The sequence below is a fragment of the Paenibacillus auburnensis genome (genome assembly GCF_927798115.1).
Lineage (GTDB): Bacteria > Bacillota > Bacilli > Paenibacillales > Paenibacillaceae > Paenibacillus_AQ > Paenibacillus_AQ auburnensis.
Genome location: NZ_CAKMMG010000013.1, coordinates 1 through 57671 on the forward strand (window position 1 = coordinate 1; position 57671 = coordinate 57671).

The 57671-nt window shown below is 48.8% G+C and carries 51 protein-coding genes (1 of these 51 running past the window's edge); 10 read left to right on the forward strand and 41 right to left on the reverse strand.

Annotated elements, in window-relative coordinates; genetic code table 11:
• Positions 1 to 422 precede the first annotated feature (422 nt).
• Genes L6H70_RS26405 through L6H70_RS26420 form a run of 4 tightly spaced genes read right to left on the reverse strand, consistent with a single transcriptional unit; the run spans position 423 to position 2985 of the window.
• Positions 423 to 854, reverse strand: a complete 432-nt coding sequence (locus L6H70_RS26405; protein WP_236337217.1) for a protein-tyrosine phosphatase family protein — start codon at positions 852 to 854, stop codon at positions 423 to 425.
• Between the two features lie 34 nt (positions 855 to 888).
• Positions 889 to 1308 (reverse strand): arsenate reductase (thioredoxin), encoded by a 420-nt coding sequence (arsC, locus tag L6H70_RS26410; protein WP_236337218.1) that lies wholly within the window; start codon positions 1306 to 1308, stop codon positions 889 to 891.
• 21 nt (positions 1309 to 1329) lie between these two features.
• Positions 1330 to 2625, reverse strand: a complete 1296-nt coding sequence (locus L6H70_RS26415; protein ID WP_236337219.1) for an arsenic transporter — start codon at positions 2623 to 2625, stop codon at positions 1330 to 1332.
• 15 nt (positions 2626 to 2640) lie between these two features.
• Positions 2641 to 2985 carry an ArsR/SmtB family transcription factor gene (locus L6H70_RS26420; protein ID WP_236337220.1) on the reverse strand — a complete coding sequence of 115 codons (345 nt, stop codon included), beginning with the start codon at positions 2983 to 2985 and terminating at the stop codon, positions 2641 to 2643.
• Between the two features lie 131 nt (positions 2986 to 3116).
• Between L6H70_RS26420 and L6H70_RS26425 the strand changes: the two genes are divergently transcribed.
• On the forward strand, positions 3117 to 3566 hold the full coding sequence (locus tag L6H70_RS26425) for a MarR family winged helix-turn-helix transcriptional regulator (RefSeq protein ID WP_236337221.1): 450 nt from the start codon (positions 3117 to 3119) through the stop codon (positions 3564 to 3566).
• A 37-nt stretch (positions 3567 to 3603) separates the two neighbouring features.
• Positions 3604 to 4125 carry an arsinothricin resistance N-acetyltransferase ArsN1 family A gene (locus L6H70_RS26430; RefSeq protein ID WP_236337291.1) on the forward strand — a complete coding sequence of 174 codons (522 nt, stop codon included), beginning with the start codon at positions 3604 to 3606 and terminating at the stop codon, positions 4123 to 4125.
• A gap of 44 nt (positions 4126 to 4169) precedes the next feature.
• On the opposite strand, the gene L6H70_RS26435 is transcribed toward L6H70_RS26430, so the two are convergent.
• From L6H70_RS26435 to L6H70_RS26480, 10 genes are all read right to left on the reverse strand, one after another.
• Positions 4170 to 11537 (reverse strand): DUF5695 domain-containing protein, encoded by a 7368-nt coding sequence (locus L6H70_RS26435; protein ID WP_236337222.1) that lies wholly within the window; start codon positions 11535 to 11537, stop codon positions 4170 to 4172.
• Positions 11538 to 11593: 56 nt separating this feature from the next.
• Positions 11594 to 12463, reverse strand: coding sequence for a carbohydrate ABC transporter permease (locus L6H70_RS26440; protein WP_236337223.1), 870 nt, complete (start codon positions 12461 to 12463; stop codon positions 11594 to 11596).
• Positions 12460 to 13383, reverse strand: a complete 924-nt coding sequence (locus tag L6H70_RS26445; RefSeq protein WP_236337224.1) for a carbohydrate ABC transporter permease — start codon at positions 13381 to 13383, stop codon at positions 12460 to 12462. Before L6H70_RS26445 ends, L6H70_RS26440 begins: the two co-directional genes overlap by 4 nt.
• Before the next feature lie 71 nt (positions 13384 to 13454).
• The gene (locus L6H70_RS26450) at positions 13455 to 14846 is read right to left on the reverse strand and encodes an ABC transporter substrate-binding protein (RefSeq protein WP_236337225.1); all 1392 of its coding nucleotides are present in this window, start codon (positions 14844 to 14846) and stop codon (positions 13455 to 13457) included.
• A 330-nt stretch (positions 14847 to 15176) separates the two neighbouring features.
• On the reverse strand, positions 15177 to 17600 hold the full coding sequence (locus L6H70_RS26455; RefSeq protein ID WP_236337226.1) for a hypothetical protein: 2424 nt from the start codon (positions 17598 to 17600) through the stop codon (positions 15177 to 15179).
• 144 nt (positions 17601 to 17744) lie between these two features.
• Positions 17745 to 18791 carry a LacI family DNA-binding transcriptional regulator gene (locus L6H70_RS26460; protein ID WP_236337227.1) on the reverse strand — a complete coding sequence of 349 codons (1047 nt, stop codon included), beginning with the start codon at positions 18789 to 18791 and terminating at the stop codon, positions 17745 to 17747.
• A 74-nt stretch (positions 18792 to 18865) separates the two neighbouring features.
• The gene (locus tag L6H70_RS26465; protein ID WP_236337228.1) at positions 18866 to 19969 is read right to left on the reverse strand and encodes a DUF4432 family protein; all 1104 of its coding nucleotides are present in this window, start codon (positions 19967 to 19969) and stop codon (positions 18866 to 18868) included.
• A gap of 28 nt (positions 19970 to 19997) precedes the next feature.
• Positions 19998 to 20855 carry a carbohydrate ABC transporter permease gene (locus tag L6H70_RS26470; RefSeq protein ID WP_236337229.1) on the reverse strand — a complete coding sequence of 286 codons (858 nt, stop codon included), beginning with the start codon at positions 20853 to 20855 and terminating at the stop codon, positions 19998 to 20000.
• 4 nt (positions 20856 to 20859) lie between these two features.
• On the reverse strand, positions 20860 to 21789 hold the full coding sequence (locus L6H70_RS26475; protein ID WP_236337230.1) for a carbohydrate ABC transporter permease: 930 nt from the start codon (positions 21787 to 21789) through the stop codon (positions 20860 to 20862).
• 88 nt (positions 21790 to 21877) lie between these two features.
• Positions 21878 to 23233, reverse strand: a complete 1356-nt coding sequence (locus L6H70_RS26480) for an ABC transporter substrate-binding protein (RefSeq protein ID WP_236337231.1) — start codon at positions 23231 to 23233, stop codon at positions 21878 to 21880.
• 189 nt (positions 23234 to 23422) lie between these two features.
• Between L6H70_RS26480 and L6H70_RS26485 the strand changes: the two genes are divergently transcribed.
• Positions 23423 to 24313, forward strand: coding sequence for a helix-turn-helix transcriptional regulator (locus tag L6H70_RS26485; RefSeq protein ID WP_236337232.1), 891 nt, complete (start codon positions 23423 to 23425; stop codon positions 24311 to 24313).
• A 3-nt stretch (positions 24314 to 24316) separates the two neighbouring features.
• Here the strand turns inward: L6H70_RS26485 and arfA are convergent, their stop codons facing one another.
• Positions 24317 to 25831 carry an arabinosylfuranosidase ArfA gene (gene arfA, locus L6H70_RS26490; RefSeq protein WP_279306798.1) on the reverse strand — a complete coding sequence of 505 codons (1515 nt, stop codon included), beginning with the start codon at positions 25829 to 25831 and terminating at the stop codon, positions 24317 to 24319.
• Positions 25832 to 26255: 424 nt separating this feature from the next.
• Positions 26256 to 27182 (reverse strand): copper amine oxidase N-terminal domain-containing protein, encoded by a 927-nt coding sequence (locus L6H70_RS26495; RefSeq protein WP_236337233.1) that lies wholly within the window; start codon positions 27180 to 27182, stop codon positions 26256 to 26258.
• Positions 27183 to 27521: 339 nt separating this feature from the next.
• On the opposite strand from L6H70_RS26495, the gene L6H70_RS26500 reads away from it, so the two are divergent.
• The gene (locus L6H70_RS26500) at positions 27522 to 28040 is read left to right on the forward strand and encodes a hypothetical protein (protein WP_236337234.1); all 519 of its coding nucleotides are present in this window, start codon (positions 27522 to 27524) and stop codon (positions 28038 to 28040) included.
• 428 nt (positions 28041 to 28468) lie between these two features.
• Here L6H70_RS26500 and L6H70_RS26505 read toward each other — a convergent pair whose 3' ends face one another.
• The 7 genes from L6H70_RS26505 to L6H70_RS26530 form a co-directional block, all read right to left on the reverse strand.
• Complete coding sequence (locus tag L6H70_RS26505; RefSeq protein ID WP_236337235.1) at positions 28469 to 28822, reverse strand: hypothetical protein; 354 nt, start codon at positions 28820 to 28822, stop codon at positions 28469 to 28471.
• 149 nt (positions 28823 to 28971) lie between these two features.
• Complete coding sequence (locus L6H70_RS28660) at positions 28972 to 29277, reverse strand: tyrosine-type recombinase/integrase (protein WP_341482769.1); 306 nt, start codon at positions 29275 to 29277, stop codon at positions 28972 to 28974.
• Positions 29186 to 29755, reverse strand: a complete 570-nt coding sequence (locus L6H70_RS28665; protein ID WP_253074188.1) for a tyrosine-type recombinase/integrase — start codon at positions 29753 to 29755, stop codon at positions 29186 to 29188. Before L6H70_RS28665 ends, L6H70_RS28660 begins: the two co-directional genes overlap by 92 nt.
• Before the next feature lie 236 nt (positions 29756 to 29991).
• Positions 29992 to 30759 (reverse strand): nucleotidyltransferase domain-containing protein, encoded by a 768-nt coding sequence (locus L6H70_RS26515; RefSeq protein ID WP_236337236.1) that lies wholly within the window; start codon positions 30757 to 30759, stop codon positions 29992 to 29994.
• Positions 30760 to 30942: 183 nt separating this feature from the next.
• Positions 30943 to 31383 carry an NUDIX hydrolase gene (locus tag L6H70_RS26520; RefSeq protein WP_236337238.1) on the reverse strand — a complete coding sequence of 147 codons (441 nt, stop codon included), beginning with the start codon at positions 31381 to 31383 and terminating at the stop codon, positions 30943 to 30945.
• Positions 31384 to 31918: 535 nt separating this feature from the next.
• A complete protein-coding gene (locus L6H70_RS26525) occupies positions 31919 to 32716 on the reverse strand; it encodes a TrmH family RNA methyltransferase (protein WP_236337239.1) in 798 nt (265 codons plus the stop codon).
• A gap of 30 nt (positions 32717 to 32746) precedes the next feature.
• Complete coding sequence (locus L6H70_RS26530; RefSeq protein WP_279306801.1) at positions 32747 to 33445, reverse strand: potassium channel family protein; 699 nt, start codon at positions 33443 to 33445, stop codon at positions 32747 to 32749.
• Positions 33446 to 33550: 105 nt separating this feature from the next.
• Between L6H70_RS26530 and L6H70_RS26535 the strand changes: the two genes are divergently transcribed.
• Entirely contained in the window at positions 33551 to 33787 is a 237-nt protein-coding gene (locus L6H70_RS26535) for a small acid-soluble spore protein SspI (RefSeq protein WP_236337240.1), read from the forward strand.
• Positions 33788 to 33906: 119 nt separating this feature from the next.
• Here L6H70_RS26535 and L6H70_RS26540 read toward each other — a convergent pair whose 3' ends face one another.
• The 11 genes from L6H70_RS26540 to L6H70_RS26590 form a co-directional block, all read right to left on the reverse strand.
• On the reverse strand, positions 33907 to 35493 hold the full coding sequence (locus L6H70_RS26540) for a peptide chain release factor 3 (protein ID WP_236337241.1): 1587 nt from the start codon (positions 35491 to 35493) through the stop codon (positions 33907 to 33909).
• A gap of 248 nt (positions 35494 to 35741) precedes the next feature.
• Positions 35742 to 36971, reverse strand: a complete 1230-nt coding sequence (locus tag L6H70_RS26545; RefSeq protein ID WP_236337242.1) for an MFS transporter — start codon at positions 36969 to 36971, stop codon at positions 35742 to 35744.
• A gap of 153 nt (positions 36972 to 37124) precedes the next feature.
• Positions 37125 to 38675 carry a glucose-6-phosphate dehydrogenase gene (gene zwf, locus L6H70_RS26550; protein ID WP_236337243.1) on the reverse strand — a complete coding sequence of 517 codons (1551 nt, stop codon included), beginning with the start codon at positions 38673 to 38675 and terminating at the stop codon, positions 37125 to 37127.
• 326 nt (positions 38676 to 39001) lie between these two features.
• Positions 39002 to 39820 (reverse strand): YwmB family TATA-box binding protein, encoded by an 819-nt coding sequence (locus L6H70_RS26555; RefSeq protein ID WP_236337244.1) that lies wholly within the window; start codon positions 39818 to 39820, stop codon positions 39002 to 39004.
• A gap of 154 nt (positions 39821 to 39974) precedes the next feature.
• Positions 39975 to 40625, reverse strand: a complete 651-nt coding sequence (locus tag L6H70_RS26560; RefSeq protein WP_236337245.1) for a response regulator — start codon at positions 40623 to 40625, stop codon at positions 39975 to 39977.
• A gap of 15 nt (positions 40626 to 40640) precedes the next feature.
• Complete coding sequence (locus L6H70_RS26565; RefSeq protein WP_236337293.1) at positions 40641 to 41654, reverse strand: sensor histidine kinase; 1014 nt, start codon at positions 41652 to 41654, stop codon at positions 40641 to 40643.
• A 59-nt stretch (positions 41655 to 41713) separates the two neighbouring features.
• Entirely contained in the window at positions 41714 to 42361 is a 648-nt protein-coding gene (gene liaF, locus L6H70_RS26570) for a cell wall-active antibiotics response protein LiaF (protein ID WP_236337246.1), read from the reverse strand.
• Positions 42362 to 42625: 264 nt separating this feature from the next.
• Complete coding sequence (locus tag L6H70_RS26575; protein WP_054943891.1) at positions 42626 to 43333, reverse strand: PspA/IM30 family protein; 708 nt, start codon at positions 43331 to 43333, stop codon at positions 42626 to 42628.
• Positions 43334 to 43336: 3 nt separating this feature from the next.
• The gene (locus tag L6H70_RS26580; protein WP_236337247.1) at positions 43337 to 43813 is read right to left on the reverse strand and encodes a PspC domain-containing protein; all 477 of its coding nucleotides are present in this window, start codon (positions 43811 to 43813) and stop codon (positions 43337 to 43339) included.
• 4 nt (positions 43814 to 43817) lie between these two features.
• Positions 43818 to 44495: a PspA/IM30 family protein gene (locus L6H70_RS26585; RefSeq protein ID WP_206101983.1), complete on the reverse strand. Its 678-nt coding sequence runs from the start codon at positions 44493 to 44495 to the stop codon at positions 43818 to 43820.
• 47 nt (positions 44496 to 44542) lie between these two features.
• The gene (locus L6H70_RS26590; RefSeq protein ID WP_236337248.1) at positions 44543 to 44845 is read right to left on the reverse strand and encodes a LiaF transmembrane domain-containing protein; all 303 of its coding nucleotides are present in this window, start codon (positions 44843 to 44845) and stop codon (positions 44543 to 44545) included.
• A gap of 258 nt (positions 44846 to 45103) precedes the next feature.
• On the opposite strand from L6H70_RS26590, the gene L6H70_RS26595 reads away from it, so the two are divergent.
• The 5 genes from L6H70_RS26595 (at position 45104) to L6H70_RS26615 (ending at position 52462) form a co-directional block, all read left to right on the forward strand.
• Positions 45104 to 45790 (forward strand): response regulator transcription factor, encoded by a 687-nt coding sequence (locus tag L6H70_RS26595; protein ID WP_236337249.1) that lies wholly within the window; start codon positions 45104 to 45106, stop codon positions 45788 to 45790.
• Entirely contained in the window at positions 45787 to 46821 is a 1035-nt protein-coding gene (locus tag L6H70_RS26600) for a sensor histidine kinase (protein WP_236337250.1), read from the forward strand. The genes L6H70_RS26595 and L6H70_RS26600 overlap by 4 nt, the downstream gene beginning before the upstream one ends.
• A 91-nt stretch (positions 46822 to 46912) precedes the next feature.
• Positions 46913 to 47614 carry an ABC transporter ATP-binding protein gene (locus L6H70_RS26605; RefSeq protein ID WP_236337251.1) on the forward strand — a complete coding sequence of 234 codons (702 nt, stop codon included), beginning with the start codon at positions 46913 to 46915 and terminating at the stop codon, positions 47612 to 47614.
• Positions 47611 to 50139, forward strand: a complete 2529-nt coding sequence (locus L6H70_RS26610; RefSeq protein WP_236337252.1) for an ABC transporter permease — start codon at positions 47611 to 47613, stop codon at positions 50137 to 50139. The genes L6H70_RS26605 and L6H70_RS26610 overlap by 4 nt, the downstream gene beginning before the upstream one ends.
• 130 nt (positions 50140 to 50269) lie before the next feature.
• Positions 50270 to 52462: an alpha-galactosidase gene (locus L6H70_RS26615; protein ID WP_236337253.1), complete on the forward strand. Its 2193-nt coding sequence runs from the start codon at positions 50270 to 50272 to the stop codon at positions 52460 to 52462.
• A 91-nt stretch (positions 52463 to 52553) separates the two neighbouring features.
• On the opposite strand, the gene L6H70_RS26620 is transcribed toward L6H70_RS26615, so the two are convergent.
• From L6H70_RS26620 to L6H70_RS26650, 7 genes are all read right to left on the reverse strand, one after another.
• The gene (locus L6H70_RS26620; protein ID WP_236337254.1) at positions 52554 to 52835 is read right to left on the reverse strand and encodes a hypothetical protein; all 282 of its coding nucleotides are present in this window, start codon (positions 52833 to 52835) and stop codon (positions 52554 to 52556) included.
• A 30-nt stretch (positions 52836 to 52865) separates the two neighbouring features.
• Positions 52866 to 53204 carry a hypothetical protein gene (locus L6H70_RS26625; protein ID WP_236337255.1) on the reverse strand — a complete coding sequence of 113 codons (339 nt, stop codon included), beginning with the start codon at positions 53202 to 53204 and terminating at the stop codon, positions 52866 to 52868.
• A 179-nt stretch (positions 53205 to 53383) separates the two neighbouring features.
• Positions 53384 to 54226, reverse strand: coding sequence for a MetQ/NlpA family ABC transporter substrate-binding protein (locus tag L6H70_RS26630; RefSeq protein WP_236337256.1), 843 nt, complete (start codon positions 54224 to 54226; stop codon positions 53384 to 53386).
• A 71-nt stretch (positions 54227 to 54297) separates the two neighbouring features.
• The gene (locus L6H70_RS26635; protein ID WP_423802885.1) at positions 54298 to 54948 is read right to left on the reverse strand and encodes a methionine ABC transporter permease; all 651 of its coding nucleotides are present in this window, start codon (positions 54946 to 54948) and stop codon (positions 54298 to 54300) included.
• 1 nt (position 54949) lies between these two features.
• The gene (locus L6H70_RS26640; RefSeq protein ID WP_236337295.1) at positions 54950 to 55714 is read right to left on the reverse strand and encodes a methionine ABC transporter ATP-binding protein; all 765 of its coding nucleotides are present in this window, start codon (positions 55712 to 55714) and stop codon (positions 54950 to 54952) included.
• 292 nt (positions 55715 to 56006) lie between these two features.
• On the reverse strand, positions 56007 to 57020 hold the full coding sequence (locus L6H70_RS26645; RefSeq protein WP_236337257.1) for an endo-1,4-beta-xylanase: 1014 nt from the start codon (positions 57018 to 57020) through the stop codon (positions 56007 to 56009).
• Positions 57021 to 57092: 72 nt separating this feature from the next.
• Positions 57093 to 57671: the 3' end of a glycoside hydrolase family 43 protein gene (locus tag L6H70_RS26650; protein ID WP_480246023.1), read on the reverse strand. It continues 963 nt past the right edge of the window; only the last 579 of its 1542 coding nucleotides appear in the window; the start codon falls outside the window, past its right edge; its stop codon occupies positions 57093 to 57095.

Here is a 57671-nt window from a genome sequence, read left to right on the forward strand (position 1 = left end):
CCGCCAGCGTTCGTCCTGAGCCAGGATCAAACTCTCCAAATTGGTATTTAGAAAGAGCGATTGCTCATTTTGAAACATCTGACGAGAATTTGCATTCTCAAGATGAATTTCTAAAGCGTACTAGACGCTGTAAAAATCATCAGTTTTGGATCTCACCGAAGTGATTTCCGATACTCACTCGTTGTTCAGTTTTCAAAGATCAAATTCTCTACTGTTTAGCCGCAACAAAAGCGACTAGATTAATAATATATCATGTTAATCAAGATAATGCAACTATAAATTTAAACTTCACTCAAAATACGATCCGCAGAATTCGCTGAATACAAATGAAGACAAGATATAGAGCCTAACTTTCCAAACGCGGAAAAGAATGAAAGACTATCTCCCACGGGAAATAGTCTTTCTCTAATGTATAAATTGAATTATTTAGACGGATAAAACCCTTGCAATACATCACGCATTTCCTGCTTGATATTAATATCCGGACGTTTTTCTTTTGCCAAAGCTTCTGCCTCTTCCACCGTTGAAGCCAAACCAAGCTCCAAGAGAACTCCCGTAGCTACCGTCCCTGTACGATTACGTCCACCCGCACAATGAAAATACACGGTTTTTCCGTTATTTACTGCTGCTGTAACCGCCTGAATCGCTGCTTGAACTGAATTCTCCTGGCCGCTCTCATCCTCTACAATCGGAAAATGATGACGCGTTACTTTAGCAGGGAAGCCTTCTGCCTCCGTACCGTTATCTCTTAAGTCAAACACATCCGAAATCTCCTGCTCTTGAAGAGCTTCAAGCAGTGCATTTTCTCCGCCAATATATACTTTACCTGGAATAAGCTCGTGATAATTCGCCATTATAGTTCTCCCCTATGTCTTTGTCGTACTTCAATTACTCTCCGGTTTCGGCAAAATGCTTAATGCGCTCGCCCACTTGGTCACGCACCCGCTGGAAGACAGCCCACTTCTCTTCATCCGTCCCTTGCGCTTTGGCAGGATCATCAAATCCCCAGTGCTCGCGTTTTACCTTTGGCGGTGTAATCGGACATTTATCAGCAGCATCTCCGCATAGTGTAATCACGAGGTCTGCATTATTAAGCAGCTGGGGATCAATAATATCAGAGGTTTGACCGGTGATATCAATACCCACTTCATTCATAGCCTGTACGGCTTTAGGGTTCAGACCGTGAGCTTCAATGCCTGCACTGTACACATTCCACTCGTCACTCAGATATTTTTTAGCCCAGCCTTCAGCCATTTGGCTCCGGCAGGAATTCCCTGTACACAAAAAGTAAATGCTTTTCTTATCCATGATTGATAATCTCCTTTGGTTTTAAAATAGGATCAAGGTTATATATAATCCGAGCAGTGTGATGAACAGCGTGGGAATCGTGAGAATAATACCTGTTTTGAAATACGTTCCCCAGGATATTTTCACCCCTTTGGTAGACAGCACATGGAGCCACAGCAAGGTGGCCAGTGAACCGATTGGTGTAATCTTCGGACCTAAATCAGAACCGATGACATTCGCATATATCAAAGCTTCCTTAATCAGTCCTGACGTATGCGTAGCATCAATAGCCAGAGCATCGATCATCACAGTAGGCAAGTTATTCATTATTGAAGAGAGCACAGCGGCAATAAAGCCCATCCCTATCGTTGCAGCGAACAGCCCCTGATCAGAAACAGCCTGAATCACATCAGCAAGGACATCCGTCAGCCCTGCATTGCGCAGACCATACACGACAACATACATTCCAATGGAAAAGAATACAATTGCCCAAGGCGCCCCCTTCACCACTTCCATCGTAGGAACGTAAGGGCTTCTTCTTGCCATCAGCAGGAAAAAGATTGCGATAACCCCGGCCACCACGGATACCGGAATGTTCAGGAACTCACTAATGAAGTATCCAACCAGCAGAACCGCCAGTACCCACCAGGATAGCTTGAACATTTTCTTATCTTTGATTGCTTCTTGCGGATTTTTCAGCTCCGAGCTGTCATATTTAACAGGGATGCTTTTTCGGAAAAAGAAGTACAGCACCAGAATACTTGCCCCCAAGGAAAACAAAGTAGGCATTAGCATCCGGCCAGCGTATTCCATAAAGGTGACCCCGAAAAAGTCCGCCGATACGATATTAACCAGATTGCTTACAACCAGCGGCAAAGACGTAGTATCTGCAATGAACCCGCTGGCAATGATGAACGGAAAGACTTTTTTCTCATCAAAATTGAGTGCACGGACCATCGCCAGCACAATCGGAGTTAAGATGAGCGCCGCACCGTCATTGGCAAAAAACGCGGATACAATGGCCCCAAGAATGGCGACATAGACAAACATCCGGGTTCCGTTGCCTCGGGCAGCTATGGCCATATGTAAGGCAGCCCACTCGAAGAAACCAATTTTATCAAGGATCAAAGAGATCAGAATAATTGCTACAAAGGCCAGAGTGGCATTCCACACAATCAAGGTGACATCTTTAACATCGGCAAAGCTGACAACACCCGCAAGCAAAGCGATGATTGCCCCACCGCAGGCTGACCAGCCAATGGACAAATTCCGGGGCTGCCAAATGACAAATATTAAGGTAACAACAAAAATGAAACTTGCTAAAAATACCGAAACCAATCCGCTAACCTCCATTTAATCACATGAAATTCTTAAACCTTTCTTTTCGAGCTCTTCCAATTGATGATCTTGTGAAGGAACGAAGGCTATCAGATTCTGAATCAGTTCATGCTGGACGCTGTTTGGATTGACCGAGTAAAAAATCCACTGGCCTTTCCGGTTCTCTTTTACCAGGCCTGCATCTTTTAATTTCCGCAAATGCTGGCTTACGGATGGCTGACTCATTTTAAAAATCTCAACCAGCTCGCATACACAGCATTCCCGCTTTTCCAGAAGCTTCATCATCGTTAGTCTGGTTTTATCACCCAGAAGCTTTAATATCTGCGAGACTTCATCTAACTCATCCATATTTAAGCTCATCTTCAGTCCCCCTTTCACCCCATCAGTATATAACTATACGCTTATATGATCAAGCTGGAATATGCTTCTTATAATTAACTTGCATTTTGCAACCTTTATATTTATAACTTAACTATGAGGTGGAAATACAAATGGAAACACCACGGGAATTATTTCAAATTATGACCCGCCGTTTAGGATTACTGAATAAAGACTGCTGCAGCGTAGGCGGATGTAATCTCTCCACGACCCAGAGCCATCTGCTCTATGAAATCGGCCGGAGCCAGAGTCCCTCCATGCAGCAGATCGCTGAAACACTTGGAACCGACATTACTACTTTTAGCCGGCAGGTACAGTCCTTGATCAAAATGAATCTGGTTAAAAAAACGCCTGATAAGGCTGATCGAAGAATCTATACCCTGTCTCTTACCCCCGAAGGGCAAACGGCCGCTGCCACAATTGATCAACAGATGAATGAGTATCTGAATGAAGCTTTTTCGAACATGAGTGAATTGGAAGTAGAAACTTTACTGCGATCCATTAAGCTGTTCAACGAAGCTATGGGGAAATCCAGCAATTGCTGCGCACCTGTAAAAGGCTGATTTCTCTTAGTAATTTTCCAGGAGGAGTATTAGGATGATGGAGACACTTACTGTTCGGCACGCAACTTTAGAGGATACGGAAAGTATCCTTCGCATCTATAATCAGGGCATTGAGGACCGGATTGCTACACTTGAGACCGAAACGAAAGATTCCTCCTATATGGAAGCATGGTTCCATGATCACCAGGGACGTTTTAGCGTTCTAGTGGCTGAAAAAGAAGGGAAGGTGATCGGCTGGGCCTCCCTTAATCCCTACTCCCACCGCTGCGCTTATAAAGGAGTGGCTGACCTCTCTGTCTACATTGACCGTAACTATCGCGGACAGGGTGTAGGCAGCACTCTCTTGGATGCCTTAGAAAAGGCAGCAAAAGAACAGGAGTTTTATAAAATCGTTCTCTTTACTTTCCCTTTCAATCAAGGGGGCCAGGGACTATATCAGAAAATGGGTTACCGTCAGGTTGGAGTATTTGAAAAGCAGGGTGTTATGGATGGGGAATTGATTGACGTGATGATTATGGAGAAATTACTGTCCGCTGAATCTAAGTCCGTTAACTTATAATATAGACACAGGGACAACCGGCTGGAATCGGTTGTCCCTGTGTATTATTGCTGTAAGAAAATCTTATACAGAACCTGAGCCGCTTCTGCTCTGGTTGTCGTCCCGCCAGGACTTAGGCTGACATTGCCCCGCCCGTTAACGAAGCCCATCTTAACCATTGCAGCCATATCATCGGATGCGTATTTTGCTACTATTGAGGCATCTGTAAATTTCTTGAGATCCTCAGCTGAACCGGTCTGCAAGACTTTGCCGGCTGCCCGCAAGGCCCGCATGGTCAGCACCGCCATATCCTGTCTTGTAATCTCCGCTTCTGCATTAAAACTGCCCTTCGAGCCCAGCGCGATTCCAAGAGCTTTGGCGATTCCGATCTCGTCATAATAGGGGTTAGTATTCTCAATATCACTGAAGTTAGTATTGAATTCTGCTGAAAGCTCCAGTGTTCTTACCAGCCACGCCAGATACTCACTTCTTGTAATTTTGTTGCCGGGATTGAAGCTTGTAGCTGATGTACCGTCGATAAAGCCTTTGGAGGCCATCGTTTCAACCGCTGCCGAATACCATGAATCCTTAGATACATCACTGAAGCTCTTCTTGGTGTAAACAACTGCATATTGGCCGGTATTCATCGCGGTAAATACCATTCCTTGTTGAGCAGCATCGTATCCGGCATTTTTGATCTGAACGGGTTTGCCGTTTGCATCCATATGCCAAACAACAAGGTATTGAGAGTTGGCCAGCTCATCCGCTGCAGGAGTATAAGGTATTTTAATTTCTGCCGGTGCATTCAGGTTATTTACTGCTGCTGCCAATCCATCCATCTGGACAGTCAATTCAATAACAGGTCTGCTGCCGATCATCGCTTTTGTGTCAGGATTAAGCTTTGAAGTATCGGTCCGGCCGATTATCAATTGAACACTTTTCGCACCCGTTGTTGCGGTCATCAGCATATTGGAAGGTACTGTTATTGTACCGATTTCAGTAACAACTTCCACTTTAATATTGGCTTTATCCGAAGTTAGCGCAGTTACTGGAAGCTCCACCGCATAGGCACTTGCTCCCTCCGCTTTTGGAATTTCCACTCTGACAGTCTTGACATTACCGCTGTCTGCTTGCGCCTTTTCCAGCGCTTTATTGATGTCCTCCTGACGGATTGGTGCTGCTTTGGCTATGCCGGTTTTTGTATCCGCCTTCGGCACTTCAACCTTAATCGTATGCCCTTCAACTTTGACGCTTACAGGAGCCAGCGTTGATACTGGAGTAGGCAACGGTGTAGGTGTAGAGGTTGGATCCGGTGTTGCAGTCGGCGTTGCAGTCGGCGTTGCAGTTGGTGCAGGTGCCGCAGGCGTACCGCTTACTTGAACACCTGCGGAAAGATGGCCTGCCTGATCAGCCGTCTGCAGAGTGAATGTATAGTTCTTTCCGTTGGTTAGCCCGGTAAGGGTTGCACTGCTGCTTCCCCCGCCGATATTTTGTGTAGTGATCCCTGCTCCTGTTACAACGACATGGTCAAAGCCTTCATATGACGGATTCCTCCATGTAATGGTTAATTGTCCATCACCAGCTGTCACTATTGCTCCGCTCACTTCTTCAAGCTTTGGACCACCCGGGTCAACAACCGGACCATCAGGGACCACGATAATGATAGCAGGGCTGGGATTGCTGGTAGCTGTCTCTGCATACCGGAGCTCATAACTGCCGGCCTCCAGACCTTCAATACTAGTTCCGCTGACCGGAAGGTACATGCCTCCATCTACCTTCCGGTACTCCATATCGGCAGTCACATTTTCAATCTTTCCGTCGTTTCCGCCTGCTGCTGCAGGTGGCGTGATAACCAGGCCATCCGCTACTGGGGCCTCTCTGTCTTCCTTAGCTTCATTACGAATCTCCACAGTTACCGGCGGGCTTGCCTGGAGCCCCTCTACTGCTGCATACCGGATTTGATAGCTGCCGGGTTCCAGATTATCGATTCTTGTACCGGTTACAGGCGCATAGTTCTCATCACCCAGCTTCCGGTATTCCATAGTGTCATTTACGCCTTCAATAATCCCCTTTGTCCCGGTGTCCGAATTGGCGTGCGAGATCACCCATTGGCTTGAATCCGGTGCCGCCTGCTCCTGTGTCTGCCCTTCCGGAATGATAACTTCCTTATCCAGGCTGGCACTAAGTGAACCGTCCCCCATATACCGGACATAATACTTGCCGGCGGTCAGACCTGTAACCTCGGTTCCTGTGATTGCAGTGTATTCTTCCGTTCCTTCCTTCCTGTACTCCATTTCCTTTGTCACTCCGGTTAACTTACCATCGGCTCCATGAAGGGTTGCCGGTGCAACCCCGGCCGGAGTTACCGGTGCCGGCCGGACCGGATTGGATGCGGCATGGACAACTTCCCATTCCCATATGCCAACACCGTTGTCGCCTGCCGGTGATTGCTTCGTCATGGTAACCCGCAGCGCCTTAACCTCCAGCGCTGAATCAAATGTATACGAGTTCGAGGATTCCGCCGGATTATGGTCAACTACCTTGATGCCTTCAGTTACAGTACCCGCTGTTACCCATTCATTGGTAACGCTATTGATTGGAATGTAGGAATATACATATTTGGTAGGCGGCATGATACCGCCGCCATCAGACCACAGCACCAGATTTGAGCTCTGAATGGCAGCACCCTGCGGCCATTCATATTGCACCCATTCCTCTGCACCTTCATGGCCCCATGTTCCCCAATGCGGGATGTTTCCGCTATCCTTCTTCCCGTCATTTACCGCTGACAGACTCTCCCAAGGTGAGGTGTAGCTGGAAGATGTATTCGCCAGAAATGCCATATTCTTATCACGCGGACTCAGCAGAGTCAAATCACTCAGCAGCTTCTCAAGCGCCCGGGTAATTTCTTCGTCTGTGGCATTCATATTCTTGATCACAGCGGAAGCTTCCGCCTTCGCAGCATCGATCGGTGCCAGACCCGGATCTAAAAAGTTCGAAGCATTTAGTGTATTTACATAGTTATACACTTTGACCAGCTCTGACTTATCTACCGCGCCTGTATATCCGTATACCTTCCATTCCAGAATACCGCAGCCATTAACAGAAGGCTTCATGTCGATACGGACGCCTGTAATATATGCAGGCTCGAAGGTGGTTGTATTGTATTTATTAAGTTCATTGCCAAGTCCCTTCAAGGCTCGCGGGGTATACCATTTCCCGTCCTCACTGCGGAGCATAAGCTGCATATCCTTCGGACGGAAGTTCCCTCCGCCGTCCTGGAAGACATAGACATCCATGGAAGAGGCCAGGAAGGGCTGATCCCATTCATAGGTGACCCATGCCGGATCTCCTTCTCTTCCCCAGTTATGCCATGCGCTGTTTGCTGCACCGCGGTTCGGCGAGAAATCCGCCGAGCTTTTGGGTTCGATGCCATTATTCATCGCCTCTGGATACCCGTCGCCGCCGGAGAAGCTGGCAGACGCTTTGGCTGTCGGCGCAGCATTTTGCAGTCCTGTATTCACGACATATACGGTGGTCCGAACCTCCAGATCACTGCCTTTGACTAGACCTTTGGCTTCGAATTCACCTGTATTTGTATAGCTGCCCGGATCAATGGCCTCCCAGACAATTTCCCCTGCGCTATATCCGTCATCGGATAGAATATTCACTACTCCGGGAAGTACCGGGGCCGTACCCTTCTTGGTCACTACGCTGAGTGCCCGGTAGGTATCAACGGTGTCTTCCTTGATCTCAATCGTTACATCCTTGCTCGCCATCTTATCTTCGTCTGCCGCGGTGAAGGTAAATACATAAGTGCCTGCCTTGCTTACACGCGCATAGGCTGCTGCTTTGTCGCCGTCTACCAAAGAGATGTCCCCTGCGCCATCTTGCTTTTGCTTAACGGCCCATGTATAAGTCAACTTAGGCTCTTCTGCCGCACTGTACACAGGATCAGGAGTTGCCTCGCCCGACAATACCACAATACTGTTATTGGCAGTATCCTGGGCCGCAGTCACTTGGCCGATGACCGGCGGCTGCTTTTCCGGGGGGGCGGCCAGCTGGAAGGTTACCAGGCCGGAGCCGGTTTTCTGCCCGTCACTCGCGCTGAGCTTAACCGTATAGGAGCCCTCTTTTGTCCCGGTAGCCTGTGTAATGCTTGCGTTCGGATGATTGAAGCTCAGCTTCCCGCCTTCCGGAGTGCTGACAACCTCCCATTTGTAGGTCAGCATCCCCTCCGGTGCACCGTCATCGGTCACAATACCATTCAGCATGAACGGAACCAGTGCCTGCGGATTTTGGGTTGCCGTCTCTGCCGTAATCTGCGGCGCTTCATTTTCACCGGCAGCTGACTTTTGAATGGTCAATTCAGCACTCTTCGCACTGTCCATTTGGAACATAGCCACGCCTTTATTGTTCTTTACATAGAACTGTCCGGCAGCTTCATCATTCAGCTTGATGTTATAATAGCCGTTCTCCATGCCCGCCCCGTCAAAAGTAATCCGGGAAGCATGCTCTTTCTGGGCAGAATTCAGAAGCTGCAGGGTAAAGCCCTTGCCGTCCTTTTGAATTTGCGCGCTTTCAATTTTATCGCTTTCCAGTTCCAGGTAGATTTTCTCGCCGATCAGATTGATCCGCTTGCCGAAACCGTCTTTTGGCGTAATGTGGTAGCTGCCGCCTCCATCAGTGACCACGGCGCCATATCCGAACAGCCCGAATACCGGATCTGTGACAATATCGGAACTGATACTGAGCAAGGAACCATAGAGGCCTTCCTCCGATTCACCGGAGAAATCATTCCAGCCGTTGTGCATAACGCGGGAGCCCCCGTCGTATACATCCTTGGTGCCAGTTCCTCCTTTATACATAGAATATCTCCAGGAGGTACTGCCTACAGAATTTGCTGTGATCTGCCCCATATTGACGGCATTGAAGTTCGAAATCTTCGCCGCATAGTTGCGCTGCTGCGCGATTGCGGTTTGCTCCAAGGACCTGTCATCCTCCTCATAGCGGAGCCAGTCATCCATAATGTATCCTGCTAAAGACGCTGTATATTGAAAATTCCACCAGCCTTCACCGCCACGGAAGACCGGCACAGAGTAATGGAACCAGGTAGGCTGAATACCGCGCATGGCACGGGTTTTCCAGTCTGCCATTTCCATACTTTTCTCGGCCGCACCTGCACGCCCGTCTTCAGGATAGTAAGTCCGCAGTGCCTTGGCTGCTGCATAGGCCCCTTCCTCACCGGTATTATCGTATTCAAATTCCGAACCGTAAGGATAACTGGCATAAGTTATATTCCGTCCCTTGTCTAGGGCGAATTTCTGCTGCAGATTCGCCGATTCGGCCTGCATTCCCTCTTCTTTCAGGGCTTCAATCATATCCGGGATCTGCTGTTCACCATAGAATCCGATGGCTCCGCTGGAGACACGGTTATAGTAGATGTTATAAGCCTTCTCCAGATAGAACTGCGGCGATTCCCGGTACTCTATCAGATTGGGATATGCTTTCTGGATCCGATACATGTTGAAAAATCCGGTAGCTTCCATGATCTCAGAGAATGCCCGCGTATAGGGCTTGTCTTTATCTGTGAATGACCCGGAATCTTTGAGCCAGTTCGCAACCATATAACTATCCTGCGTATTCTTCATGAACCGTTCCCACATAAAGTCGATCAGGTAAGTCTCAATGGAGCGGATTTCATCCGGATTTGGAGCAAGATAGTTCTTCATTGTCATGAAGTTGATGTTATCGTGGCTCCAGTCATCTCCCCAGTGGCTTGTGTTATGATCGATGCCGCTTGTAAGATACCAGTCAAAATAGTTGCCGTAAGTAGGACTTTCCGGGTCCTTGTCTTGTGTTTGCGAGGCCATAAATTGAGAATGCGCTTCGGATGTGGTATCCAGTTCGGCCAGAACATTGAATTCAAACTGGGTAAATTTATCGACCCATTCATTGCCGGACTTCAGCTTATATTGCACACGAACGCTGTTATTGCCGATAGAGCCAAACTGAAGCGAATAGATATGATGCTGTTCCCCGTTGACCATCTTGGTCTCCACAAACTTATACGATTCTGTGTAGTCCGAATTGCTGTCCGGAAGCCCTCGGCCGGCACGGGAATTGTCGACCATATCCTCCCTTTCCTTGCCGGGCTTGATATTCGGAATATGTGCTTCGTCAAACGGATCATTCTCACCGACATTCTGGATATCGATCGACTGTACGTCAACGATACTGTCGTCATAGTGAAGATCCAGCTTTACAGGCATATTGATGGCTGTCTGGAAGCCTGGCAGCGCTACGGCATCTATCATGCCTGATTTGTATAGGATGGACCGGAGGTTCTTCTCCCGGTCTTCCATAGAAGTTGAACTGTTATTCGGACTTTGGGCATTGTCCTGCGGCGTGTTGTCCCCTGCACGTACCGCTGAGAATTTGAACTTGTACGTCTTTTCCTCATCCGGTCCGAGCACCAGGCTGGAAGCATCGGTAAAGTATCCGCGGCCGGTTTTCTGTATGTCTTTGGAGTGGATATACAGAACATTCAGCCCCGGATACCAGCCGCCGCTGTCCCCCGTCCAGTTCGAGAAGGTATTCGCAGAACGCTGTTCTCCTTCTTCATGCATCCAATAATCAACATATTCGATACGCGCGCCGCTTTCCGGCACCGGGGTAAACAGCATGAAATTCCCTTCACCGCTGGTACGGATAGCATAGGAATAACCACTGTCGGCACCGGCAAAATTATGCACAGTCACCCGGTCATCATAGGTGTCCGATAATGTCTGATATTTATTATTCCAAGGCATAGGCAGGCCGATATCACCGAATTCAATATACTCCTTGCTTTTGTTCTTTACGGTAATTTCCCACAGCATTGAACCGTCGTTTGTCTCCATATCAAATACAGACTTTACGTCAAAACCCTTCATGACCCGCTCGGCCGTAGAGTCCAGGTTCTGTCCGATATAATTGACTTCTACCTTTTTCCCGTCGGATGAAGCCGTTTTGTTTATAAAGGGGTTATCCGGATTGATGGTCGAATACCCGGTGGATCCCCCGGCTGCCAGTGTTTTATTGGTATCCACTTCAACAAAGCCCTCCCTGTTGTCAGGGAATTGTTCGCTGGCACCGGTACGGTAAGAAAAGATCATTTCACCCATCCACTGGTGCTGGATGCCGTTCTGCGGCGATGTAGTATTGGGCAGAACAAAATTGATTGGTTCATCCTGTTTATTGACAGGATTATTATTAATATATAATTCTTCGATCTGTCCCAGCTCACCGACTTTGGCGGAAAGGCTGGCATTGGAGATATCATTCTTTACTGCGGCCGTCAAGGGCGCTGCGCTGACCCCCAGAGGCAGCGTCTGAAATACCAGCAGCATTGAGATCGTAAGCGGCCTCAATTTCTTTAAAATCATGGTCATCATAACCTCCTGTATACATGTAGTCTTATCAATGTTCTTAGTACAAGGGGAACGATCTAATTCTTTAAGCCGGTAAGGGTAATACCCTCTACAAAATACCTTTGACCAATCAGATAGAAAATGACGCCTGGTGCAAAGGACAGGCATGTTGCCGCCATCGTCAACGACCAGTCGCTTTTTAGCTGGCCTCTAAAATTGGTAAGTCCAAGGGCTATCGTATATTTATCGCTAGAATTAATGTAAATCATCTGTTGAAGCAGATCATTCCATAGCCCGATGAAGATAAACAACGCAACGACGATCATAGCCGGCCTTATAGCTGGCATGATAATGCTGAACAGAATACGGAAATAACCGGCACCGTCAATGGTTGCTGCCTGATCAAGCTCCCGCGGGATGGACATAATAAACTGGCGGATCAGAAAGATATTGAACGCACCGCCCCCGCAGAAATACGGCAGAATCAAAGGCCAGTAGCTGTCATTGAAGCCCAGACCCCGCGTCCAGCCGATATACAGCGGAATTAGTGTAACCATGGCAGGCAGCAGCATGGACCCTACGCATAGTGCCCAGATTAGGCTTTTTCCGTGAAAGCGCAGCCTTGCAAAAGCATAACCGCACAACGTAGCCGTAAATGTACCTGCCAGGCAGGAAGGGACGATAATCACCATGGTGTTCCATAAGTACTTCCAGAATTTAAATACCTTCAGCGTCTTCTCATAATTGGAAAATAGCCAATGGTCCGGTATTAGCGAGGGCGGATATTTGTAAATCTCAGCATTCGTCATCAGCGAGGTGCGAAAAATCCACCAAATCGGGAAAATGGCCAGGATGGCAAATAAAACGACGACGACAAAAGTTATAAGGTTCATTGTTCTGTTTCTGCGTTTCTTGCTTCTTAGCCTGCCGTATGCTGCCACGCTCATTTGTCGTCGCCTCCTTCATTGTAGATCCACCGGCCCGACGTCCTAAATAACAACGTAGTAAAGACAGCCAGTATAGCAAAAATAATCAGGGTCGTTGCGCAGGCATAACCTAATTTGTAATTTACAAATGCCTGGTCATACATCAGATAAGTTAAAAACCGAGAAGAGTTGCCCGGGCCGCCATTGGTTAACGCAAGCGCCGGTGTTACGACTTGAAGGTTGGCAATCAGACTCATCAGCAGGTTATAAAAAATAATCGGGGTCATACATGGCAGGGTGATGTGGCGAAAGCGTTTCCAGCCACCAGCGCCATCCACTTCCGCTGCTTCATGGTATACAGCCGGAACGTTCTGCAGCCCCGCCAAAAAGATAACAATCAGATTCCCCGCCAGCCAAACCGAAATCATCGAGAGGGAAGGAACCACAAAGCTGGAATCAGCGATAAACAGAATTTTTTTCAGTCCCAGTTCAGAGAGGACGTAGTTAAAGAATCCGAAGTTCCCCTCGTAAAGCCACGACCATCCTACGTAGATTGCTGCAGCAGGCAGCACATACGGCACATAAAACACGGCTCTAAAAAAACCTCTCGCCGGAATTTTACGGTTCAGCAGCAGCGCAATAAATAAGGAATAAATCATGCTTCCGGCTACAGACAGAGCCGCGTAGTAGATCGTCGAGATGATGGAGTCCTTAATGTAAGGATCGGTAGTAAAGATTTTGATGTAATTATCAAAGCCTATGAACACGGGGCTTTTTAATCCGGTCCAATTCGTCAAGCTGATTCCCAGCACCCCGACAAGGGGCAAGTACGTCAGAAAGATTAAGCCTAGAAAAGCAGGAATCAAACATATATAAGCAACGCGTGCCTCGGCTGAAAAAATTCGGGAACGCCGCTTTTGCTGTTTATTAATGGTTTCCATACTTCGCTCCCCACCTCATGTTTAGAGGATAACCGCCGCTTGTAGAGTGTCAGCGGTCATCCCCCTGTCTGTTATTGGTTGCCTGTATGAGCCGCCTTCAAAGCATCAAGATTTTTGGAGATAGCATCCTTGGCGGTAGTCTTACCGGTCCAGACATCCCCCAGTATCGACCCGAGTAACGTGTTGAAGTCCGTTGTATAGTTCGTATAGAACCATGCTGCAGGTTTGGCGGCAGAGGATTGCGCATAATCAACAACGGCAGACTTGTATTCGTCATACGGAGGGAAGTTTGGATTCTCAACCCATTTACGGGTGAGCGTTTCATCCTTATACCATTTATCCAGAGTCGGCATCCAAATGCCCGATGAGATCAGATCCCAGTTGTTTTCTTCGGAGTTATACCATTTCAGCCATTCCATAGCCTCTTTGGGGTGTTTGGTCTGGGAAAAGACAACATTGGCGCCGCCTGTACTGATGGTAACTTTATCCTTCATGTAGGGCAGTACAGCTACGCCGTATTTCAATCCTTCTTCTTTTGCCGTGTTCAGACTGGTTCCTACATTCCATTGACCATTTGTAGCCATAGCGACAGTACCTGCAATAATGGTGCGCTGAATCCCATCATCGGTCTGTCCGACGGACAGCGGGGCAACATGATCCTTCAAGTACAGATCAGCAACCCGCTGAATCGCTTCAACACTGGCGTCATCCCCAACCTTAACCTCAGTACCATCTTCGGAATAGAACCCTCCGCCGTTGCTGAGTGCCCAAGTTTCCAGCTGCCACGGAAGGTTCTCGACAGAGGCGCCATACTGGACGATGCTCTGTGAATCAAAGCCATCCTCGCCGGGATGCTTGCCGTTCTTGTCATTAGTCAGTTTTTTGGCGGTTTCTACGAATTGATCCCATGTCCATGCCTGATCCAGGGCAGCCGGAGGATACGGTACTTTCGCTTTATCAAACATGTCCTTGTTGTAATAGAGCAGGAGAATTTCATTGGCAGCAGCATAAGCAACGGTTTTTCCCTTATATTTGTAGGCCAGGCTATCCAGTGGCTTGCTGTCGCTTCCCTCGTACATGGCGCTTACATCGTTCAGCATGCCTTCCGAGGACCATTGAATAACTCCATCCTCTTTAAGCATCCCTGTATCCGGCAACTGGCCGGCTGTTGCAAGCGTATTTAGCTTTGTCATGTAGTTCTCCCAGGGAATCGCCTGCACTTCCACCTCGATTTTATCCTGGGAAGCATTGAACCGGTCCGCCACTGCCTGAGTTGTATTTCCTTCAGCCGCACTTCCCCACATGGAGTAAACAATCTTGACCTTTTCAGAAGACGTTCCAGGTGTTTTGGCAGGCTCTGATCCAGGTGATGCAGTATTTGTCTCATTGTCCCCGCATCCAGCAGCACTCATTACCAATGCAGCGAGGATAAGACCTGCCCCAAGTTTCTTTCCTGTTTTCATTGCTTCTGATCTCCCTTCGAAATTAGCTTGAATTTGTATGTCTATCCATTTAACCCGGCCTTCAAGTTAAACGTTTAGCATAGAGTCAAAAAGAATTTCCTTAAAAGTGATCTTTCCAGGACATGTGCCGCGATATGAACAACCTTACGTTGTTTATCTCCTGTTCCTTACAGACACTCACTTCGGAAGCGCTTACTTTATTATATCATCCCTAGTTTAGATTGAAAAATGATTATTCCAACCTTTATTTATGAATTTTCAATCACTGCATTTAAGTAAAACGTTTAAAGACAATGTAAAAGGTAACGCTCGTCAGCTATTCGGATTCTCCTAGTTAACTCTTGAGTGCTGTTCTTCAAACTTACCATCGATAAACAGCACACTCTTAACGTTTTCGCCTGTCGTTGAGACGAATGACAGCCCTTTTTCCAACATCACATATCTGGCTGGATAAGCAGCATAACTGGTAATCTCCCAGCCCCGTTCTGCCGGCTCGATCAGACCATTTACACACCGCAGCTCCCCTTCGCTATCTGTATAGAGATAGGTTGTTGAACCAAAACCGAGCAGATACGCGACCAGTTCTTCGCCCATATCCCAGTCATCCCCTTCAATATTGGAGAAAAGACTGCTGAATAACGGATCACTCGACTTTTTGAAAATGGATTGGCCAAAGCGGTTTCGGGAAAGCTCCGGCATATTTAAATTCGGGGCTGCTATGCTATACGTAGAAGCTGCCTCACCCGGCTTTAGTCTGCGTGTTGTTGAATACACATTCCAATCGTAGCAGTTAAACATAGCCATTGTTGCCCGGTAACCGGCCTCCAGCAGTCGTGTATCTCCAATTACTTCATAAGAAGACCGGGCAGCCCCTGCGACTAATCCCCCCCATAACGAGTGCGTCATAAAGGATAATGCTTCCCACCAGCGGTCCGGGGCATTCGCTCTATAATCGTTGCTATACCCGATATTGGCAATCATCAGCGGGGCATATATTTCTGCTTCAGCAGTTAACCCAGCCAGGCACAACGCCTCAAAAGTAAGCCCAAAACCGGCATTATCATAGAAATGCTCCGTCACCGCCCCCTGATATCCTTGGGCACCCTGCTGCAATCCCCTTACAAGCTCTAACCATAGCTGATTAAGCTTATTGTACCAATAGGTTAACGCTCTCTTATTCAGATCCTCTAATAAGTCCGCAATATAAAGAATGAATACCCCTACAAGCTTAGATTCTTCCTTCTCACGTTTATTCCGGTGACACGCCGGATCCAGCCTCATACACATGACTTGGGCAGCCCAGGTTAAATACATTTCCGGACTTCCGTTATATAAATATGATTTATCAAATTTGGACAACAAATAATACACATGGCCGATATAATCAAAATCGTAGATACGGTAAAAAGACCCGTAGAGCGGTTTGGGAAGCATAAAATCCCCATTCTCAAACCAATGCTGTCTTAGATCAAAGTAGGCAGAGAGTTCAACCTTTCTGACTTGTGCCGGTACAGGAGGGGATAAAAGATTCTTCATCAGGATAAATGATAATTTGCCAAGCGATTCTCCTTGATTGGATAAGGGCAATACCGAATAGGGCCGGGTTACTGAGGCTGTATTGAAGCTGTTGTTACACAACCATTCCGCTCGTTCCTCAAGGATCTTATGAACAGGTTCAAGGACATTGCCGACTAGTACATCACATTTTCCGTTATTGAGCTCAGCAACCAGCTTTATTTCCCCGGCTGACTTCAGCGGCAGAACCGCGCGTAACCGTTTTGATTTTGCTTCAGAACGAATTTTGAATTCATTGGTAATATCCGTTTCTTTAACCGTTCCCATTTCATCTGTTACGCTATACATTTTAACCGACTGCAGAGCTTCCTGTTCCGGCATCTCTACTTCAGCAATAAACTTCCCCTCTGTAGTAGTAACGAACGAATAGTTCCAGTGGGGATGTCCGTATTCTTTTGCTTTTTGATAAAAATCCTCTTGGTCCTTAAAGGTTGTAAAAATAAATGACCATTCTCTTTCTTCTGAAGGTTCTAAGGTAACAGGTGCGTAGTCGCCGTAGATCCAATCACTGTCTGCGGAGTGCTCCAGAGAACTTCCATCCTCGACAAAAGACAACCGGTGGTACAGCATTCCATCCAGTGATGGGGAGACCTGTTCCAGAAAACGATTTACATAACTGCAATACGTGCCAAAAGCGGCTACACGTTCCCCGGTGCTGTATATAGCAAGATGAGGAGCCTCATTACTTCTGCGCACCGCTGCAAATTTGCTGAAATCCCCGCCTAAATGCGGAAATACCGCGCAGGAATGCTTGATATTCCTCAAGACATCATGATCACGGAACATAATATATGCCAGAGAAAACCAGCTGTGAAATCCATTGATTCTTACAGCTTGAGCAGAAGGATTTGAACACCGGATCTTCCATTTCCATTCCCCGCTGTTGTTCAGCAGATATTCATATTGGACTTTAAGTTTATCATGCGCAAAAGTTACAGTAGCCATATCATCTACGACTTGAATATCCGGTTTCAGGTTAGCGCTTTCAATCTGCTCATCATCCACAACAGCATGCCACTGTCCAAAATGCTTATCCTCGTTAGCGTAACCGGCCTCTTGCTCATACTTAGAATCAATTACCCAGTTCATCCTTGCTGGATCATCTGCCATGAATAAGGATTCGACCGTTCCCCGGGAAGAGAGATACACTTCAAAAGTATCATTACGAAGCAGTCTCAAGTTATCACTCCTTATGTTGTAATTTAAACGTTTAGATATTACAGTATAGTACTCCAGATACATTTAAAATCTAAGTTAACCGTTTGAACTCATTTGAAAAAAAGAGACTGCTTTATTCCTAAGTACAGTCTCTTCCGGCAATCCTTATTTAACATCACTTCTAGGCTCAGCCACAGAATCCCGCTCAATCAGTTTGCATAACGGGGGATCCTCTGTCGTCTCCTGCTTTCCGCCAATCCTATTACAAAGGGCCTTCATCGCCAACATCCCCATATCATGCAGCGGTAAATCCATCGTCGTAATTCTCGGGTTCAAATAAGCGCTGAATTCCCGGTTATCAAAACCTACAATGGACAGATCCTTAGGTACAGAGATCCCACGTTCAGATGCAGCCCGGAGTGCACCGGCAGCCATCAAATCATTCATAATGAGAATAGCCGTAGGCGGGTCCGGCAATTCCATAAGTTCACCCAGGAGCTGATATCCCGACTCGCCCCCCCAGTCACCTACTTTGATAAACTGCGGGTCGAAATACAGCTGAAACTCAGTCAGCGCCTTATAATAACCGTTAAACCGCAGCCTCGAAGGAATCGAGTCCATTAATCCGCTGATGACCGCGATCCGAGAATGTCCCTTACTGACTAAATATCGGATGGCATCATAGGAGGCTTGCTCATCATTGTATTGAATAGAACACTCATTCTGTGCGTAACAGTACGTGTAGACAATCGGCCTGTCATTCGTATGAATCAGTCCCGTTAAATCACGGGGATGTACACCAATGTACACGATACCCTCAACCTGGTTAGATAAAAGATCCGATACCGCAGCTTGTGCATGCTTTTGATAAGTAGCGGTATCAGCATAATTATAGCCTACCTTTTTTTGCAGCCGCAGGTTGGTTAACAGAATATGCATATCATGCTTCTCCGCATATTCATTGATTCCATCAATGATTTCCGGTGTGTTAAAGACCGTTATGTCTTCTGCGATGACTCCGATCGTATTCGTTCTTCTGCTCTTTAAGCTCTGTGCAATTGCATTAGGCCTATAATTGAATTCTTCTATTACCTTTAAGACTCTCTCTTTCGTCTCGGGCCTTACATTACGGGTGCCATTTATCACGTATGATACTATCGCGGTGGATACATTTGCGCGCAAGGCAATATCTTTAATTCCGATTTTTTTCATATCATCACCCTGTTTAAACGTTTTACATTGCGCAAACATTGTATCATTACGCTACATGACATTCAAATCTTAATTTATGCTGCAGATAAAATCATATGCTCCAGGTTGTGAATTTCCTCTCTGGAAATGGAAAGGCCAATGATACAGCAAGACGATAAAGTCTCCCCTTCCCGCATAAATAGTGCCTCGCCGTCTATGATCTTCTGCGACATCCGATTCGGCCGTGTTCTGCAGGGTTCAATGGCGAACATCAAACTGCTGTCAATCTGCTTAGCTATAAGTGATCTGGGGAAATCGTAAAGCGGCCTGATAACATAACCTGCATATGTCCTCTCCGTATTTACAATCATCTCACCTGTGAGTCCTCTGCTAAGATTCATTTTACTCATGAACGGGGCAATGTTATCAAAGTTAGATAGAGCCGCTACCTGTCCGGGAACATACTGGTAACATCTCATTGGGTATGCCCCTTCTTCCTTGGAGGGAATATGGAACGGATCCTTCTCCGGAGGAGCTGAGTCTCTTAATAATAACTCATGCTGATTAACAGGCAGAACATATCTGCCGCCCTGACTCACAAAGTCCCCAGATAGTTGTATATGATATCCGTCATCGAGAACCTGTACCTGGCCGCTGCTGTTTCTTACCGTTTCTTCGCGTAAAATGAGAGTTCCACCCCATACTGTACTCATTTGTATCCGTTTCTCAAATATTAGCTTGCCTTCCCGGCTCTTCACCGGAACCCTTCCTTCTATTCTTATGCATTCTTCATCCCAGGTAACTTGAATACTCTCCGGCAGCGCTGCCGAATACGACCCTGAACCATGCAGAGTAAAGCCTTCGCCCGGTGTCCCGAAACATTCCGGACCAATAGCAGCTACCGCTCCGTAAAAGCCTTTCATCCAGCCCGTCCCGTTGGACTCATTAAGATCTACGTTTGAGGGATGCAGTAAATAGTCCTCGCTCCTGTCCCAGCTCATCTTTTCTGACCCGAGATGAAGTTCGCCGATGTCCATCCCTCTTTCAAGGAGTACAGTGAACCGTAAACTTCCATTCGATATCTCGATCATAGTCATTGGGGCTCCCTTTACATCGGTAATGCTGACTTTATTTATATATCCCTGATTAGGAAGAACAATGCTCTGATTATGAGAGTCTGATAACGTCCACTTATTCATTGCCTGAAGCCCTCCTCTCTGTAACGGCTTAACCTTTGACTCCGCCGACAGTCAATCCCTCAATAAAGTAACGTTGGAAGAATAAGAACAGGATCAGGATGGGCAGAATGGCCAGCACAGCACCTGCAATCAGCGCCTCATAATTGCTGCCCAGCGGCGTAACAAATGATGCGAGTCCAATAGGCAGCGTGAATTTGTCGGTGGTTCTGAGGACGATCAGCGGCCAGAGGAAATTATTCCAGCTGTTCATCGCCTGCAGAATTGTAATCGCCCCGTAAGCCGGGGCCATCAACGGCACCATAATCCTGAAGAAAATCCCGAATTCTGTACAACCGTCGATCCGTCCGGCGTCCATAAAATCCTTTGGCAGCCCAAGCGCAAACTGGCGGAAGAAAAAGATCGGCAGAGGCGCAACCATAAAAGGCAGAATAACTCCCCATACGGTGTTGATCAGCTTCAGGCTTACTGTCAGTTTGTATAATGGAAGCAAAATAATTTCCACCGGGATCATCATCACAATCAGAACCAGTGTGAAAATCAGATTGCGGCCTTTGAACCGGTACATGCCAAGTCCATAGCCCACCATGGAAGATAAGAGCAGACTAAGCAAGGTAAATAATACTGTAATGATTACACTATTCGAGTACCATTCGAAATAATGGCCCGCCTCACCTTTTCCGGTGAAGATACTGCGGTAATTATCCAGACTCATTACATCAAAATCCAGCCTGACATTCAGCCCGTACCGGAACAGCTCACTGGCTGGCTTCAAGGAAGCCAGAAAAAGAGCGTATAGAGGGAACAGCATCAGCACTGCCAGTATGGCGAACAATACCAGCAGGAGCCAGGAAGAAGCAGTGAATTTTTTACGCTGTACAGTTTCCATTCCCCTACTCCTCCTTATTGAACATGCCGGTTAAAATAAGCTGCAGCATACTGACTGCCAGGGTGATGCCCAGTAGCGTAACGCCAATGGCCGAACCAAAGCCAAGATTGAAATACTGAAAACCCTGCTGATAAATGTATCCCACAATCGTCAGCCCGATATTTTGCGGCGACGGCTTACCGGCCCACAGCATATAGCTTTCGGTAAACATGGCATAACCACCATAAATACTAATCGTCAGCACATAGACGGTGATTGGTTTCAGCAGCGGTACTGTAATCCTCATAAACTTCGTTGTTGTACCTGCTCCATCAATATCTGCTGCTTCATACAAATCAGACGGGATATTCTGCAGTGCAGAAAGGAAATAAAGGATATTAATTCCGATCCAGCGCCAAGAGGCCAGCACCAGCAGCGCAAACATAGAAAGCTCTGAGCTGTACAGCCACCGCTGGCTGGAAATGCCGAACAAATGCAGGAACGAATTCATCAAAGCGCCATCCAATTCCCCAAAAATCATGCGGAACACCACACCGGCTACCACTACTGAAGTAAGGGCAGGGATGAACAACGTCGAACGGAAAAAATTACTGAACGGCATTTTTTTCGAATTAAGCATGACTGCTAGCAGTAAGGGAATCGGTATCAGGAGAAGCAGCGTAAACAGTGTATAGCGGCTGCTGTTGTACAACGCATCTGCGAAATCTGTATTCCACAGCTCGCGGTAATTATCCAGACCGACAAAGGTAACTTCACCGGGTAATACACTTTGAAAGCTCATTATGATAGCATTGATCAACGGATAAGCAAAAAACAACAGAAATGAGATTATAAACGGCAATACAAATAAATATGGGGCGAGATGCTGGGAATTTGCCAGCCGGTTTCGCGGCTTAGAGGCCAAAGCCGGCTCTCTGTTTATTTGTTGCTGCATAGAATCGCCTCCACTCCTTTCATTCTTCCTGCACGATTAGATTAACGGCCGTTATCATTATTAACGGCCGTCTTAATAAGAATAGAGATTATTTCAGGCTGTCCTGCACCTTCTTCAATGCAACTGCCGGATCAGCCATGTCGATGAAAATCATTGGAATCGCTTCGTTACGGATGGCGTCAAATACTTTTGGCGAGATTTCACGAATGTTGACTGGTGCGATTTCATCCTTGACGCTAAGCAGCGTATCGAAGATGTCCGTGCCGAAATAGTCCGTGTATTTATTGGATTCCTTCATTGCAGGATCATTCCACACATCGGTACGGATTGGGTCAAATCCGAGTTGCTTCCAAATTTGAATATTCCCCTCTTTGGAGAGCTTGGCGTAAGACAGGAATTCCTTCAGCAGTTCCGGATTTTTGGCTTGATTAGTAATAGAGGTTGCGGTTCCTCCCATACCTGCGGAACGGTTTCCGCCTTCAGTCCAAGCCGGCATCGGACGAATGATCATTTTACCCTTGAGATCGGGCATATGGTCGGTGAAGCGGCCCATGAACCAGAACGGCATAAAGACAGAGGCAGCGCTTTCAGAGTCCATATAGCCAAAGTATTCTTCGGTATCATGGCCTGCACCTGGAGCAACAGCGGCTACGCCCTCCTTGACTAACTTCTGGAAGAATTGCATTGTCTGCACATTGACTGGGGTATCTACAGTAACATTGCCGTCTTTATCCACTTGGTCAGAGCCTTGCTGGCTAATCGCCGGCCACCATGACCAGTTGCCGTTGCCTTCAAATGTAATCATAGGCTTGCCAGTCTTTTCTAGCATCGTTTTACCGGCAGTTTCGAAGTCGGCCCAGGTCTTGATATCGTCGGCGTTCAATCCGGCTTGATCCAACAGTTCTTTATTGTAGTACATCACCGTCGCGCCGACATGGTAGTCGATACCATAATACGTAGAATCCTTACTATAGATCTCCACTCTGGACTTGACGATATTGCCCAGCTCCGGTTCAAGGATATCATTCAAGGAGACAAGCTGCGGTGTGCCTTTCATGAAATTCGGGAATTTGCTCTGCTCAATATCGACCAGGTCGGGAGCGCCTACACCGGATTGCAATGCAATCAGCAGTTTGGTATGCATATCATCATAAGGAATCGTCGTGCCTTCCAGCTCAATCTGCTTGTCGGGATGGGATTGGTTCCAGCTGTCCGCCATACTCTCCATAAATTTCTGATGTGCATCCACAAAAGTCCAGAAGACCAGTTTCTCCGCTTTCCCGCTTCCCCCTGCACCGGTAGTGCTCTCGGCTTGAGCATTATCTGTTTTTGCCGCCGCGTTACCGGTAGCGTTCTTAGTATTATTTCCATCCCCCCCGCAGCCGCTAAGTCCCATACTCAGAGCCATCATTGCTGCCAGTGTAACTATTCCTTGCTTCTTCATGTATAACCCTCCTTGAATATATTTTTCTTTACCTAACCCACTTAAGGAGATAGGTTCTACCACAGATTTTATATCATTACACTGTTTAAGAAAGCGCTTTACTTATAATATGACATGATATAACATTAAAATAAACAAAGTTATTCAACCTGATTTTTAATATTTTCAATCTCTGGAGGAATCCTGTATATGAGTGCGCGCATCCTACATTTCATTTCACCGCCTATTCCTTATTTTGTTGATTGCGGTCATGCATCCTACGAAATCGGTGATTATCATATCGACCGCAACTGCATAGGCGTATTCGATCTGATCGTGGTGGTCAAAGGTATTCTACCGGTCGGCGAGAATGAAGTACTATGGGAATTGCGGGAAGGTGAAGGGATGATTCTCCTCCCGGACGGCCATCATTACGGGTTTGCCCCTTGCACGGAGAAAACAGAAATTATCTGGATTCATTTCCAGACCTTCGGCAGCTGGCAGGAGTGTGCCGATATGAGCGAATGTCTCGGCAATCAGCAGGCATTAATCGAGGAGCACAAGAGTAAAGCCTACCTCAACCACGCCGATGTCTGTTCGATCTTTATCCCCAAGCATATGAAGATCTCTGCCAAAGCAATGGAACAGCTGGAGCTGTTCTTCGAACAGGAATCCGAGCCGAAATCGATGCGTAACTGGCGGCGCCAGGCGATCTTCCAGTCCTTCCTGCAGTATCTGGACCGGGATCTGGCTTCACCGAGCGACGCTACAGCGATTCATCTGGCGGAACAGATCGAGCTTTACATCCGCAGCCATTACATGCATGATCTTACCAATCCGGTGCTCCAGAAGGCATTAAACTATCATCCCAACTACCTGGCGAAAAGCATGCTTAAAGTCTATGGCATGACACCGATGGCGTATCTGCAACATTACCGCATTGAGCAATCCAAGCGGCTGCTGCTCCTGACTTCGTGGCCTGTGGCGCGAATCGCCGAGGAGGTCGGCTTCCATCATGTATCGCATTATTCCTCCTGCTTCTCCAAGAAGGAAGGTCTCTCCCCATCGGCGTTCCGCAGCAAATTTGCGAAGGAGCGTTAGCCGCTAATGCTTCCGTAAACGGATTACATTCCATGACAATGCCGGCAAAACTGCATTCAGACGGCCATCATCCACCTTGGCATCATGGGCACGGTGCGGAAGGACTGAATCCGGAGCATCGGCGGTATTGACTGCTTTCACATCTCCACTCGTCATCACAATCTGCTCGATCACCCGGTAGCCGGCAAATCCCCGAACATCACACACCAGCTTGTTCGACTCCACAAGACTTTTATTGACCGCGAAGATCGTCAGCTCCTCCTGTGCTTCATTGTACACAATCGCAGTATCCAGCTGCGGCACATCCGTATAGTCCTTGCAGTCGTATTTCTCACAATTCAGCACTGGCACGAGTACAGTACCTCTGCCATAGAGAGAAGCATGCAGATATGGATAATAAATCGTCTGCTTCCAGGCACGGCCGCCCGTTTCAGTCATTATTGGCGCAATAGCGTTAACAAGCTGGGCCAGGCAGGCGATTTTGACCCGGTCGGCATGATTGAGCATCGTAATCAGCATACTGCCAACCATCAGCGCATCCTCGAAAGTATAGCAGTCCTCCAGCAGTTCCGGCGCATGCTGCCAAGGGGCTACCTGTTTGTCGCTCTCCAGCGTATGAAACCACACATTCCATTCATCAAACGACAGATGCAGCGTCTTGCGGCTGCGTTGTTTAGCCTTGATATAATCACAGACGGCGATAATCTCACGGATGAAATGATCCATATCCAAGGAGCGGGCCAGATAGTTCGCGGTATCGTTATCGGCGTTGCCGTAATACGTATGCAGTGACAAATAATCAACTTGCTCATAAGTATGATCGAGCACTGCCGCTTCCCATTCTGCATAAGTGGGCATGGAGCGGAATGAGCTGCCGCACGCAACCAGCTCAATCCCGGGGTCGACCAGCCGCATCGCCTTGGCGGTTTCACTGGCTAGGCGTCCGTATTCAGCCGCTGTTTTCTGGCCGATCTGCCAGGGTCCATCCATCTCATTGCCGAGGCACCATGTCTTGATCCGATGAGGCTCCTTGTATCCATGTGCCACACGCAGATCGCTGTACTGCGTTCCGCCCGGATGGTTGCAATACTCCAGCAGATGCCGCGCAGCATCGACGCCCCGGGTGCCCAGATTGACAGCCATCATGACATCCGACCCTATGCCTCTGGCCCATTCAATAAACTCATTTGTGCCCACCTTATTCGGCTCAATGCTCCGCCAGGCAAGATCCAGGCGGCTCGGACGTTCTTCTACCGGCCCTACGCCATCCTCCCAGTTGTAGCCCGACACAAAGTTACCGCCCGGATAGCGTATCAACGGCACCCCGATGTCACGAATCAGATTGGCAACATCGCGGCGGAAGCCGGCATCATCTGCTTCGGGATGTCCCGGATCATAAATTCCGCCGTACACGGCGCGGCCCAAATGCTCGATAAATGAGCTGTACAGCCGGGGATCAACTTCCGCCAGCCGGTACGCCTTGTCGATAATTAATCCGGCGTTATTCATATTGGTCATGCTAACGCTCCTTTATCATTTTTAAATTCACAACCTCCAAGCAATCGCTTACAAGGAATATATTACATGAACTAAATGGGTTTTAACAGCAGAGTATTCAATCAGAATTTATATATTTACAACCTTTTATTCAGACGAAAAATACACCGCTGGGGCTCAAAGCAGCCTGGCGGTGTATTTGCAAAATAAACGGGAAGAGCCGTTGAGGACAGGAAACATTCCCTGGCTCCAACGGCTCTTCTCTGTATATGATTAGCTGTGTGAGTTGTAATTTATCTTGGCACTAAAAAGGCCTTGTAAAGAATGCTACTTACACTCCTTATATATGAGGGCGATAAGGCGCCGAGGCCAAGACGTTAGGGAATAACGCGCTGAGTCTCCAATATGAGCTATAAAAACATAATATGTTTTACACTATATAGGATTACGATCTAATCGGTTGTTCCTCATCAATCTCTCTAACAAAGTTCTTATTCCGAATCACCTGAGAGCTGCTCTGTTGCGATCCCAGAATCGACATCTGTCCATCAGAATTTGCAAATCCATATTGAATCATATAAGTAAACAGGTCTACATTAAAAAAGACATATCTCTCGGACAACTGGGGCGACGCCCCGTACTGTTTTTCGACTTGATATCCGAACAACTTAGTAATATCTTTTGCTGCAGATATCTTAGTGGTATCTAGATTGGCTTCCCACATCAGCTTCGCTTGACCGCCTTTAATCTCATAATAATAAACAAGATCTGACGTTTGGATAAAATAACTGTCCGATTTTCCTTCCAAAAAATAATAGGTTGAATTCAATCCTTCGTCATCTGCCGTCAACATGGGCATTCCCGAATTATTAATAGGAAACTGTAAAGCAGCAATCCTGGATATCGCAAGGTTATTACTTTTGTAATTTTCATTCAGAACTGAATTCGCACGCTCAGAAATAGTGATCTGCTTGTTCGATGGATTTAATTCCACATTGTAATTTAATGACTCCGACACAAACCGAACTGGAACAAGGGTTCTTCCGTTTATTATTGTAACAGGTACATCTAAGCTAACGGATTTATTATTAACTAACGCTACATTTTTACCTGCGGTGAGCAAAACAGTGGAATTTTCTTTTTGCAGTTTGAGCTGTTTAATCGCAGCATTCCAATTCATCTTGACCCCTTTGAAATTTTGGATGGCTTTCGCAGGAATAAGCACCCGTCCTGAGACCACCTGTCCATCATAAGTAGTACTGGAACCGCTTATAGACACTTTATAGGAAGTACTGTTGGCAAATGAAGAGCCCAGCAATATAGACGACAGGGCTACAGTAAGCAGAAAACTGGCTGCTACTTTCTTTTTCATTTATTTATCCTCCTTTTTGAAACATTCTGGTTATGACTTCCTCCAAGTATCCTGAAAATTCAGATGTTTATAAAGACGCTGTGTAACCCGATAAGTTACAATAATATATGGATTATTTTAGGAAATATAAATAATTAAAGCAGGTCATCCTCACGCGCCTGCTATATATAGTCAATTTAGATGTATCTATTCTAGCTTTGCATAACGAAGTAAAAAGAGAAAGTTGTCTATGTTAGAGACAATCTTCTCTTTTTGCATTTTTTCAAAAATTGTGTAAATTAGAAGGGTGCTGTAAAATTTTTCTTCTTTTGATCGTCTGTCAGAAAGGATGTGTTATACATGAATAAACTTGCCCTTGGCATCGCTACTCTATTACTCTCAACAACACTTCTTGCTGCTTGTGGCAATCAAGAGTCAACCAATGCAAACAACTCAGGACCGACAACATCAAGTAATGTAACGGATTCCAACTCTCCAGATTCAGGCTCAACAACTGGGAAGGACAACAATTCTGAGTTATCCAGCAGCGATAACATCAATTGGGATGAGGTAAAAGATCCACTCATTGATGAGGCTATGAAAAGTAAACTCAAAGCGTCAGTTGATGCAATCGTTATTAAGGATGTAGAAGCGTTTCATAAGACACTTGGTCCCAACGTTGGTACTGCTCATGATTATCTCTTAGACAATTCAGTTGAATTTACAGATGTCGGTGAGGCACATGAAGAAGATGGCCGTGATTTAGTGCCTGTACAGGGTGAAAATCGAGGCAATAGCGGGAATACCTCGAATATGGGATATACGTTCTATTTTGAGAAAGACAACGCCAGTGAGTGGCAGATCGTATCTATTGACTAGAAGTTCTGCCCAACTTAAGAAAAGACGCAAAAGGACGCTCTAATTAGAGCGTCTTTCTTTTTCTCAATCATTTTTTTGAGTGTTTTTGATGCTGATTTTTTCAACTCTACATTGAGGTTTTGAATAGGAGTTGATGGAGATGATTTTGAACGTAATTAAATATAGAAAAAGTAAACGTAAATGAATCATCTGCCGATGCCAATCACTTTCCGGCATGTTACTGTGGACCAGATGTTGAGCGGCCGAACCCGACGAAGGACGCCCAGGCTTCTGCCCTGCCTCCCCCCTCTGCCGCCGAACTGGCCACTGTTGCCTCCATTTCCCTTAGCAAGTACTGCGACTGCTGCCGCGGCGGGAAAGAACCGAAACTGCCGCTGTTATTGAACTAACGTTCTCCGTTAGTTCAATAAACAGTTCATCAAAAATTATCACTTCACTCGTTCGGAAATATTTTTACTTATTTCTTCAGGATTTTCAACACCAATGATCAACTTTGATATTTTGAACTTACCAACTTTAAAGCTATTCAAATCTAAATGAAGAGTATCAAGCTCATTTTCAAAAAAGTGCAGTTGATAACCACCATTTGATCTAAATAACCCATTTCTCATTCCTCCTAATAAAGCACCATATAGTTTAAAAGCATTTGGTATCGGTCTACCTGTTGTTATTCCTGTGATTGAAGAGTATGGAATTTGCAACCCTTTATCTAATTTTAAAAAGGGTGAGTTTCCAAAGTCGATATTTACGTAGGTTTCCATTAGTTGAATTTTACGTTCCATATTTTGATTCCCCCATTTTCAAGTAATCCATTTATTTCATAACCCATAATTACATATAATACCATAAAACCTCTTTTCTTCATAAAAGTCTAAACTGCTCTTTAGTTGAATGGCGACGGATTCTATAGCTGATCCGTCGCCATTACAAACTAAAAGTATCGTCGATAAAGCTCTCTCCGACGTTCGCCTTGGAGTTGCGCGTATATTTGAGTGGTCGATGCCTTCTCATGACCGAGCATTCCTTGAATGAAGTCTAAGGGAGCACCATTATCAAGGAGTTGGCATGCATATGTATGTTGAAAGCGATGCGGGTATACATTCACTTCAAGTTCTCCCCGATCTGCAAGCCGTTTTATTGCCCACCTAATCGTAGGTATGGCCATTCGTTTTGTTGGATGCGTATCGGTTGCACTCTGTCGTAAAGTAAACTTCTCTTTGCTTCGATCCCTTGCCATTTACGATTGCTGAGCAGTTCTCCCAGTTTAGATCTTCGATGTTGATCTTTTCTAACTCCCCAACCCGGCAGCCGGTACTATAGAGAAACTCAAGCAGTGCTCTTTCTCTGACGGACTGACATGAGCTTTTCAAGTATATGATGTCTTCCTCAATCAAAAACTTAGGAATGCGCTTATCTAACTTGGGTTCTCTCAATTTCAAAGAAGGATTTGAAGTCAGATACGTCTCTTCATAAGCATAGAGGAAAAGAGAACGAACAAAACGAATTCGATGATCAAGGCTGTTTGGCTTCAAACGAACTGCTTGCTTTGCCAAGTACTCCTTCAGTGTACTTAACGTTACCCCTGTGACATCAAGATTGCCTAGCGCCAGTACTAACATCTTGTGCTGTAAAGCGTATGCTTTTAATGTTTTTGGACTGAACCCTTGAATGCGTTTGTCAGCCTCATACAAATTCCACAACTCATTTAAGTTCATAAGAAAACCTCCCTTTAGAAACTGTTAAATCTAGTTTGCTTCTAGAGAGAGGTTTTAATCTGCCTGCTGTATTTAACTAGCGTTTTCCGTTAGCACAATAGTCTTATGTTTTAATTAAGGTCGCTGCTTATAGTTTTGAGGCTTGCCGAACACCTAATGCAGTGACGTCCTGACGGGCTTAGGGGGCTGGATGTGGTCACTCGCTTCTCAGAGTGACCCGGAGCGTCAATATGGTGTTAGCCTAAGGAAGTTCTGGAAGCAGCCACTGCATTTAAGGCGTTCTCAAAATAGCTATATACTTCATCTGCAATTCCCAGAAACTCTTCAACAAGTACATTACTATCCAAGTAACAAGCATACAGATAATCAACTAAAGCGGAGTCAATCTCACAATAGTTTAATATGGCATTCTTCATCTTAATAATGTCATCTTGCCATACACCTGTATCTTCTAAAACCAAAGAGTATAGTGCACGAATTAATCTCTTAGAGTAACCTTTAATATATCTAGATTTCATTGTGTTATCACTAGCATTAGAAAGTAAACTATGTATACGATCTACTTCCTCCTTGGTCTCAGTATTTAAGTCTAAAATGAACTCTGGAGAAATAATTATCGGTGGTACTTTTTCACCAACATCATGACCATATATGCAAACACAAATTATCTTTACCCAAAAACCCCACTCATTTGGTTTACTTAATACATCGTCAATCGAGCAAATTATCGTATCAATCTTAGTTACTACTGGATATTCTTCCAAAAGCCTGTCTTTAATATTTGATAATCTTTCGTGATCAATATCTTTGGGATTTACACATACAATTGTAAAGTCTGCATCTGACTTAAAAGGTTTAGCAGTTCCTTTTGGAATCGAGCCACACATATAAATGCTATGAATCTTACCTTTAAATTCGGTAAGTATATTATCTATATACTTATCAACAAAATCCTTATATTCACTTTGTATTACAATTCTATTTATAACTTTTTCTAATATCATATAGACTCCTCCTAAACTAAGAACTTCTTTCGGCTAACGTATTTTTTGTGAACTTCGTAAATTCGTCATGACTTAATTTATTCGCAAAATCATTCAACTAACCTGTCCGTTAGATGAACAAAGCAACCGATCGACGTGATCAGCTGCTTTCGTAATTTCATTGGGCTATCGTTTCCCGTTAGTTCAATCGTGTAATGCTTTCACAACTGCCCAACTTTGATGTTCATGGAATAAGCTCTTAATTGCTTTTGCAGGTTCAATCCATCGCAAATAATGGTCTTCTTCTGTTGGATTACCTGTTTGCTCACCTATATCACATTGATAAAAATGACCTTCACTAAGATAATATTTTAATTCATTTGTGGAGTAAAAATATCTTCGAGCACACCCAATATAACGACCTACTTGAACCTGCATCCCTATCTCTTCTTGAGCTTCCCTTACTAAACACTCTTCATGAGTTTCATTGTTATCTATTCCGCCACCCGGAAGGAAATACTTGCCATCAGCTGTTTGGATAACAGCGATTTTATCTTTCTCTTTGTTCAACATCAAGCCATACGCTGCAGGTCTCCATATGTATTCCTTGCCTTCTTCTTTTACACCAAAGGTAATGATTGTCATGTATTATTCCTCCTTAACCTCCTATATCTCATTAAGCAATCCTGCCCGTTAGCTTAATGAAGCAAGGACAGTGACAATCTACTTTGTCTATATTCACCGAATAATTTTAGACCATAAGAACAACCAAAAACAGTACAAATTGAAATAACAGTCTCTATCCCCGGCTTGCTTTTTCCGGATTCCAAATCCATTAAGACAACCTTGAGAAACACCGATTTTATTAGCAAAACCGGTTTGATTAAGACTATAAATTTTTCTCAATTGTTTAATATTTGACCCGATAGTATTCGTTTTAACTGCCTCCACACTACGATTTGTGCCAACAAATCTTCAACGAACTTTTAATCGTAAGATCATTTCCAGCCATTTAGAGCACCATCGTTAGTCATCAGTGAAATATCAAAAAAGCCCTGATAAATCAAGGGTTTCTTGACCATCAGGACTGAAATACTTGTGCCAAAAATCGTTACAAATCTGTGCCAAACTACGTTCCAAACGATGACAAGATGACTTACAACTCACACCTGCGACGGGTTTATTCCCCTCCGCCCCCCCGCTGCCGCATCCCCTCGAACAGCAGAATTGTCGCTGCCATCGCCGCGTTCAGTGATTCGGCCCGGCCGGCCATCGGGATGATGATGCTTTTGTCGACGAGCGCTGCCGTTTCCGGTGAGATCCCCTTACCCTCGCTGCCGATCAGCAACCACTGGCTGCCGCGGAAATCGTGGGTATAGCAGGAGTCCTCCCCGGTCAGCGAGGTGCTGACGAGAAGTGCGCCGCGTTCCCGCGCCTGCGGAAGAACCACACTCAAATCCCCCTCCACTACCGGGAGGTGGAACATCGAGCCCATTGTGGAGCGGATGGTCTTAGGGTTATAAAGATCGGCGCAGCCCTGGCCGAGAATGACTCCGTCTGCACCTGCCGCATCCGCGCTGCGGATGATCGTTCCTACGTTGCCCGGGTCCTGAACGCCATCCAGCACAACAACCAGGCTGTCCGGCTTCACGAGGATACCCTCCACGCCCTGCTGCTCTTTGCGGACAACCGCAAACACCGGCTGCGGGGTATTCGTGCTGCTGCACTTGGAGATGACTGCCGCTGAGACACCAATGACCTCCATGCCCTGCACGGCCTGAAGGTGAGCCTTCAGCTCGGACGGCATGCCCTTGTCGAGATCATAGGCCAGGATTTCTACCTCGGCTTCAGCCAGCAGCGCCTCCTGCACGAGGTGGATACCTTCTACGATATATTTGCCGGTCTTGTCTCGGTGCTTCTTCTCCTGCAACGCGGCCCATTCCTTCACCCGCGTATTTTGCGCAGATATAATTTCCATGAGGTCCTACCTTTCTATTCTACATTCACCCTACTGATAAGCCATTTCCAGCTTCGTCAAATGCTCCTTGCGCCCAACGATGACGAGCACATCGCCTTCGCTCAGCCGGTCTTCAGCCCGCGGAGAAATGTTCATCTCCTCGCCCCGGCGGATCGCCATGACGTTACAGCCATATTTGGCGCGGATATTCAGCTCCTGGAGATTTTTGCCCAGCATCGGCTTCGGTACTTTCATATCCAGAATGCTATAATCCGGCGACAGCTCGATATAATCCAGGATGTTCGGCGAAGCCAGATGATGCGCCACCCGCATGCCCATATCCCGTTCGGGATAGATAACTTTGTCCGCGCCAATCTTACTTAACACCTTGCCGTGCAGCTCGCTTTTGGCCTTGACCAGAATTGCCGGCACCCCAAGATCCTTCAGGATCAGCGTCGTAAGGATACTGGCTTGAATATCCTCTCCGATTGCCACAACCACAACATCGAAGTTGCGGATACCCAGCGCACGCAGCGCTTCCTCATCGGTGGAGTCTGCGGATACGGCATGGGTTACAATACCGGAGATTTCCTGGGTACGCTGCTCATCGGCATCGATCGCCAGTACATCAAATCCCATCCCGCTGAGCGCCTTGGCTACACTTGAGCCGAAACGTCCCATTCCGATGACGGCATATTGTTTTTTGGCCATGTCCGTGTACCTCCCAGAAGCATTTTTCGTTTCAAACAGTATAGCATATGGTCATCTAAACTTGAATTTTCACCGCCGCAGCAGGGTACATTAGTACAGGGCGTTTCAGCATACTTACAGAGTAAAACATTAAGGAGGTTAATAATGCCGGTTACCATCGATTTGCGCCAGGCTGTTCTCCATAAAGTGCACGGCCAGTCCGAAGAGGATCTGCGGGCTATGATTGAAGGCTCCGTAGACGGACCTGAAGCTGCGCTTCCAGGACTCGGTGTGATGTTCGAAATGGTCTGGAAAGACCTTGAAAAGGCCAAGCAGGACCGTGTCATTTCTATGCTGCATAGACATCTGGAAAAAATGACTCCCGGATCGATTATGTCCTGAGCAGGCGCATATGTACAAAACCTCCGCTACCCGGAATGCGGCTGCACTCCAGGGGGGCGGAGGTTTTTCGTTAAGATGGTAGCCCGGGATTACATCTCCCGCAGCTTACTGCCATTTACTCAAGGAGCTGTTTCCAGGAATTTTGCGGTCGGATTCTTCTCCATAGCGGTACGCATCGCGTATTCATTCTCGAACAGCACGACATAGTTCCCTTTCTTGTCCGTCACTAGCGTAGAGTTGATGCGGAACTTGGCAGGGTCCGGTTTGTTCTCGTCCACGATCCAGCGCGCGAACTGGTAGCTCATCCGCTGAAGCTGAACGTCCACGCCATATTCGCCCTTCATCCGGTACTCGAAGACTTCGAACTGGAGCTGGCCCACTACACCCAGCAGAATATCGTCGAAGTTGACCGTACGGAACACCTGAATCATGCCTTCTTCCGTCAGCTGGTCAATCCCCTTCTGGAACTGCTTCGATTTCAGTGCATTTTTGATACTCACTTTGGAGAAAATCTCCGGTGAGAACGTCGGCAGCTCATCAAATTCCATATCGCCGGCTTGACTAAGCGTGTCGCCGATCCGGAAAATCCCCGGGTCAAACAACCCGATAATGTCACCCGGATAAGCTTCCTCGACAATATCGCGGTCCTGCGCCAGGAATTGCTGCGGCTGGGACAGCTTAATGTCCTTACCTGCCCGGACATGCTTCACGCTCATGCCGCGCTCGAACTTGCCAGACACAATCCGCAGGAATGCGATACGGTCGCGGTGCGCCGGGTTCATGTTGGCCTGGATTTTGAACACGTAGCCGGTGAATTTCTCATTGGTCGGTTCAATCGGACCGGCCGTGCTGCGGCGCGGTTCCGGCTTCGGCGCCAGCTCCAGGAAGTTATCAAGGAACGTCTGCACTCCGAAATTATTGATTGCACTGCCGAAGAAGACCGGAGTTAGTTCCCCGCGCAGTACCTTCTCGTAGTCAAAAGCATCGCCTGCCACATCCAGCAGCTCCAGGTCCTGGCACAGCTGGTCATGCAGATATTCTCCGGCCATCTCACGGATAATCGGGTCGCGGTAGCTTTCCACCTTCTGAACCTTGATTACAGAGTGATCGTCACCCTGGAACAGTTCCACCTGATTCTTCATGCGGTCGTACACGCCGCACAGCTCGCGCCCGCTGCCAATCGGCCAGTTCATCGGTACGGAGCGGATGCCCAGTACATTCTCCAGCTCCTCCATCAGATCAAACGGGCTCTGGCCCTCACGGTCCAGCTTGTTGATGAAGGTGAAGATCGGAATCCCGCGCTTCGCGCAGACCTGGAACAGCTTGATCGTCTGTGCTTCTACACCCTTCGCTACGTCAATCAGCATGACTGCACTGTCCGCAGCCGTTAAGGTACGATAGGTGTCCTCACTGAAATCCTGGTGACCCGGCGTATCCAGAATGTTCACCCGGTGGTCCAAATAGTCAAATTGCATTACAGAGGAAGTAACCGAGATTCCGCGCTGCTTCTCGATTTCCATCCAGTCACTGGTCGCGTGCTTGCTTGCTTTGCGGGCCTTGACGGTACCCGCGAGCCGGATCGCGCCGCCGAACAGCAGCAGCTTCTCTGTTAGTGTGGTTTTACCCGCATCCGGGTGGGAAATGATCGCAAACGTTCTGCGTTTGTCCACTTCCTGTAGCAGTTTCTGATCTGGTGCCTTATTCATTGCACATATCCCTTCATATATAAATTCATGCTGCCTATTCCATAGCACGGGGCTAATCTCAAATCGGCGCTCTGCTCATGAGTACAAATCCCTTCTATCCGTGGATTCATTATAATCCCATAATAGTCTCCAGTTCCGCTTCTAGTGAAAGCATCCTTTAAAGTATATCAAAATCCAGCAAACATTATCTACAAAAAAGCGCCGGAAGTGAAATAAGTTGATAAAATTCGTCGTTTGACTCCCTTAATTTATATAGTTGCCCTCTCAGCTTCAGCTGGAGCCGTTCCGGACCGAAGAAACATCGTATTTAAATAGAGCAGGACTGCAACCGAGATTAGCAGGCTTGCCGCCGCCAGAAACCAAATCAAGGAGTAGCCCGTATGCTCGCTGATTAAGCCCAGCAATAAAGCAATAATGAACCCGGCCAGAGATTTCAGTGAGGACAAGCCGGATGAGAACGTTGCCCGTTTGCTCCGGGGGATTAAATCCTGAATCCAGGCACCAAATGACGAAGATTCCATGCCAAGCCCAAATTCAAACAAAATCAAACCGCCCACAAAGATGACCGGGTTCGGGAATAAGCCTGCAAGCAGTAACCCTGCAGCCGAGATGAACGTACCTACGGTTATGATTTTGATCGCTGAGACTTTCCGTTTAGCCAAAAAAGAACTAAAAAATGCCGAAAGGCTCATTACAGCCATGAACACGATCAGCAATACGCCTAAAAAGCTGACCGGCAGCTTCAGCTCATTCACACCATACACCTGCCAGCTCAGCAGGAAAACAAGCAAGGCCGCATGGCTGAAGATGCTTTTTAACAGGACGAACCGCATCAGCTTATTTCGGGTAAAATCCACCGAAGTGACATATACCTCTTTAAAAATATTATCCTCCGTCCGGGTGCCATAATTATCGCTGAACCGGAACCAGACATAGATGCTGAGGCCAATCGCCGCTACGCCCGCAATAGCTACAGGGAGATAAAGGTGAATATTGCTGCTTAGTGTCGCCAATAAAGCACCCACGATGGCAAAGGCGGACACAAACCCGTTCAAACGTGGCAGCACAACATTCTTATACTCCATCATTCCCAGATCATCCAGTTTATCGATATACCATGCCTGCGGTGAGCCCGAGATTAATGCTACGCCCAAAGACATGATGACAGCGGAAACGATAAATAATAGCAGGTTGTCGGCGAAGGCGAATAGACATAACCCGGCCCCCCATGTAAAAAAACCAATAGCAGCCAGCTTCTTGCGTCCATACAAGTCAGATAAATTACCGCTCGGATAATCAAAAACCGCCAAAGACAGCGAAGAGACAGCGAACACAACACTAATCTGCAGCGGATCGATCCCCCTTCTACTCATTAGGACGATATATACGGCTCCGTACAGCTTGTCAGCGAGGTTATAAACGGAAAGCATGATTCCCAGAAAAATACTGTATTGCTTATGAGCATGCAATCTTTCCATCAGCAAACTCCTCCGCTCCAACACAGATTTAGAATCGACGTTTAACCATTTAATGGAATTATATAGAAAATATCCTGTTTTGCAAACAAAAACAGCGATCCCCCACGAACTGGAGAACCGCTGCTCTGTTAAGCTTATCGCAAAGTTATGAAATTAGCCGTTCACGCGCCATACCACATTGTCTTCTTCCTGTCCGTTCACCGGCCACCAGTGGAAACCCTCCTGGGCCAGCAGCTGATCCGCTTCAACCGGTCCCCACGAACCTGCAGGGTAGGAGGCCAGATCACTGCTCTCTTCCTTCCAGGCTTTGGCGATCCGGTCAACGAACGACCAGGCCGACGATACTTCATCCCAGCGGGTGAAATAGGTGGAATCGCCGCGTGCTGCATCATGCAGCAGACGCTCGTAAGCTTCCGGTGAGTTGATGCCGACCATACAGCTCTGGCAGAAATCCATTGCCAGCGGCTGAATTTCCGACTCCGAGCCCGGCTTCTTAGCGTTGATCTTCACGTAGATGCCTTCCATCGGATTCACGCGGATAACGAGCAGGTTCGGCTCAAGATTATGCTTTTGGCCCAAGTACACATTAGTCGGCATGCCTTTGAACTCTACAACCACTTCCGTTGTCTTCACAGGGAGGCGTTTGCCGGTACGAATATAGAACGGAACTCCCGCCCAGCGGAAATTGTCTACAAAAATACGCGCCGCAAAGTACGTTTCGGTGTTGGATTCAGGATCCACCTTATCCTCCTGGCGGTAAGCCGGAAGGCTCTTGCCTTTGTAGAGGCCTTGGGTATACTGCCCGCGCACTACATTCTCACGGACCTCTTCGGAGGAAGCGTAAGGACGCAGCGAACGCAGCACCTTCACCTTCTCATCCCGGATATCTTCAGCCAGCAGACGGCTTGGCGGTTCCATCGCAATCATCGTCAGCAGCTGCAAAATATGGTTCTGCCCCATATCGCGGAGCGCTCCGGCATGATCGTAATACCCGCCGCGCTCTTCGACCCCGACGGTTTCACCGAGGGTGATCTGAATGTTGGCGATATGCTTGTTGTTCCACAGTGGTTCAAAGAAAGCATTGGCAAAACGGATCACTTCGATGTTCTGTACCATTTCCTTGCCCAGATAGTGGTCGATCCGGTAGATCTCCTCTTCCTTGAACACCTGGCGGATCTGCTCATTGAGCTGCTCTGCCGATTCCAGGTTGTAGCCGAACGGTTTCTCGATGACCAGACGGTTCCAGCCTGAGCCCTGCAGCATGCCGCCAGCCTTCAGGTTATACGAAACGCTGCCGAACAGCTCGGGAGCAAGAGCCAGATAGAACATCCGGTTGCCCGGGATATGGAATTTCTCTTCGAGCACTTCCGTCTGTGCATTCAGCTCACGGAAGCCGTCGATATTGTTAATGTCCAGCGATTTGTATTCAAAATGCTGTACGAACTCATTCCATTCTGCAGCATCTCCCGCCTGGTAGCGGCAAAATTCACGAATGGACTCCTTCACATCGTCCCGGAATTCCTCCTGGGTACGGGGACGCCGAGCCACGCCAATTACCGCAAAATCATGTGTCAGCTTGCCTTCACGGTACAAACTGTAAATCGCCGGGAAAAGCTTACGCCGGGCTAGATCTCCGGTTGCCCCAAAAATAAAAAATACAGCACCGGGTGTATGCAGTTCATCAAGGGTTTGATTTTCAGCCATGGCTCCTCATCTCTCTGTATGTAATATAGTTGACAATCATTCTCAGCGCCGGTTAAATCATAAAAAACGCATAGCGGCGTGATGTCATTTTATCATATCCGTAGAAAGGATGCTATCACATTCCTGACAGTTTTTCTCGGGATTTCGCAAATTTCCATTACTCTTTCTTATCCCTTTACATATTTCAGCTTATACTCCGGGATAAGGGCAGGCTGCTGCCAGCCATCTTCTATTATACCGCTACGCAAAAAGCTCCGCAAACGCGGAGCTGGTGTGCAAAGCTTCTGGCTGAAATTGTGTGTGATGATCATTAAACTTTCGCCGAATCAATACTCAATGGTAATCAGCGGCAATCCGATCGTCACACGGTTGCTGTTGTCATTGCCGTTCTTATGTACGGCTGTCTGCAGAGCTATCCTATGATCTCCGCTATTCACAAACCGGCTCAGCCCTGGAACACTATAAGACCGGCTGCAGGTCGTATCATCCTTATAATCTTCCACCGCTGTCATCCCGGACAAACGGCCGGCAATCGTTCCTTCAATTCCGGCAAGTGCTTCACGGGGGGAGTCCTGCACTGACGCTACACCTTGAAGTGAAGCATTCCACTCCGGCGCAATGCCAGCCGCCTGCATTAGTGTCCCCGCTTCTTGTGCAACAGCCTGGATGTTGGTCGCCTTGAGCAGATCCCGCGTCTCGACAGTTACAATCACATAACTGCTGTCCGGACCCAGCTCACTCCAAAACATGGAGATCTTACTATACAAATCCGGAGAGCCGGAAGCTCTGTAAGTGGCATGTCCATCTTCTTCGCTAGACTCTGCCTTGCCGAGTCCGAGCTGTGCAGCCAGCAGGTCTACTTGCCTTACGGCGTCTACAGCATTCCCGCTGTATGCTCCCTGCCATTTCAGGACAAGCCGCAACGGAGAACCTGCTGCCGTAACTTCTTGTCCTACAGCTGCCAGGAGCTCCAGTGACTGGGGCAACGCAGCAGGGCCGGATGAAGCGGGAGAGGCCGCTGACGCAGCTGCACTTCCATGGTCAGCCCCGCTGCGGAACCCGGCCAGCAAGAGCACCAGCATACACATGCAAAGAATCAGCAGTATCATTTTACCTTTCCCTTGTCCCCGGTTCCCCAGTCCCATACGGCATCTCCCTCTCATCCAATCTAGCAATCTACTAGACAGGATTACCAACTATGAGAGGGAATATACGTGCATACGCAATCAGCTCTATACAACAAAAAACAGAACAGGCTTATATCCCCGTTCTGCTAAGAATTCTTATATAGACTAATAATTATTCTGCCAGCCCGTTCTTATATGCATAAATAGCTGCCTGGGTCCGGTCTTCCACACCCAGCTTGGCGAGGATGTTCGTAACGTGGAATTTCACGGTCTTGATTCCGATAATCAGCTGATCGGCAATGTCCTGATTGGATTTGCCCTGGGCCAGCAGCTTCAGCACTTCCATCTCACGTTCGGTAAGCTCCTTGTAGGCCGGAACCTCGCCTTTGGCATTGTCGCGGAAGCGGTTCATCATTTTGGAAGCCACTTGGGATTCCAGCACCGACTGGCCCCGGGCCGCAGCGCGGATGGCATCCGCCACTTCACTGGCCCGCGATGTTTTAAGCAGATAGCTAAACGCACCAGCTTCAATAACAGGGTACATCTTCTCATCATCCAGATAACTGGTCAGCACAATGACTTTACATTCCGGATAAAGTTTAAGTAGCCGTTTGGTCGTCTCTATACCGTCCATGCCTTCCATGACAAGGTCCATCAGCACAACATCCGGATTATACTCCTGTGCCAGACGTATGCCTTCTTCACCGCTTCCGGCTTCGCCGACCACTTCAATTCCGTCTTCGGTACCAAGCACTGCGGCAAGTCCGATCCGCACCATCTCATGATCATCTACCAGCAAAACTTTAATATCTTCCGTTTCCATGGCTTCCCTTACCCCCTATTCATTGACTAACGGTACGGTAATTTCAATGCGCATGCCTTTGCCTGGCGCCGTAATGAATTGGATCGAGCCTCCGGTTTCCGCTATCCGCTCCTGCATATTCGATAACCCGTAGGAGGTCTGTTTACTCTCGTCCATCTCAAACCCGATGCCGTCATCGCGCAGCGTCAGCCGGACAGTATCGCCCCGGCGGTGTAGCCGGATTTCCATTTTTTCTGCTTTGGCGTGGCGCAAAGTGTTCGAGATCGCTTCCTGCACGATGCGGAACAGATGGTTCTCAATGCCTTTCATTAAATGCACATCCGGATCCATCTCGAAAATAATCTCCATCGGAACCTTGATCCTCAGCTCTTTGATCAGCTCCTGCAGCCCTTGTTCCAGCCCTTTACCCTCCAGATACACAGGCCGCAGATGCAGCAGCAGCGCCCTCATCTCCGACTGGGCTACTGCAGACATCTCTTCAATCAGCGCAATTTGCCGCTGTGCCTTATCAAAATCCTTCTCCAGCGTTCTCCCTACAGCCGTCGCCGTCATGGAAATGGCGAACAGCTGCTGAGACACTGCATCATGCAGCTCCCGCGCAAGCCGCTGCCGCTCCTCCATAATTGCCGTTACCCGCGCCTGCTCGGCCAGCTTGGCGTTATTGGTTGACAGGCGCTGCAGCGTATTGACCTGATTCTCCCACTTGCCGCTGATCCGGCCGAGCTGCTCCCCGAGTCTGCCCAGCTCATCGCTGCCGAGCTCCGGCATCGCCGGGGTAAGATTGCCTTTTTCCCACGCCACCAGTGTCCCCCGCAGCAGCTCCAGCCGGCGCTTGATCCGGAAGCTCTGATAGAAGCCGAACCCAAGCCCGAAGGCCACCGGCAGCAGAGTCAGCGTCACAGCTGTCCTGATCCCGATTTCCCAATTCTCAAAAGGCTGCAAATAACCATATGTATACATAATGTACAGGATAACCAGCAGCATGACAAAGGAGAATAAAGCTCCCTCACCCATGCTGCGCGTCATCATATTGCTGCTTTTTTTATCCACGCTAAGGAGTCCTCCCTCTCAAATTAAATGCCAGGCTGTCAGGATATCCTCACATCCAAGTCGCCCATCAAATAGGAGATATTGAACTTTACCTTATGCTCACTGGTATCATAGTTGGCCGATTTCCAGTTCAGCCTGTTCATCATCCCCGTGTCGCGGTGGCTGCCGAATTCAATCGATCCGAACAACACAAACGCTTCAATCTCCACACCATAATCCTCGGACAGATGAAGGTCCATGTCGCCGAAAACACCCTGAAACAGCATGACTGTCTCCTTATCCTCGGCCATCGCCAGCGAAAGATCCACATCAGCCTCCCCAAGCACATGCCACGCGCTCAGACTGCGCATTACCCAAGGTGACAGGTCCCAATCAAACCGGGAAGAGAAGCTCTGTTTCTGCATGAACCCTTTTCCGCGCTGCAGCCGTTTGGATTTGACAAAAAACATCCCGAGCGAGATTAGGCAGATGCCCAGCACCAGCAGCAAATGATCCAGCAGCAGCAGCACTGCGCCGATTCCGAGCAGCTTATAGCCCTGCTTGACCTTGCCCGACGTCGTCCGGTAAACCCCCAGCAGCAGGAACAGAAGCGCGACAACGGAGAAAAATCCGATCCATTTGCCAAAAATCATCAAGCAGCCCACACCAATAAGTCCAATGGCAATCAAACGGTTCCGTTTATCCATTTCGCACCTCCTAAAAGTTTTGCGGAGCAAAACTAACTTCGTAAGCATCATCTTAAGTTTTGCGGAGCAAAACTATCCTATATAAAAAGGGAATCTCCACCTGTTCCGCGGAGAATCAGCTTCTTTAGCCTAATTTAATTGTTACTATAGTAAAAAATCTGTTTACCGCATCCCGCTATAAAAGCCATACCGGTATGGAGATCCATACCGTATGGCTTTACCTTGTTCAGCATATCATATCTGCCTAGTTTTTAGGAACAGGCATTAGTCTTCTTTTTTGTCTAAAGATGGTGTTCCAGCTGTCGGGTTCAATTTGCTCTTCAGGGCTGCAAGCTGTTCTTCTACCTTCAGCTGTTTTTCGGCGTCAACCGGTTTGGTGTACACACCAGCCGACGGGCTGTAAGGGGCGCGCATAACATCTGCTTCTGCTTCAAGCTGCATGATTTTTTCTTCCATGCGGTGGAAGCCGAGGGATGCGCTGCCGCTCTCAATAGAATGAACGCTGCTGATCTGTGACATTTGCTTTTTGGCCTTGGCCATTTGGGCGCGGGATACCAGCTCATTGCGTTTGTTGCGCAGCTTATAGAACTCATCCTTCATTTCATGCAGCTGCTGTACCAGTTCTTTGGCCTGCACTTCTGCCTGAGCGTGAAGATCGCCGTATTCCACTTGCTTCTGGTCGAAGTAGATCTTTTCTTCCAGCAGCTTGCGGGTAACTTCCTCCTGTCCGTTCTTCAGCGCAAGTTCAGCCTGGGCTGCACGCTGTCCGGACATTTTGGCTGCTTCCTCAACACGCTGTTTCATGCGGCGCTCGTTAGCCATTTGCTTGGCAACTGTCACCTCAGCTTCGTGAATTTCAGCCTCCATATCGCGCAGATATTGGTTCAGCATTACGATTGGGTCCTCTACTTTATCCAGCAAGTCGTTTACCGACGCCTTTGTCATATCCTTAATCCGTTGAAATACTCCCATGATTTACACTTCTCCCTTCTCGTATTTAGCAAGTTTTTGTTTCAATTCTTCTACTTCTTTTTGCAGTGCCTTCTTCTCAATATCCTTCATCATGGCATCCAGACCGGAGTCTTGAGCCGAGTAAGCATTGGCTTTATCATATCCGGGGTTATAGCCGGGCTGTCCGCCGTGTCCGCCATATCCTCCCTGTCCTTGCGGGCCTTGTGGTCCGCGTCCATATCCGGGGCCGCCAGTGAACGGTCCGCCGTATGGGCCGCCGGGTGCTCCCGGTCCAGGTCCGAACGGATTGTACTGTGTAGGCTCCTTCGGAATAACCATTGCTGCGATGAGATATACCAGAATTGTCGTGCCTCCGGTAAACGGAATGCTGACCAGCAGCAGAATCCGGAACAGGGTAGAGTCAATACCGAGAGTCTCGGACAATCCTCCAGCCAGCCCTGTCATCACCTTGTCACGGGTTGAACGATACAATCGGGTCATAGAACTACTCCTTTCCGCCATTGTTAAGCTTCTCCTTCAGTCGGGCCATTTCTCTTTCCAGCACCGTTGCCACCGTTTCACCGGCCTGCACCGCGTATTCCTGTCCCATGCGGCGTAGGTCGCGGAGACTCTTCGCTTCCAGCTCCCAATCGTTCATCCGGTCTTCAAGCCGGCCGAACATTTTGGGTACGTCACTGCCATTGCCGTAGGCAGTTGCTCTCTGGTTCATGCGCTGCTGAAGCCTTAGTGACTCCATCCGTGCCGCATAATACTGGCGTTTGTTATACACCGTCTGATATTCAACCTTCAGTTCATTCAGCTGACTTTCCAGCTCATACAGCGATCCTTGGCTCTGTTCCAGCAGCCCGCTGTACTGCTCCAGCTTTTCCTCGTGAATAATCTTCTCCTGCAAAGCCATCTTCGCCAGATTATCCTCTCCGGCCTTCAGTGCCAGCAGCGCTTGCTCTTCACGTTTATTTCTCATGGCCGTAGCCTGATTCACCTGCTGCTGCAATTGCTTCGTGTGGGAAGCGTATTGCTGGTACAACCTTTCGGCTTCAGCGATCTCCTCACGGGTTGAATGTAAGAATTGATCGATCAGCTTCACGGGGTCCTGGCTTTGTTCCAGACGTTCATTTAGATTAGCTACCGTAATATCCCTCATGCGGCGAAAAACACTCATGATTTCCTGCTCCCTCCCTGCTTCTTAATTAAGTAATCTTCTAAAGCTTAGTATGTTCTGCCTCTTCTGCCTTTCAGTACCGAGATGCCCCAGACAACCAGTGCAACCCCGAGCAGCGGTCCAATAATCCAGGACAGCTTCGAGATCAAAGCCATGACACCGATGAACAGCACTACCCAGCCGATAATCTTGCGTCCGCTTTTAATTCCGTAGTACCCGAGAGCCACCAGCAGGACCGGAAACAGGATTCCGAAGATTCCGTGAATCAGGTGGGGCAGCACTCCCATCAGCATAATCGCTCCAATCACAATCAGGACAATCGCAAGTCCGTTACCTTTTCTATTTTGCATTTTTTCTCACCGCCTTTCGTTGACCTTAACCTTATAGCCTTATTCTAGGGTAATCCGCAGACTTTCAAAACAGACCGTGGACGGTTTTATGAACTGGACCTTAGACGGGGCAGGCTTAGGACTGCAGGCTGCTGAGGGATGAAACTAGCCCCTTTGCCGCCTATCAGCGACTTTAAACCTCCAAACTGTGTATAATTGTTGCAGGTATTCCTTAATATAGCTGCTGGTTAGATGCGGCAGAACAAAGGAGCAGTTCCATTGAAGACACTATTGATTGTCGAGGATGACCGGAGCCTGAACAAAGGAATCTCCCTATCGCTTGCCCAGAACGGACTGCATATTGAACAGGCCTATACGCTGGCTATGGCTGAGCAAATATTCGCCTCGACCCCGGTAGATCTGATTCTGCTGGATATTAATCTCCCTGACGGAAGCGGTTTGGATTTCTGCGAGACGATCCGGAGAACCTCAGAGGTACCAATAATTTTCCTGACTGCCAACGACATGGAGCCGGATATTGTCACCGGGTTTGCCCTGGGGGGAGACGATTATATCACCAAACCGTTCAGCCTGATGATTCTCCGGGCCCGGGTGATGGCTGTTCTCAAAAGAGCCGCCCCGCAGCCGGAGGACAAAATAACGATCGGCCCCTTGAGTCTAGACTTCGGAAAACTGGAATTCTATAAGCACAAGGAGCAATTGACCCTAAGCAAAACTGAGATCAAGCTGCTGAACCTTCTGGTCTCCAACCCCGGCATCATTTTAAATAGAGAACAGTTAATTGATAAAATCTGGTCGCAGGACGCGGAGTTTGTGGATGAGAATGCACTGACGGTAGCCGTCAAACGGTTGCGGGCCAAGATTGAGGATGAGCCTGCGGCGCCAAAATACATAAAAACAGTCTACGGCCTGGGGTATATGTGGGCGGAAAGGCCAAACCCATGAAGAGCGGCAAGAAGTTCCGGCCCTCTAAACGTGTTAGCCTTATTTTCCCCGTAATCTTTCTGCTGCTGGTATTGGGTTACACTGGAACGGCCACCTATCTGAACGGAGTAAATCATGAATTCCTTAACCTTACCGTCCTCTTCGTGTTTTCTATACTAATCGTAGGCGCTTTGTGGAGCTGGATACTGCGGCGGCAGGTTGCCGGCTTCATGAATGCTTTGGATGAAATGGTGGACCGGGCGATTCACGGACGGGAGCAGCTGACCCATTTTGACGAAACCAGCCTCTCTTCCCTTGAGCATAAATTATTACGCTACATAGAAATCAGCAAAGCGAATGAGCAGCATCTGGAGGCAGAAAAGAAGACTATCAAGGAGCTGATCTCGGATATCTCCCATCAGACCAAAACACCCCTCTCCAATATCCTGCTCTACAGCCAGCTGCTTGCCGAAACACGAGACCTGGGCGGCGATACCCGGCTTCTGCTGGATCAGATCGAGGCCCAATCGGACAAGCTGGAATGGCTGATCACCTCGCTGATCAAACTATCCCGGCTGGAAACGGGCATGATCACCCTGCAGAGTGAGGTTAAACCCGTCCTTGCGACGCTTACCACTGCCGTATCACACATCTATACACGCGCGGAAAATAAAGAAATCGGCATCCAAATTGAATGCGATCCCCGTACGGCCGCCCGTCATGATCATAAGTGGACCAGTGAAGCGCTGTTCAACCTGCTGGAGAATGCTGTGAAATATACGAATCCGGGCGGCAGCATCCGGGTTGTAGCCGAGAGTAATGAAATGTTTACGCGGATTGATATTTCCGATACAGGCATAGGGATTGCGAAGGATGAGCTTGAGCATATTTTCAAACGTTTTTACCGGGGACAGGGCGCCAGGGAATATGAAGGCATCGGAATCGGACTGTATTTGACGCGGAAGATTATCAGCACCCAGGGAGGTTTTATTACGGCGGCATCTGAGCCCGGCCAAGGAACCAAGCTCTCCATCTTCCTCCCTCAGCTTTAATTGTGTCAATACCGTCAGATTTCAGACACTGACCGGTTAGATTTGTCTGATATCTTAAGGAGCATTCAAGGATGATGGAGGGGAATCAGCTATGCCTATTTTAAGCATCGAGCATCTGAAGAAATATTATGGAAAAGATCCGCAGACCACGGTAAAGGCGCTGGACGATATATCGCTGTCCGTTGAGAAAGGGGAATTCCTGGCGATTGTCGGCACCAGCGGCAGCGGAAAAAGCACCCTGCTGCATATGCTGGGCGGTCTGGACCGGGCTACTGCAGGCAAAGTCATCGTAGGCGGGAACGATATTTTTGCCATGAGCGATGAGAAGCTGACGATATTCAGACGCCGGTCGGTCGGATTCGTTTTTCAGAGCTACAATCTGGTACCGGTCCTGAATGTGCTTGAGAATATCCTGCTTCCGATAGAGCTCGACGGCGGCAGAATCGATCAGGAGTATCTGGATGAGGTGATCCGGGCCCTGGGTCTGCAGGAGAAAATCCACAATCTGCCTGCCAACCTGTCCGGCGGCCAACAGCAGCGTGTCGCGATTGCCAGAGCGCTGGCTACTAAACCTTCAATCATTCTGGCGGACGAGCCTACTGGCAATCTCGACAGCAAAACCAGCCAGGAGGTCATGATTCTGCTGAAGCAGATGAGCGAGAAATTCAATCAAACTATTGTCATGATTACCCATAACGAGGCTATCGCCCAGACCGCCGACCGCATTATCCGGATTGAAGACGGGCGGATTGTATCCGGCAGCCCGAATGCAAACGGAGCCCCCCTGTTATGATCACCACGAACAACCGCAAGATAATTACCCGCCTCTCTCTCAAAAGCCTGCGGGCGAATCCGCTGCGCAATCTGGCTGTGATCTGTGCTGTCACTCTGACGACACTACTTATCACCTCTATTTTCACGATGGTTCTGAGCCTGAATAAATCGACGGAACTGACCCGGATGAAGACCGTCGGCACTGACTTTCACGGCAGCTTCAAACATGTGACTCCGGAACAGATAGAAACGTTAAAGAAGCATCCCTCGATACGGGAATACGGCATTTCGCTGCATGCCGGCGTGCTGCGGAATGAGGTCTTTCGGGACAGCCCGGTAGAGGTAAAGCGGATTGACGAGGCTTCCGCCAAACATGGTTTTATTTCCTTTATAGAAGGCCGTCTGCCCTCTACTGAGAACGAGGTTGTGCTGAACACATGGGTTATGGATAAACTCGGTATCCGCCATGCTCTGGGGCAGCAGGTTCAGCTGGACATTGATACGGGGGAGCGTGTGATTCAGCAGGATTTTATCGTGTCGGGCTATTATGAAGCGGATAAACATCTCGCGCTTGCAGGACTGGCCTTTGTCTCGGACGTCTGGGTGCAAGAGAATGTGTCCGGAATCGATCCGGTAAAGTCCACAGCCAGCGGTTCCTATGTGAATACCTCAGAGCTGAGCGTAATGTTCAAGAATGCCTTTGATATCGAAAAAAAACTGGACAAAGTGCTCGCGGATACAGGTGTGGATGTGCCGATCGGGATCAACTGGGGGTACACAGCCTCATCCTTCTCTGAAAACCTCATCGATTTCGTTCCCTATTTGGCTGTCATCCTCATTATTATGCTCAGCGGGTATTTGCTGATTTATAATATCTTTTACATATCCGTCGTGCGCGATGTTAAATTTTACGGCCTGCTCAAAGCGATCGGGACGACACCGAAGCAGCTGAGGCGGATCATTACCATCCAGTCACAGCTGCTGTACCTGCTCGGTTTGCCCTTGGGCCTCGCTGCCGGTTACGGAATCGGACGGCTGTTAACTCCGCTGCTGAACACGTTCTCAAGTGAACCCATGGAAGCTGCCTATTCGGCCAGCCCGTGGATTTTTATCGGCGCCGCTTTTTTCGCCTATATAACGGTATGGATAGCTGCCAGTAAGCCTGGACGGATGGCGGCGCGGATTGCCCCGGTGGAAGCGGTCAGGTTCACAGGAGTCAGCGCAAAGCGCCGGAGGAAGAAACGTTCGAAACGCGGAGGAAAGCTCTTCAGCATGGCTTTTACTAACCTGTTCCGGAATAAAAAGAAGCTCAGCCTCATGTTGACCTCGCTCTCCTTAAGCATGATACTGTTCAGCATTATTTTTACCGTCATCTCTTCGCTGGATGTGAATAAATACCTTAGCTCTTTTATATCCGGAGATGTGGTCATCCGCAATCAAGCGGTCATGCAGTCATTTGGCGAGCGTTCGGGTGATCCACACAAGCTGTCGGAAGCGTTCAGCAAGAAGTTAGCGGGGATCGACGGAGTCGAGAGCGTGGATAAGGTCTATTTTACCAGCGAGCTTTATTATATGGATGACACCATACGGACTATACTGGAGCCGCTGACAGAAACCTATAAGTCTGACCCGGCTCTAACCGGCGTTCTGAAAAATGATTTCGTATTTCTTAAACTGTACGGCATGGATGACGGCTGGTATGACCTGGTGCAGAAGGATGTCGTTGAAGGCCATTTTGATCCGCAGAAATTCGCATCCGGTGACTATGTGTTGGTGACGGAAGTTATCATGCCGGATGACAATAACATCTCCTACTACCATCCGGGTGACCATATTGAGTATAAGGAGCTTGGCAAAAGCTATGAGGTCATGGCCGTATTAAACTATGATGCTCTGTATGCTGCTACCACCCAAGCTTTCCCGGCGTATGGGTATAGTGCATTCTTTCCTTCCTCTGAGCTGACAAGGGAGCTGCCTGAGGGTAGTGATCCGCCGATGGCGCTGTCGGCAACGCTGCATATTGATCCGACCAAGCTGGACAGTGCTTCGCAGACCGCCAAGTCTCTTGCCGCTTCCAGCGATGAGCTGGTGTACAAATCAAGAGAGGATTACAGGCAGGAGTTGAGCGGATTTATCCGTATTTTTCAGATCGTCGGCTACGGCCTCAGCTTCGTCATCGCCCTGATCGGGATTCTTAATTATATCAATACTGTGGTTACCGGAGTCATTACACGGAGGAATGAGTTCGCCCTGCTGGAGAGCATCGGGATGACCAAGCGGCAGCTGAAAAAAATGCTGATCTATGAAGGGCTGTACAATGTGCTCCTGACCACAGCCATTACCTCCACTTTGGGTGTTTTTCTGACCTACAGCATCTCCAAAAGCATCGCGGAGGGCATGGCCTTTACCGTCTTCCGCATGAGCTGGCTGCCGTTTATCATGGTCATTCCGGTTCTTGCTGCTATCGCTTATACAGTAACACTAAGCTCCTACAGAATGCTAAGCAAGGCCAGCATTGTTGAACGGTTACGGCAAACGGAATAACTTCATTCCTGCCAAATAAACGACATTTCTCCATATTGATTCTGCTTTTCTCCATACGCTTGCGGAGTGAACAGACTTATAATGAGGCTGAATCTTCACATTCCGCAAGCAGCTATAGGAGGTTGTTTCCTTGTCTATTCACTATGCTCCAGAGCAACAGATTTTCCATCTGCAAACCGAAAATACCAGTTATGTATTCAGCATTGTCCGCGGGGCCTACCCGACACATCTGTACTGGGGCAAAAAAATCCGCAGCTCTGCTGTCTCCGATCTCTTCGAACCCCGAGGCAGAGGATTCAGCAGCAGCGTTGTTCCCGGAGACTGGGCGTTCTCTTTGGATACGCTTCCTCAAGAATACCCGGGGTATGGCTCAGGCGATTTCCGGGAACCGGCCTATGTAGCCGGACTGTCAAACGGCACCTCCGTAACTGAGCTGACGTATGTATCCCATAGTATTGTTAAAGGAAAAGCTCCGCTTGAAGGCCTGCCGGCGGTTTATGCGGAAAGCGACGAAGAAGCTGAAACGCTGGTGCTGATCCTCGAAGACGCTGGTGCGGGGCTGCGGGCAGAATTGTCCTATTCGGTAATGACAGGGTATGACGCGATTATCCGCTCAGCACGCCTGATCAATACCGGCAAGCTGCCGCTTAAGCTGGAACGCGCCCTATCCGCTTCGCTGGATTTCCCGCATGCCAATTATGAGCTGCTGCACCTCTCCGGCTCGTGGGCCCGGGAACGGCATGTTGTCCGTGCTCCGCTGCACACCGGCCGGCAGGGCATTGACAGCAAGCGGGGTGCGAGCAGCCACCAGCAGAATCCGTTCCTCGCCCTGCTCTCCCCGCATGCCGGAGAGAATAGCGGTGAAGCCTACGGCTTCAACCTGGTCTACAGCGGCAACTTCCTTGCCGAAGCGGAAGTGGACCAGTACGGATCTACCCGTGTCACCATGGGGATCAATCCGTTCGGCTTCCAGTGGCTACTTGAGCCGGGTGACAGCTTCCAGACACCGGAAGCGGTGCTCGTCTATTCCGACCAGGGAATCGGCGGCATGTCCCGGACGTACCATCGGCTCTACCGTCAACGGCTTGTGCGCGGACTGTTCCGCGACGAACCGCGCCCAGTACTGATCAACAACTGGGAAGCCACGTATTTCGGCTTCAACGCTGATAAAATCGAAGACATCGCCCGCGCCGGACAGGCCCTCGGCATCGAGCTGTTTGTACTCGACGACGGCTGGTTCGGTCATCGTGACGACGACACCACTTCACTCGGAGACTGGTTCGTCGATAAGCGCAAGCTGCCGCTGGGCCTGTCCGATCTGGCCGAACGGGTGAAACGGCTCGGTATGCAGTTCGGGCTCTGGTTCGAGCCGGAAATGGTCTCGCCGGATAGCGAGCTATACCGCACCCATCCGGACTGGTGCCTGCATGTGCCGGACAAACGGCGCAGCGAGAGCCGCAATCAGCTGATCCTGGACCTGTCCCGCGATGAAGTCTGCGACTATATCATCGATGCCGTCAGCAGTGTTCTGTCTTCAGCACCGATAACCTATGTCAAATGGGACATGAACCGTCATATGACCGAGATCGGTTCCGCAGCCTTGCCGCCGGAGCGCCAGGGGGAAACCGCCCACCGCTATATGCTGGGACTGTACCGGGTGATGGAAGAAATCACCTCCGCCTTCCCGCATGTGCTGTTCGAAAGCTGCTCCGGCGGCGGCGGCCGGTTCGATCCGGGCATCCTGCATTACATGCCGCAGACCTGGACCAGCGATAACACCGATGCCGTCGAACGGCTCAAGATCCAATACGGCACCAGCATTGTCTATCCGGCCAGCGCCATGGGCGCACATATTTCCGATGTGCCTAACCACCAGGTGCACCGGAGCACACCGCTGTCGATGCGCGGCGATGTGGCAATGTCCGGCAACTTCGGTTATGAGCTGGACCTGACCAGGTTCACGGCTAAAGAACAGGAAGAAGCGGCAGCCCAGATCGCCTTCTACAAAGAGATCCGCTCTCTCGTCCAGCAGGGCGAGATGTACCGGCTGCTCTCGCCGTTTGAAGGCAATGACACCGCCTGGATGTTCGTGTCCGCGGACCGCTCCGAGGCGCTTGCCTGCTACTTCCAGGTACTGGCCGGACCGAACCCGGGTCACACACGCCTGCGCCTGCAGGGTCTTGATCCGGCTAAGGATTATGTGCTCCAGGAGACTGGAGCTGTATACGGCGGCGACCGGCTGATGCATGCCGGCCTGCTGCTGCCTGAGCTGCACGGCGATTTCCAGAGCAAGCTGCTGCATTTCACCGCTGTCGTTGAGTAACAGTTAATGCAAAAAGGCAGGCCCGCGATACATGCGGGCCTGCCTTTTTGCATTCATCCGTATTATTCGTCAGCACGGTAACTTTATAAACCTACCTGTTCGGCCCGCCAGCGGCGGAATCAAAGGGACTTTTACCGTTGATTTTCGCGTTTGGCCCGCCGGCGGCGGAAACAACGGGATTTTTACCGTTGATTTTCGCGTTCGACCCGCCGGCGGCGGAATCAACGGTACTTTTACCGTTGATTTTCGCGTTCGGCCCGCCAGCGGCGGAATCAACGGGATTTTTACCGTTGATTTCATCGTTTGGCCCGGCGGTGGCAGAATCAACGGGATTTTTACCGTTGATCTCCTCGTTCGGCCCGTTATCCGGCACTCCTGCACGCTGCGGCCTGATGCCCTAAACTTACGTCCTGCCTGCAGGCCCGCCAAACACTTCCCCTTCCTCCAACCCGTCCACAAAACGCTGCAGCCAGCTGTAATAATCCATCGCATGCTGCAGCTTGTCGAGGTCTCTGCGGCAGGACTTGCGCTCTTCCTCCGGAGTATCTCCGGCTTGAATCAACGATTCCAGCTCAGGCACCGCCGTTCCCATCGCGTCCTGCATTACGTCAATCTCCCGCTGCAGCTTCAAGGTGAAGAAGTTCCTGAACGCCTGGAAAAAGTCCGTCTCCGCCGCATACAGGGGCATGACTGCACAATCGAAAACACTGAAATCTGCAGCAACGATGTTAAGCTGCTCCATCTACGGTATAACCTACCGCTGGAATCGGGATAGCGCACCGTGGCTACTGACGAACTGTCTAAGCGGATTAGCCCGTTAATTATGGATGGGATATCCTCCTTGCACACCTGATAATCTCAGGAGGGCTTCACAAAAATTAGAGGCTCTCCCCATGGGAAAGCCTCTTTACATATTATCTTTTACTTAAAAGCAGGCAGTGCAATCTCCGCATAATTATCTTCCAGGAATTTCTTCACTTCCGGGCCGCTGATGCGCTTCGCCAGCTTCTGGATGGCATCGGAATCCTTATTGTCTTCACGGGCTACCAGGGTGATGGTGAACTCAGAATCTTCGCCTTCTGTAATGAGCGCATCCTTCTTCGGTGTCAGACCGAGCGGGCTGGCATAAGCAGGAGTCATCGCGACCAGATCACCGTCATCCATCATCCGGGCCAACATCAGCAGATCGACTTCCTCGAACTTGAAGTTTTTAGGGTTTTCTGTGATATCAGCCTGTGTCGCTTTGATGCCTACCCCATCCTTAAGCTTGATCAGACCGGCATTAGCGAACATTTGCAGCGAACGTCCGATGTTCGACGGGTCATTGGCCATGACCAGCTTCGCGCCTTCCGGCAGCTCTTCGATCGTCTTGTACTTTTTGGAATAACCGCCGTAGATAGCGTCATAGACCGGCTGGACCCCTACCAGCTTCGAGCCTTTGCTTGCATTGAACTGCTCCATATAGGGAAGGTGCTGGAAGAAGTTCGCATCGACTTCCTTGTTCGCCAGCGCTTCATTCGGCTGCACATTGTCGGACAGCACAACGATCTCCATATCCACTCCGTCTTCCAGAAGCAGCGGTTTTACAATATCAAGAATCTCTGTCATCGGAGGGATCAAAGTCGCTACTTTGATCTTTACAGGTTCTGTTGCTGTGGCTGCCGGCGCCTCGGCATTCTCCTTATTGCTGTTATTGCTGTTGTTTCCACAAGCAGCGACAATCAGTACGAGCAGCATAAGCATAGCTATCATTGATTTTTTCATAATTTGAAGATAACCCCCCGTGTATTGTATATATTCTCTGTTATTGCGGTCATACAAAGCTTAATGTTCCGTCAGCGTTTATCCAGCAGTCTTGCTGCCGTACTTCCGGTGAACTGGATGATCTGCACCAGAACGATCATGACAACGATGGCATAGGCCATCACTTCCGTCTCAAACCGCTGGTATCCGTAACGGATAGCGAAATCGCCAACCCCGCCCCCACCGACAACCCCCATAACTGTAGAAAAGGAAATGAAGCTGATCGTTGAGGCCGTAAGTCCAAGCACCAGCCCTGAACGGGCTTCTTTATACAGGAACTTAAAAATCAGCTCAAACTTGGATGCCCCCATGGAGAGGGCCGCTTCAATCGTGCCTTTGGGCACCTCCAGCAATGACTGTTCCACAAGCCGCGAGTAGTAGGCTACGGCGACAACAGACAGCGGCACAGTAGCCGCTACCGTACCAATCGCAGTCCCTACAAGGAAGCGGGTTACCGGAATCAGCGCCACGACAAGCAGCAGGAACGGGAACGAACGGATGATATTGACGATGCTGTTCAGCGTCAGCGACAGACTCCGGTTCTCATACAGCTGGCCTTTGCGGCAAAAATACAAGAGCGTCCCCAGCGGCAGCCCCAGCAGCACCGCCGCACCCACAGAAATGCCGACCATCACGAAGGTTTCCCCGATGGACTGCCACATCTGCTCCTGGTATTTCAGCATACTATCCCACATGGTCTTCACCTGCCTTGCCGGTAATCTGCTGGCGGTATGAACCGGAGTGACCCGCCGGAGGAAGAAATTCATGCTCCTCGCGTGAGAAGGAATCTACTATCTCCCCGTCCTTCATCACAGAAACCTCGTTGCAGATGCTGCGGACCACATCCAGCTCATGAGTCACGATGACAATGGTTACACCAAGCGCAGCATTGATATCCTTCAGCACACCAAGGATATCCGCCGTAGTTCCCGGATCGAGCGCGGAGGTCGGCTCATCGCACAGCAGCAGCTGCGGGCTGTTCGCCAGCGCGCGGGCAATCGCTACCCGCTGCCGCTGTCCGCCGCTGAGCTGTGCAGGGTATTGCTGCGCTTTATCGGCCAGGCCGACGTAATCTAGAACCTCGGCTACCCGCTTCAGCCGCTCTTCCCTCTTCACCCCGGCCAGCTCCAGCGGAATCGCAACATTACAGCTGACCGTGGCATTGCCGACAAGATTGAAATGCTGGAAGATCATGCCGATCTTCTGCCGCTCCCGGCGCAGCTGTTTCTCCGGCAATGCTGTCAGCTCCTTGCCGCCTACGGTTACAGTCCCCTTATCGGGACGCTCCAGCAGATTCATCAGGCGAAGCAGTGTGGACTTACCGGCCCCGCTTGCGCCGATAATGCCGTGAATTGAAGCGGACTTAACCTCAAGTGAAACCTGGCGGACCGCCGGATAGGTGCCATTTTTCAGTTCGAAGCTCTTGCTTACTCCACTCAGCGTAAGGATAGTAATTCCCCCCTCTCCGGACTGCCTTGATTAAAGCCTGTTGACCCCGTGGAGTGTATTACAATTATTTAAAATCTGTTTCATTAAAAATCTCTTTAAATAATAAGGTATTTCCATCGCTGTGTCATCATTTTTTTTGAAAATGATATATCAGTGATAGCATAGAATTCGTCTATCTCTAAGCATGCGCGTCTGCTGTTATAATTATCCTGTATTTCTGCAAAGAAGCCCCGGCAGCCATTGTACAGGCTGCCGGGGCTTCTATAATTCCTTAATCTAATAAGGCAAAGACTTAAGAGTTCCGTACTACAATCCGGTTGAACGCAGGCTTCGGATGATACTGCGCATCAAACAGAAACGGCCAATTCTTCCGCCCCCGCACCGGGAAATCATCCAGCCACGTGTAATCATCGGCCGCTCCCCAGAAAGTAACCGAGGATATCACTTCCCGGTATTCTTTAAGCAGCCGGAATATGACATCATAACGCTCTGCCTGTAGTTCAAGCAGCTCAGACGGCGGACTCTTCAGATCCGTCCGCTTGTCCTCGAAGCGGAAGAGTGACATATCCAGCTCCGTCAGCTGCAGCTGCAGCCCGAGTGATGCGTATTTCTCAATCGCTGCGCGGATATCATCAAGTGCCGGATCATATAAATTCCAGTGTGCCTGCAGGCCGATGCCATGCACCGGCACTCCTTGCGCCAGCAGTGATTTCAGCAGAGTATAGATCTTATCACATTTAAGCGGGTTCGATTCATTGTAGTCGTTGTAGAACAACAATGCGTTAGGGTCGGCTTCATGAGCATATTCAAACGCCTTGGCGATGAAATCCGGTCCGGCAATATCCAGCCACTTGGAAGGGCGCAGTAGCTCCGCGCCTTCATCTGCGATCACCTCGTTGACCACATCCCAGGCGTAGATATCATTCTTGTAACGCCCGACTACGGTGTCGATATGCGACTTCAAGCGGACCAGCAGAAGCTCCTTGCTTGCAGGAGCGCCAGCGTCACCGGTAAACAGCCAATCGCTTGTCTGGTTATGCCATACCAGCGTGTGGCCGCGCATCGCCAGCCCATGCTTCCGGGCAAAAGCGGCCAGCTCATCCGCTTTGCCAAAGCTGTATATTCCCTCCTGCGGATGCAGGCTCTCAAACTTCATCTCGTTCTCTGCAGTTATGCTGTTGAAATGATAGGCGAGCAGCTGCTCCTGCGACTGGATCGTCCACGGATTTACCGCTGCGCCTATCCTGAAATCGTCAGCGAACACTGTCTTCAGCGCAGGCTCGGTAAAGCTGTTAATGCCTCTCATGAATGCCCCTCCTAAAAGTTTTGTGAGCATAATGCTTCCCTATTCGCTTCGTACAGGCTTCACCTGTGCTCCTCAAGCCCGGTAATCGAACCAGTCGAAATAAGCTGCAGCTTCAGCTGCCTTGCCATAACCTGCAGCATACAAGCCGATCACTACCCCGGTGAACCCGTTCCCTTCAACCGCCTGCGGCGACAAAGCATAAGCTGAGCCGGCGGCAAGCCGGTTCCATTCTGTACCATTTAAGGAGTACAGCAAACGATATTCGTTATAATCGGCAGCAATTTTGAGGAATACCCTGCCGGCTGTAACCGGAACTTCCGCCGCCAGCCGGGCTTGGCCTTTCACTGTCAAGCGGGCAAATACGGTGCTCCTCCCGCTGCTCTGCCTCATCCCGATCTCATAATGCGCCCGCTCGTTCATCCGGGCACAGATCCCGGCCTCGATTCCCTCCTCCTGGCTGCTCAGCTCCAGCAGGGTACTCCATTCACCGGCAACCTGCTGCTGCCTGAGGCCAGTGAAGGCTACTTGGCCGATATCGCTTAGTCCGGCTGATTGTCCCTTCAGTGCCAGCCAGCCGGGACGTTCCCCGAGCGACCAGCTGCCCGCTGCCGGATTGCGCAGAAAGGTCAGGTCATACGGCAATATACTGTC

Coding starts and splice junctions, on each gene's coding strand:
- L6H70_RS26405 (WP_236337217.1), bottom strand. CDS start 854: ATGGCGAATTATCACGAGCTTATTCCAGGTAAAGTATATATTGGCGGA.
- arsC (WP_236337218.1), bottom strand. CDS start 1,308: ATGGATAAGAAAAGCATTTACTTTTTGTGTACAGGGAATTCCTGCCGG.
- L6H70_RS26420 (WP_236337220.1), bottom strand. CDS start 2,985: ATGAGCTTAAATATGGATGAGTTAGATGAAGTCTCGCAGATATTAAAG.
- L6H70_RS26425 (WP_236337221.1), top strand. CDS start 3,117: ATGGAAACACCACGGGAATTATTTCAAATTATGACCCGCCGTTTAGGA.
- L6H70_RS26430 (WP_236337291.1), top strand. CDS start 3,604: ATGGAGACACTTACTGTTCGGCACGCAACTTTAGAGGATACGGAAAGT.
- L6H70_RS26435 (WP_236337222.1), bottom strand. CDS start 11,537: ATGACCATGATTTTAAAGAAATTGAGGCCGCTTACGATCTCAATGCTG.
- L6H70_RS26440 (WP_236337223.1), bottom strand. CDS start 12,463: ATGAGCGTGGCAGCATACGGCAGGCTAAGAAGCAAGAAACGCAGAAAC.
- L6H70_RS26445 (WP_236337224.1), bottom strand. CDS start 13,383: ATGGAAACCATTAATAAACAGCAAAAGCGGCGTTCCCGAATTTTTTCA.
- L6H70_RS26450 (WP_236337225.1), bottom strand. CDS start 14,846: ATGAAAACAGGAAAGAAACTTGGGGCAGGTCTTATCCTCGCTGCATTG.
- L6H70_RS26460 (WP_236337227.1), bottom strand. CDS start 18,791: ATGAAAAAAATCGGAATTAAAGATATTGCCTTGCGCGCAAATGTATCC.
- L6H70_RS26465 (WP_236337228.1), bottom strand. CDS start 19,969: ATGAATAAGTGGACGTTATCAGACTCTCATAATCAGAGCATTGTTCTT.
- L6H70_RS26470 (WP_236337229.1), bottom strand. CDS start 20,855: ATGGAAACTGTACAGCGTAAAAAATTCACTGCTTCTTCCTGGCTCCTG.
- L6H70_RS26475 (WP_236337230.1), bottom strand. CDS start 21,789: ATGCAGCAACAAATAAACAGAGAGCCGGCTTTGGCCTCTAAGCCGCGA.
- L6H70_RS26480 (WP_236337231.1), bottom strand. CDS start 23,233: ATGAAGAAGCAAGGAATAGTTACACTGGCAGCAATGATGGCTCTGAGT.
- L6H70_RS26485 (WP_236337232.1), top strand. CDS start 23,423: ATGAGTGCGCGCATCCTACATTTCATTTCACCGCCTATTCCTTATTTT.
- arfA (WP_279306798.1), bottom strand. CDS start 25,831: ATGACCAATATGAATAACGCCGGATTAATTATCGACAAGGCGTACCGG.
- L6H70_RS26495 (WP_236337233.1), bottom strand. CDS start 27,182: ATGAAAAAGAAAGTAGCAGCCAGTTTTCTGCTTACTGTAGCCCTGTCG.
- L6H70_RS26500 (WP_236337234.1), top strand. CDS start 27,522: ATGAATAAACTTGCCCTTGGCATCGCTACTCTATTACTCTCAACAACA.
- L6H70_RS26505 (WP_236337235.1), bottom strand. CDS start 28,822: ATGGAACGTAAAATTCAACTAATGGAAACCTACGTAAATATCGACTTT.
- L6H70_RS28660 (WP_341482769.1), bottom strand. CDS start 29,277: ATGGCAAGGGATCGAAGCAAAGAGAAGTTTACTTTACGACAGAGTGCA.
- L6H70_RS28665 (WP_253074188.1), bottom strand. CDS start 29,755: ATGAACTTAAATGAGTTGTGGAATTTGTATGAGGCTGACAAACGCATT.
- L6H70_RS26515 (WP_236337236.1), bottom strand. CDS start 30,759: ATGATATTAGAAAAAGTTATAAATAGAATTGTAATACAAAGTGAATAT.
- L6H70_RS26520 (WP_236337238.1), bottom strand. CDS start 31,383: ATGACAATCATTACCTTTGGTGTAAAAGAAGAAGGCAAGGAATACATA.
- L6H70_RS26525 (WP_236337239.1), bottom strand. CDS start 32,716: ATGGAAATTATATCTGCGCAAAATACGCGGGTGAAGGAATGGGCCGCG.
- L6H70_RS26535 (WP_236337240.1), top strand. CDS start 33,551: ATGCCGGTTACCATCGATTTGCGCCAGGCTGTTCTCCATAAAGTGCAC.
- L6H70_RS26540 (WP_236337241.1), bottom strand. CDS start 35,493: ATGAATAAGGCACCAGATCAGAAACTGCTACAGGAAGTGGACAAACGC.
- L6H70_RS26545 (WP_236337242.1), bottom strand. CDS start 36,971: ATGGAAAGATTGCATGCTCATAAGCAATACAGTATTTTTCTGGGAATC.
- zwf (WP_236337243.1), bottom strand. CDS start 38,675: ATGGCTGAAAATCAAACCCTTGATGAACTGCATACACCCGGTGCTGTA.
- L6H70_RS26555 (WP_236337244.1), bottom strand. CDS start 39,820: ATGGGACTGGGGAACCGGGGACAAGGGAAAGGTAAAATGATACTGCTG.
- L6H70_RS26560 (WP_236337245.1), bottom strand. CDS start 40,625: ATGGAAACGGAAGATATTAAAGTTTTGCTGGTAGATGATCATGAGATG.
- L6H70_RS26565 (WP_236337293.1), bottom strand. CDS start 41,654: ATGATGACGCGCAGCATGGGTGAGGGAGCTTTATTCTCCTTTGTCATG.
- liaF (WP_236337246.1), bottom strand. CDS start 42,361: ATGGATAAACGGAACCGTTTGATTGCCATTGGACTTATTGGTGTGGGC.
- L6H70_RS26575 (WP_054943891.1), bottom strand. CDS start 43,333: ATGGGAGTATTTCAACGGATTAAGGATATGACAAAGGCGTCGGTAAAC.
- L6H70_RS26580 (WP_236337247.1), bottom strand. CDS start 43,813: ATGACCCGATTGTATCGTTCAACCCGTGACAAGGTGATGACAGGGCTG.
- L6H70_RS26585 (WP_206101983.1), bottom strand. CDS start 44,495: ATGAGTGTTTTTCGCCGCATGAGGGATATTACGGTAGCTAATCTAAAT.
- L6H70_RS26590 (WP_236337248.1), bottom strand. CDS start 44,845: ATGCAAAATAGAAAAGGTAACGGACTTGCGATTGTCCTGATTGTGATT.
- L6H70_RS26600 (WP_236337250.1), top strand. CDS start 45,787: ATGAAGAGCGGCAAGAAGTTCCGGCCCTCTAAACGTGTTAGCCTTATT.
- L6H70_RS26605 (WP_236337251.1), top strand. CDS start 46,913: ATGCCTATTTTAAGCATCGAGCATCTGAAGAAATATTATGGAAAAGAT.
- L6H70_RS26610 (WP_236337252.1), top strand. CDS start 47,611: ATGATCACCACGAACAACCGCAAGATAATTACCCGCCTCTCTCTCAAA.
- L6H70_RS26625 (WP_236337255.1), bottom strand. CDS start 53,204: ATGGAGCAGCTTAACATCGTTGCTGCAGATTTCAGTGTTTTCGATTGT.
- L6H70_RS26630 (WP_236337256.1), bottom strand. CDS start 54,226: ATGAAAAAATCAATGATAGCTATGCTTATGCTGCTCGTACTGATTGTC.
- L6H70_RS26635 (WP_423802885.1), bottom strand. CDS start 54,948: ATGCTGAAATACCAGGAGCAGATGTGGCAGTCCATCGGGGAAACCTTC.
- L6H70_RS26645 (WP_236337257.1), bottom strand. CDS start 57,020: ATGAGAGGCATTAACAGCTTTACCGAGCCTGCGCTGAAGACAGTGTTC.